Consider the following 57,671-nt stretch of genomic DNA (forward strand, 5'->3'; position numbering starts at 1 on the left):
CATCGTGCCTTGATCAGGCTACAAAGCCGGACAGCCACTCAGCCTTGAAAATCGAAACGGGATCTAGCGTTTTTACACACTCTGGGCCAAAAGCAGCCTCTTGAAGGTGTCTAAGAAGCAGGGGGCAATTCAGTGTAGGAAGTTTCCCCGTAGTGACGGCTTTGATCTCTATGCACTGGACACTCCGCATGAACTGAAGGCCTGTGCTTCAGCACGTTGAAGCCACATGGCATCGCCCCGTTTTGAAGGAATCGGTATTGAACTCTTTAGGGATATCACCTGTGAAATATGCAATCTGCGCCATTTTGCTGCTGGCTCTGAGCGGCTGCGTGACCATGTCGGGTGAATACATCATGACGGCTCACGACGCTTCCGGCGCACAGATAAAAAAGCTCGGCACCTTCGTCGCACAGGACCATAACATTTACCCCATACGTAACGCCTTCTGTCTCAACGCGCCAGGGGCTACGGTGATCATTCGTGACGCTAAAACCGGCGAGGAACTGCGCAGCGAGAGTCCTTACCACTGCCGTTAACCCTCAAAAAAAGGATTTTCCATGAGAGCTATGCTGATAGCAGGCCTGGCTTTTGCCGTTAGCGGCTGCGGCAATATTTCCAATATCCGTGCTTACTCCACGGCCTATGTTGAACCCGCCTCAGGTAACACCGCACGTTTGCGCGTCATCACCAATGGCATGGCATGTGGCGTGCCGGGCCGCGATTGCATCGACTGGCGTGTTCCCGGCGCCGGGGTGATGGCCGTGTCCGAATCCGGTTTTGCCGATCAGAATAATTGCCGCAGCCTGGGCATGCCCGAGAGCAACCGCCGGGTGCAAGCGCAAGAGCTCGCGCGTACCGAGCTGAAGGTGCCGGCGGGCAAGCCTTTCGCCATGAACTTCCAGAGCGAAGGCCACGTTTCCGCCGGCTATTCCTATAGCTGCCAGCAAACCTTTCGTTTCACCCCAAAGGTCGGTCAGGACTATGAGCTGATCCTGTTGGACGGTGGCCAGTGCCTGGTCGCGTTGCAGCGCTTAAATCCAACTGGAAAACCTGAAAACGAGCCTGTTGAGAAGGCAGGGCTCTGTAGAGCACTGGATGTTTTCTAGCTCAGAACGTCCGCGTTCATTGCAACAAAGCATCTTTAACAAAATCGCTGACCATTGATTGTTGGTGCCGATGCCGAATACACCCAGTTGCCGAGATGTCACTGACCCAGTCTGACTCCTCACAAACCATTACCTGTGCTGGATTTGTGCTGATTTGGAGGTGGGTCGGTCTTGCATCGGCAAGGGGTTCAATTCGGCATCGGCGTCAACAAGGGAGTTTATTTCCACCAATACTCGATCTGAACCCCTACGTTGGAGCCTTGCAGGTCTGCACCAAACGCACCGGTATCAGACAGAGCCGATCCCGGAGATTGCAAGCTGGCGGCGCGTTGCGCGGCCTTGTTCCAGGTAGCATAGGTGTAATACAGACGAAATTCCGGCCTGTCCCAAAATCCCGGGCCCTTCGGTGACCAAGTCGGCGCGATGGTGTACTTAGTGAGTTTTCGGGTACCGTCTGCGGCTTCAACCTGGTCGCGCCCAACTTCGGTGATTAACTTGAACTGATCCGTGAACGCATAAATTGGCCGAACGCCAATGGATAACCAGTTCTGGTCATCACCATCAGGGCGCGTGTCTTTTTGATAGACCAGTTCAACTTGACCACTGAAAGCATGAGTCATTTGCCAATCGAAAAACTCCACGAGCCGCCAGCTCTTGTTGCTCTCGTCCAACGTGGTATCACCGGTGTAACCCAATGCGGTTCCCGGCCCTCGGCCGTATTGAACAGCGAACTTATTGACTCCGCCCAGGAACGCGACCTGTTTGTGCTGGGCAACCACCGACCAGCCCTGATGAGCATCCTCGCGGCTCGGCTTGTCCAGATAACTGACGCCCAGCTGAATCTCGCCACCGGGATTGGTGTTGAATCCGCTGACGGTCACATCATGCCGGGTAACAAAATCCTTTTGGAAGACGTTGTCCTTGCGTGAGAACACGTAGCTGTATTTCAGATCTCCCAATGCGACCTGGTCGAACCCAAAGCCAGTTGAGCTTTGGTTCCAGTAGAAGTAGTCGGAAATATTGATGTCGTTTCGGTTGTAGTAACGACGACCCGCCCAGAAAGAACCGCCATTCAATGCTGGCATCTTGCTCCACTCTGCGTAGAGCTGACTCATCCGCGTATAGCCGTGCTCTCCGTCAAATTTTGGCTCATGGCCATACTCGTTGTAAAACTGTGCCATGCCTTCCACGCTGACCACCGAGCCGTCGTCCAGTGAAAGCAGATCCTGGCGCAAATCCAGCTCCAGATACTGCTCACATTCGTTGCCAAGGCGATATTTGGATTGCGCGCCCGGTAGCTGAAAACACGACTGTTTCCCTCCTTGAGTCGAATCCCCAACTCCGGTTCTGAAATAACCACTGAAGTTTGTTGCATACGCGTCAGCAGGCAGAAATCCGACAGCAAAGGACGCACCCAGAACTGCACTGAGAGTTTTAACGTTCATTCATAACACCTTTTGGTTTTTATACTTATTGGACAAGGTCGATAACGCGAATTAGCACGCTTTTGATCCAAGTACGCGGCTAACTCCATTCACAGGTTCCCAGATGGGAAACAGCTTAAATCGAATAGAAAACGCACCGTATTACCTGAACCAAAGCATGAGGAAAATCCAGGCAGTACCAGTGCAAAGTGACTACGCGTGAGCACGCGACCACTTAACAAATGAGTTAGTTAACCGTCATAAGCTTTACCCCTGGGAACGCTATTTTCAGGCCGCAAACTTGGAAGCCAGAACTATCTAAAACACCGTGTAGGGCCGATCGATCACCACGCAGCCTCAGAAGTACAACACGATTGAATAAATGCGCAGAGGCACTACTACATGGCATTTGTTTCATTCAAGACTGGAATGCATTAGTCCCACCCAATCTTATGAGGCTCTAACCCCGATGACGTCCTCGGAAGAAATCTATAAGACCCTGCGTCGAGGAATCATCTGCCGGTTCCGCGTCATAGCGAGTCAGACGGTTGTAGACGCTGTTGCCTAGCTCCTTGCCCAACTCCACGCCCCATTGATCAAACGAATTGACTCCCCAAATTACACCCTGGACAAAGACCTTGTGTTCATAAAGGGCGATCAGTGCCCCAAGGCTATGTGGATTGATGATCTCAAGAGCAACTGTATTGCTTGGCCGGTTGCCGGGAATCACCTTATGCGGCGCCAGTTGCTCAATCTCACTGGATGAAAGGCCTTTGGCTTTTAGCTCTGCCTCAGCTTCAGCACGGTTTTTGCCTCGCATCAGCGCTTGGCTTTGAGACAAGCAATTGGCGTACAGCCATTCCTGATGATCAGCCACTGGATTGTGGCTGACCACCGGCACAATGAAGTCAGCTGGAATTAGAGGTGTCCCTTGATGCAACAACTGGTGGTAAGCGTGCTGTCCGTTACATCCCACGCCGCCCCAGATTACAGGGCCAGTGGTGTAGGAAACTGACGTGCCGTCATGACGAACACTTTTGCCATTGGACTCCATGTCCATCTGCTGCAGATGTTTCACGAAGTTGCGCAGGTTATGGTCATAGGGCAAGAACGCATAGCTTTGCGCACCCCAAAAGTTGTGATACCAAACGCCGAGTACCGCTAAAAGAACGGGAAGGTTCTGTTCCAATGGCTCATTCAGGAAATGTTGATCCATAGCGTATGCGCCGGACAGCAGTTCCTTAAAGTTCGCTATGCCAATGGCCAGAGCAATCGGCAGACCAATGGCAGACCATAGTGAGTAACGGCCCCCGACCCAGTCCCACATAGGAAAAATGTTTGCTTCACGGATGCCGAAATCCAGCGCAGCTTGACGATTACTCGTCACCGCAATGAAGTGGCGATATAGCTTCTCTTCCGTCCCGCCCTTAGCCAAGTACCAACTTCGACAAGCTTGCGCGTTCTTCAACGTTTCAAGGGTACCGAAGGTTTTGCTGGAGATGATGAACAGCGTTGTTTCTACGTTCAGATCGGCTGTAACCTCTCGGAATTCATTGCCGTCGATGTTAGCCAGGTAATGGCACCGCACCCCATGCCGAGCGAAAGGCGCGAGTGCTTCAGAGACAAGCTCCGGGCCCAGAAATGAGCCACCAATACCAATGTTTACGACATCAGTGATGACCTTGTCGTTGTAACCACGCCAAAGATGACTATGGATACGACTCACAACGTCAGTCATCTGCGCCAGAGCACCATGCACATCGCGCATCAAGTTGCGCCCATCGACCATCAAAGGTTCCCCCACTGGTCGCCGCAGCGCGGTATGCAGCACAGGACGGCCCTCGGAACAGTTGATTTTTTCTCCACTGAACATGGCATGCGCTGCTTTTTCCACGCCGGCCTCGCGAGCAAGGTTTACAAGCAATGAACGTGTCTCATGAGTGATCAGGTTTTTGGAGTAATCCAGAAACAGCCCGCAGCCCGCCAGGGAAAAGTCTTGAAAGCGTTTGCTGTCATCTCGAAAGGCATCGCGCATACTAAAATTTTTCATGCTCTCCCGGTGGTCAAGCAGATTGCGCCATGCCGGCAATGCAGTCACATCATTCGTTTTGTTGTAGTTATTCATGCTCAGTCCCTCTTTGCCAATACGGCTTCCGCCGTCTCAATCAACGATTCAAATTTGGACGTTTTGTAGTTCTGCAAACGCAGAAGTACCCTAGCAGGAATGCGTTCTGCAGTTTTTAGTTAGAACCAGTTGTCGAAATTCGCTCCAAGAGGTTAGCGTCTTCCAGCGCGATCTAAAAATGGATGTCTATCTATTTAACGAAGGTTGCTTAAGTAAAAACCGCAAACATACATATGCGTGTACGACAAATGGAATCCAGGTGCTGGTCATTTAACTTAAGGATTATCTAGGCGGCGAGACGTGAACAAGAGTCAAATAATTCACGCCTGCAACCGCTAGATCCTCAGGTTGAATCCCTGAGTACAGTCATTTTGGAGCGCCGCAAGAATCTCGTTGGATTAAAGAGGGTTTCAACCGAATAGTCTGACGTCGCCCATCAGGTTGCTTGATACGCTTCAATAAAAGCTTCACAGCCTGGGCTCCGAGTTCCTCGAGAGGTTGCGCTATAACTGTCAGCCGGGGGCTAAAAGCATCCGCCCAGTCGAAGTCGTCAAAGCCGACCAGCGCAATGTCGTTTGGCACCTCAAGTCCTGCTTCACGAAGGGCCTGCATTGCACCAATGGTCATCAAGTTGTTAGCAGTCATTATTGCGGTAGGCGGGTGCTCTAGCGCTAGTAGACGACGAGTCGCTTCCATTGCTGGCGCAATCGCCGATTCACCACAGCAAACTAATTGATCTTCGTACTGAATTCCTGCGTCAGCCAAGGCCGCACGGTAACCATCAACTCGCTCATGAGAAGAAGACTGAGTCAATCGTCCGGATACCATCCCTATACGGCGATGTCCAAGTTTTATCAAGTGTGCAATCAACTCTTGAGATGATTGCTTATTCTCTACCCCTACCTGATCGAAAGACGTCGACAGAAGTCGATCGATGAGAACCGTGGGGATTTTGTTGGCCTTTAAGTAATTAAATACTCTACTTTCCGGATCATACTCCGAGGCCAGTACAATGCCGTCAACTCGTCTCTCATGCAGTGCTTTGACCGCTTTAAGCTCTTGTTCAGGATCTTTTTGCGTATTGACCAGAATCATCATCAAGCCGCTTTTCGCACATGCCGCTTCGATGGCACGTACTGTTTCACTGAAGTAATAGTTTGACAGCGTCGCAATCGCTACCCCTATAGCGCCTGAAGAGGAGCGAGCTAGAGACCGAGCGAGCGAGTTTCGAATATAGCCTACGGACTCTACAGCCTGATTCACGCTGCGGACGGTGTCAGGATGTACTTTGCGAGTCCCGTTGAGTACATGAGATACCGTAGACATTGATACGTTCGCGGCTCGCGCTACATCACTCATCTTTGCGCCCACTGTGCACCACTCCTTTCTCACGTGATTTCATGGATAGCGCTGAACTCATGCCCAGCGGTAAGCCATTGTAAAGCTCACGGCGAGAAAATGTGTCGGAGGCTCTAGGAATTGATGCCGGGACGGGCCCGCAATTTCGAGAGAGACCCAGTGAGGTGCGCTGTGCACCTACTGTGGGTGAGGCGAGATCGTTGCATCCGCTATGCAACATAGCCGGGCACTCCTTTTTATTATTTTTGCGATCGCATAGCGAACCGTTAACGGGACGCAGAGCCGCTGTTGAAAAAAGCATAGCCGAGACGAAAGCGCTTGCGCAAGCGCTTTCCTAACCTGGTCATCTTTCCCTTGGCCGAGAAGGAAAGCGCTTGCGCAAGCGCTTTCCTTTCGACTATGTTTCTCGAACAAGAACACCGATGAGAGGTTTCACTGCTTCTCAAATCGGCAGATAAGGAGTTAACCGCTATGCTGAGCACTGGCTCTGAAAGTCCACCTCTTGCCTTATTGGAAATGCGTTCCATCTCGAAGTCATTCAGTGGGGTACGCGTCCTACATGACATCGATCTCAGTATTTTCCCTGGACAAATCCACGCGCTAATGGGCGAAAACGGCGCCGGAAAATCCACCCTGATGAAAATATTGTCGGGGGCCTATACAGCCGACAGTGGCACTATCCGAATCGATGGATGTGATATTCGAAACTATGGCCTGAACGATGCGAAGCGCCATGGCATCTCAGTTATCTATCAAGAGCTCAGCTTGTGCGCGAATATGAGCGTGGTCGAGAACATCTACCTGGGTAGAGAAATTCGTCGATGTGGGGTTATAAACCACAAGGCAATGACCGAAGGCGCGCAGGTTGTACTAAAGCGACTTGGTGTCACATTTAATCCGCACGCGCTGGTCGGTACATTGTCGATCGCTGACCAACAACTTGTTGAAATCGCCCGTGCAATTCATGCCGATACACGAATCCTGGTGATGGACGAGCCGACAACGCCGTTGTCTTCAAAAGAAACTGAAAGTCTATTTACGTTGATTCGCCAGTTACGTGATGATGGCGTTGCAATCATCTATATCAGCCACCGAATGGCTGAGATATACGCATTGTCCGATTTTGTTTCGGTGCTCCGAGACGGTCATTACGTAGGTTCGCTGGATCGTGCCACGCTATCAGCTGAAACCCTAGTCCGGATGATGGTTGGTCGTGATGTTTCCGGTTTCTATGCCCATGAGCGAACTTCGTGTTCTTATGAGCAACCGATACTACGTGTTCGCAACCTTACAGATGGCTTCAATATTCAAAATTGCAGTTTTGATCTGTATGCAGGCGAAATTCTTGGGATTGCAGGACTGGTAGGCTCAGGGAGAACAGAACTTGCCAGATTAATCGCAGGTGTCGATGGTTACTCAGGTGGACAGATTGAAATTGATGGCGAAGTTGTAGTCATACGCTCTCCTCGTGATGCAGGTAATGCAGGTATCGTCTATCTAACAGAAGACCGCAAAGCACTGGGTCTTTTTCTCGATATGAGTGTCCACGACAATATTAATGTATGTGTTGTGGGAAGTGATGCTCTATTTGCAGGCTTTGTAAACCGAACGGCCGGAACTGGACGCACCGAACAAGCAATTCAAGCACTCAATATCAAAGCGTCCTCAGATATCAATGTCGGAGCGTTGTCTGGAGGCAACCAGCAAAAGGTTTTGCTGGCTCGTCTGCTTGAGATGAAACCCAGAGTGTTGTTCCTCGACGAGCCTACCTCGGGTGTAGATATTGGAGCTAAAACAGAAATATATAAAATAATCAACGCATTGGCCGCATCTGGCGTTTGTGTAGTGATGATTTCAAGTGAGCTACCAGAGATCGTTGGAATTGCTGACCGTGTATTGGTCATGTGTGAAGGAAAACTTGTCACCGAGCTCGGTGGCCACAGCGGTCTTGATATCACACCTGAAACCATTATTGCGTTTGCCACAGGCAGCGACAGGTTGACTCTAGCCAACGGAGACTTAGTCCAATGACTTCCCCACTGCAACGAAAAGTAGTAAGTGACTTCACAACACCTGGTGTACGAAACATCACTGGAGCTACCGCGCAGGATAAAATGCGCCAACTGATGAGGGCGGCGGGCATGCTGCCCGTATTGTTGCTCCTTTGTGTGGGCTTCAGCCTGATGAGCGATAGCTTTTTCTCGGCTCAAAATTTCTCGATCATCAGTCAACAAGCCTCTATCAATGTGGTATTGGCATCAGGTCTGACGTTCGTGATTTTGACAGGGGGAATCGACCTTTCGGTGGGTTCGATTCTGGCTGTTTCCGCAGTAGTGGCGCTATTGGTATCGCAAGTTCCAGGGTTTGCTCCCCTGGCCATCGCTGCGGGGCTAGGAGTCGGACTGCTGCTAGGGCTCGTCAATGGTGTATTGGTCGCTTTTGGAAAGCTACCAGCTTTTATAGTCACACTTGGCGGATTGACTGCGATGCGTGGAATCGCACGCCTCATCGGCGAAGACAAAACGGTTTTCAATCCCGACCTATCGTTTGCCTACATTGGAAACGACACGTTGTTCGGGGTGCCATGGCTGGTGGTAATCGCTTTGGTGGTGGTTACTCTTTCCTGGCTTATTCTTCGACGGACGGTTTTAGGCGTACAGATTTACGCAGTGGGTGGCAATCCTGAGGCCGCACGGTTGTCGGGTATCAAGGTCTGGAAAGTCCTGCTATTCGTCTATGCCATATCTGGTTTGTTGGCGGGTGTGGGGGCCATCATGACTTCCGCTCGACTGATGGCTGCTAACGGACTGCAAATGGGGCAGTCTTATGAGCTCGATGCGATCGCCGCCGTGATCCTGGGAGGCACACGTTTCACAGGAGGCGTCGGCACCATCGTCGGTACGCTAATCGGCGCCCTTATTATTGCAACCCTTTCCAACGGCCTGATATTGCTGGGAGTTTCGGATATCTGGCAATACATCATCAAAGGTGTCGTCATCATCGGGGCGGTAGCACTCGATCGCTTTCGGCAGTCAGGCGCACGAACCTAAATCATATATAAACGCACCCCATAACACTCCAATAATAAGAGGCAATTCTCATGAAAAAAATAATATTCACTGCTGCTTGTGCACTACTGGCATTTAGCACCGCTCAAGCGCGAGAATTGAAATCCGTTGGGATAACAGTTGGCTCGCTGGGAAACCCTTATTTCGTAGCGATGGTCAATGGCGCCAAAGCGCAGTCACTGCATATCAATCCAGCAGCAAAATTTACCTCAGTCTCGGCCGATTACGATTTAAACAAACAGTTTACTCAGATCGATAACTTCATTTCATCGGGTGTGGACTTGATTCTTGTCAATGCCGTCGACCCTGTAGCAATCGCGCCTGCGATTGCGAAAGCGAGAAAGGCTGGCATAGTGGTTGTAGGTGTAGATGTTATGGTGCAAGGCGCCAACGCCACGGTGCAGACAGATAATGTAGAAGCCGGCAGAATTGTATGTCAGTACATTTCTGAGAAGCTTGGTGGCAAGGGTAACGTTATTATCCAGAATGGTACGCAGACTTCGGCAGTCCTGGATCGCGTCAATGGTTGTAAGAGTGTTTTCGCACAGGCACCCGATATCAAGGTACTGTCCGATAATCAGGATGCCAAAGGCTCGCGCGAAGGTGGTTACAGCGTAATGCAAGGCGACCTGACTCGCTTTGCAAAAGTCGACGCGGTGTTCGCTATCAATGATCCTCAAGCTATAGGTGCAGACCTGGCAGCAAAACAACTTAAGCGTAAAGGCATCATTATCGCATCGGTGGATGGGGCTCCCGATATAGAGACAGCACTCAAAAGTGATACACAGATCCAGGCTTCTGCCTCTCAGTCCCCTTGGGGCCAAGCACAACAGGCCGTAACGATGGGTAACGACTTGCTGAATGGCAAATCTTTGGAAAGCACAACGGTACTGCTGCAACCCTCACTTGTAACCCGAACTAATGTTATGGAGTACAAAGGCTGGCAAACGGCCCAATGACTAATGTGCGGTTTAGTCCGGTGGCATAGGGGTATCTAGCCACCTCTGGAATGCGTGTAATGGCTGCTGCGAGGTACTCGCAGTAGCCGAACAGCCTAAATTTAATGATCTCCCGGTGGCTCTAGTTAAGTATCAGGCCCATAGATGTGCTTCAATTATGGGCATCTTAGAGGTTGGCTCGCTAGGGATTCTGTTGATCCTGTTGTAATTGTGTATCCATAGGTATTGTTCAAGCTCCACATATCTCGGTATCGGGGCCTGAGCGATGCTCGCTGACGAGAAACTTGACATGTTTTCCAACGCAAACTCAATAGTAAGCATAGAGCTACTTGACTACGTTAAGGCTCTGCCTGGTAATCGAATTGTCGTTGCGCTAGCGGGGCCGCCTGGTGCCGGTAAGTCCACTGTCTCTGAGGCCTTGGTAGAGGCCCTTAATAGTATTATGCCGGGGAGTGCTGCGGTCATTCCCGGGGATGGCTTTCATTACGATGACGCGGTTCTTAGATCCTTGAACCTTTTAGATCGCAAGGGTTCCCCCGATACATTCGATGTGGGTGGCTTCAGGAATCTGCTGCTGCGGCTTCGTGCGAATAACGAGCCAACGGTTGCCGTTCCAGTATTCGATCGAATTCTGGAGATATCCCGTGCCGCAGGACGATTGGTTTCCTCTGACGTGAAATATCTCATCGTAGAAGGAAACTACCTTCTATTAAACCTCGCCCCATGGTCGTCTTTAAGAGACTGTTTTGACGCCACTATTATGTTGCAGGTTGACCGTAAAACCCTGGAGACGCGACTGCTTGATCGATGGCGATCATTCGGGTTCGATGAGTCTACTTCGTATGAAAAAGTTTGTCGTAACGACCTTCCGAATGCCGAATTTGTGATTTCGGCCAGCTGTAGAGCTGACTTCATGATCATAGATGAAGAACCCACTTCCTCTCCTTGAGAGCATCACGCTGTAAACCAAGAGCTTCGCTTAGCTAGCATTTTTAACGCTAATTTGGTGTCCGCCTTGCCGCAATTGATCCAATTATATACACCCGCAGACACGATACTTTCAGAGATCGCCGAGCAGTTTGTCTCAACCTCAGGGTATTGGTCTCCAGCGCCAGCGGTGCCAATGCAGGGCGACATCACCATCGGCAACATCCAGTCCGGAGGCGTCGGCGGCCACGTTCTGCTTATTCACAGGTCGAACTGTGAGAGCGCTGTGCCGGTCCCGCCAACGAAGCCTCACCCGTCGCAGCCAACGTGGCTGCCTATTAACGCTATCAACATCCTGTAGCGAACCTTTAAAGAGCAAACGACTATGTATCTGGTATGTGGCGAAGCGCTGTTCGATTTCTTTAGTGAAAACGACCCCGGAGCTCAAGCTTCAAAAATAAACTACAAGGCCATTGCCGGCGGTTCACCGTTCAACGTCGCCGTCGGGCTGCGGCGCCTGGGTATCGACGTGGCGCTGTTTGCCGGGTTGTCTACCGACTACCTGGGCCGGCGTTTACAGCAAGTATTGCAGGAGGAGGGCGTGCGTTTGGACTACCTTCAGGACTTCGACGCACCGACCACTCTTGCTATGGTCGCCGTTGGTGCCGATGGCTCGCCGCATTACAGCTTTCGTGGCGAAGGCTGCGCTGATCGTCAGCTGTTGCCGGGGCATTTGCCTGAGTTGGGCGCTGAGGTGCGAGGGCTGCATATCGGCTCATTCTCGTTGGTGGTGCAGCCGATTGCCGATACTCTGCTGGCCCTGGTCTGCCGTGAAAGTGGCAAACGCCTGATCAGCCTTGACCCCAATGTGCGACTCAACCCAGAGCCGAATATCGAATTGTGGCGCGAACGTATCGGCGCTCTGGTCGAACATGCCGATCTGATCAAGGTCAGTGACGAAGACCTGAACCTACTCTACCCCGAGCGTGATCCGCAGAGCGTGATCGAGGGATGGCTGAAACACCGCTGCCAACTGGTATTCCTCACCCGTGGCGGTCAGGGCGCGACAGTTTTCAGTCGCCGTCATGGCACTTGGTCGGTGCCGGCCCGTGCCGTGGTGATGGTCGATACCGTGGGCGCGGGCGACACCTTCCAGGCGGCATTGATCGGTTGGCTGACTGAGCAGCAACTGGATTCGGTGGAGGGCTTGCAACTCTTGAGCCGTGAACAGATCGACGCAATGCTCACCTTTGCCGTCAGCGCCGCTGCCCTGACCTGCGGTAGAACCGGGCCGGACTTACCTTTTCGGCATCAGTTGGATTGATATTTGGTCAGAATTTTGTCGTCGGCACGGCAGTCTTCATGGGCAAGTCGGGTCGTCCTTCAGCCGCTCCCACAGGAATACGCACATTTACTGTGGGAGATCAATTTTGTAGGAAAATCCCGCAGCTTCACGCCGATGGGTATTGGCAATGATTTTTCAAAAAGGCAAATGCCCTCCAGCAGATGTTCCGAGCAAGGATCACCAAAGCTTGGGTTTCTAGAAGCATCTTCAAGCGTCCCGACTCGGCCGTCAGGCGAACTGCAGCACCCGCTGTAGTCCCGAGTGTCGTAGTCATTGAAGATTTTGAGTCACCAACCATCAATCTGTTGCCGCTGACCGAAAACTAACCGCGGTACCGCAAGAATTGGTGATGATCTGCTTGATCTTCGCGATGGGGCGCGTCACGCCAGAGGAAGCAGTTGGCGGCGACTAAGAATGGCCTGTAATTTTTGACTCCTCAAACACGACGAGGCTCGCTCTGGACAATTTCGCGCATCAGACTCAGGTAACGACTCGCTCCCAGCCCCAGAGGTCGGTTCTTTACCCAGATGATATCGACCCATAACCGCATCTGACTCGGCATGTTGTCAAACACCACCTCCGTCAATGCACCCGAAGTAATTAGAGGTTGTACCAGTGGTTGTGGAAGATAAGCCCAGCCCAATCCTTGCTGCACCAGATCCAGCGTTGCCAGATAACTGTCGCTGAGCCAAATCCGCCGCGACAGCACAACACGTGGGTCAGAGTCTGTAGGTCCTCCAGTAGCTACTATGATCTGTCGAATGTTCACCAGTTGCTCTTCACCTAAAGGGCTTTTCTTGCCGGCGGCCGCAGGATGATCTGGAGATGCAACTGCTACTAACAACTGGCTTCCCGCTTCAAGAAACGTCTCCCGCTCGTCAAGTCCTGGCCGTTCAAAACCAAGTGCCAATTGCACACGCCCTTCATGGAGCATGCGCATCGCCTCCGGATGGGAAGCGGAGCGGATCTCGATTTCAAGCGTGGGAAACTCTCTGGCGATAATTGACAGCGGACGATTCCATACGCCTGTTTGCAGCTCCGGCGCCATCGCAAGGATCAAGCGCCCCTCCAGCCCCTGATGAAGCTGGAGGGCGTGCGCGTCCAGCAGGTTTAACTGGCTCGCGACCTGTCTTGCCTGGGGCTCAAGTGCTTTGGCGGCTGCTGTAGGAATGGCTTTGCGGGTTGATCGGTCAAAAAGCAAGAGATCCAGCTCTGCTTCAAGCTGTGACACCGCCATGTTGATAGCGGAGGGAACCCGGCCTAATTTTCGTGCGGCAGCGGAAAAGGAGCCGCTGTCCACGACCGAGAGGAAAACTTTAAGTGACTCGCTGGTAAACGCCATTATGGTTGTCAGTTTTTCTGATAATGATCGTCTTTATTTATCAGATTTATTAGCCTAATTTCCACTCCTATTACAAATTAAGTACGTGGGGAACACCATGTTGGGTACGGAATTGAGGGGGCATGTGGCACTTGTCAGTGGTGCCGGAAGTGAAGCAGGTATTGGTATGGCGATCGCTCGAAGGCTAGGTGCATCTGGGGCGAAGTTGATCGTTACCGCCAGCAGCAACCGCATCGCGGATCGGGTTAAAGAGCTACGCCTCGAAGGGTTTGAAGTTGAAGGCCGGCCAACCGACCTCACCGATGAAAGTCAGGTGCGTGAATTCAGCATATGGACAGAGTCAGTCTGGGGGCGGGTCGATATTCTGGTGAATAATGCCGGTATGGCCATGCAAGGAAGTCCTGAGCTTTTTTCGGAATTGGCAGCTATGGAGTTGCATGAATGGAATCTTTCACTGGCAAGAAATTTAACGACAGCTTTTCTTCTAACTCGAGCCGTTCTGCCTGGCATGAGGGCGCGAAATTACGGGCGCATTGTCAATATCAGTTCCACCACGGGCACCCGCTGCAGCAATCCGGGCGAAGCAGCTTATAGCGCCGCTAAGGCCGCGATGGTTGGCATGAGCATGGGGCTTGCACTTGAAGTCGCTAAGCAGGGGGTTACCGTAAACAGCGTTGCTCCCGGCTGGATCACGACGGGATCAACCTCACCCGTTGAAGCCGAGGCGGGGCGCTTCACCCCAATAGGGCGTGCGGGCAGTCCCCGCGAAGTGGCTGCGGCGGTTGCATTTCTGGCGTCGCCTGACGCCAGCTACATCACGGGTGAAGTTATCGTGGTGGATGGCGGGAACTGTCTGGTCGAGAACAAAGCCCCTCACGCCTGATTTCATGTTACGTCGGTTTATCCCCTGAATCTCAGGTTGTTCAACGGGATAAATTAATGATCACAAATAAGATTTTCTGCGCTCACCACAATATACCCAAGTATATGTTTAACCCACGCTGCAAGTATTGATGGCGAACACTCAAGTCGTAAGTTGTTGGTGCGGTGTTTTCAGTCATTCACGAACTGAGAGGAGAGTGAGTGTGGCGATGGATTATTTTTATCTGGACGGTGACGACTTTTAATTAATGTAATAACTAATATAGGATTTTGATCATGTCGAAAAGTGGAATTAGTGAATCAGCGATTGCTGCGTTTACCGCCTCCGAGCGTGCCCGTTTTATAGAAAAAAACCCAACGTCAATGGCGCTGGCCAAGCGTGCCAAGGCGAATCTGTTCAACGGTGTTCCCATGCACTGGATGAGCGATTGGTCGATGCCTTCTCCGCTCTTCGTCCAGCGTGCCAAAGGGGCACGCTTCACCGATGTTGACGGTCATGACTACATAGACTTTTGCCTGGGCGACACAGGCACTATGTTTGGCCATTCACCTGATCCTATCGCCCGCGCCATCGCAGAGCAGGCCAATAATGGCCTGACAACGATGCTGCCTGGCGAAGACGCGGTGGTTTGCGGAGAGTTGCTGGCTCAGCGATTTGGGCTGCCTTATTGGCAGGTCACCGCCAACGCTACTGACGCCAATCGTTATGTGCTGCGCTGGGCGCGAGCTATCACCAAACGCAATGTGTTGCTGGTGTTCGACGGCTGCTATCACGGCACGGTGGATGACGTGATGGTACGGTGCCGCGAGGGCAAAACAGTGCACCGTTCAGGTCTTGTGGGTCAAGCCTACGACTTGACCCAATACAGTCGATCTATCCCCTTCAACGATGTCGCCGCACTAGAGGCTGCTTTAGCCCAGGGCGATGTGTGCGCGCTGATGTGCGAGCCGGCGATGACGAACATAGGCATGGTCCTGCCCGATCCGGGTTTCATGCAAAAGTGCCGCGAATTGACCCTTAAATATGGCAGCCTGCTGGTCATTGATGAGACCCACACTATTTCTACCGGCATCGGTGGATGCACTCGCCAATGGGATTTGAAACCTGACTTTTTTGTGGTGGGTAAACCCATAGCAGGTGGCGTGCCCTGCGCGGTCTTTGGCGTGACCGAGCAAGTTGCGTTGGCCATGCACGACGCGCAGAAGACCGTTAGCGAAGAGAGCGGGGGGCATGGCCACAGTGGTATGGGAACGACGCTGTCCGCCAACGCGCTGGCGATGCGTTGCATGCGAGCCAATCTCGAAGAGGTCATGACAGAGTCTGCCTACGAGAACATGTTGCATTTCGCATCAGGATTGGCCAAGGGATTTCGATACTTGTTTAAGCAGCACCAACTAAATTGGTCGGTAACAGAGTTGGGCGCGCGGTGTGAGTTTCAATTCTGTGCCACCCCGCCAAGAACAGGCGCACAAGCCGAGGCGGCTTTTCATGACAGCCTTCAAATGGCGCTGCACCTGTATCTAATCAATCGCGGAATCCTGATCACTCCTTTTCACAACATGACGCTGTGCTGTCCACAGACAAGTTCATCGGATATCGACAGGCTGCTCGTTGAGTTGGATAACGCGCTAACCACGCTGCTTGCCATACCTGGGGCTCGGGTCATATCTAAATAGTTGGTCAACTGAAGACTCCACATTTCACAAATACTGCCAAGTCGCTTGAATGAGCGCTAAGAGGTTTGACATGCAATTTGCTGATAAAAAAGAGGCCGAAGATTATCTGGTCGCCCATCCTGAAGTTCTGAGCATCGAGTTGTTCCTTATTGATGCTAGCGGCGTTCCTCGGGGCAAACTGTTGCATCGCAACGAGCTACTGGCGATCTACGAAAATGGTCGGCCGCTGCCAAGTTCCATTCTCGCCTTGACCGTGCAGGGTGAAGACGTCGACGAGACTGGCTTGGTCTGGGATGTCGCTGACGCCGACTGCTGGACCTACCCTTTACCGGGAAGCCTTACCTTGCAACCTTGGCGCACCAATCCCACCGGTCAAGTGCAGGTGAGCATGCACCCGACCCAAGGTGTTCCCGCCGCACCGGCCGACCCGCGCCACGTACTTGTGCATACCATCGAGCGGCTTAAAGCCGATGGATTCCATCCGGTAATGGCCGTTGAGTTGGAGTTTTACCTGCTGGACCGGCAACGCGATGTTAACGGTCGGCCGCAGCCGGCGTTGCAAACCAATGGGGTACGCCCTGCTGCTCCGCAGGTTTATGGCGTATACGAACTGGAGCAGCTTCAACCGTTTCTTGATGACCTCTACGCGGCTTGCGCGCTACAGGGGCTGCCAGTACGCACGGCCATTTCCGAGTACGCGCCTGGCCAGGTCGAGTTGACGCTGGAGCATCGTTTCGACGCACTCCAGGCCATTGATGAAGGCGTACGTTACAAACGCCTGGTCAAAGGTGTGGCCAACAAACATGGGCTGCAAGCGTGCTTCATGGCCAAGCCATTCAGCGATCAGGCCGGTAGCGGTATGCATTTGCACGTCAGCCTGGCCGACGAGCAGGGTCACAACCTGTATGCGAGCGAAGACCCACAAGGCACGCCACTGTTGCGTCACTCAATTGGCGGGATGATGGCGACCTTGCTTGATTCGCTGGCTATATTTTGCCCCCATGCCAACTCATATCGCCGATTCCAGACCGGTAGTTACGCGCCGCTAGCCAAAAGTTGGGGAGTCAACAATCGTACTGTGTCGTTTCGCGTGCCCGGCGGCCCCGCGATAAGTCGGCACATCGAACACCGCATTTGCGGTGCCGATGCCAACCCCTATCTCGCCGCCGCCGCACTACTTGCGGGCATTCACTACGGCATCACTCATCAAAGCGATCCTGGCGCGGCGATTGAAGGCAATGGCTATGAACAGGCGACCGATTTTCTACCCACCGACTGGCTTACAGCGCTGCAGGCACTGCAACGTTCGACCTGGGCACGCGAGGCGCTGGGAGCTGAATTCCTAAAGGTGTTCCTGGCGATCAAATGGCGCGAGTTCCGTAAATTCAATGCTGAAGTCGGGGAGCAGGACTGGCGCTGGTACCTCACTCATGCATGAGTATTGGTCCGCCAGCGTGACTTCATAATGGATCGCTGACGGCAACGACTCAGGCGGTTTAACAGTGATGCCGCCCGGTGTATAACCCCGATTTTCGCTGGGCTATCGTTTGTGCATTGAGGATGACTGTTGGCGCTGATATCGAATTTACCCAGTTGCCGAGATGTCACTGACCCAGTCTGACTCCTCACAATCCGTTGCCTGTCCAGGGTTTGCGTTGATTTGGAGGTGGGTCAGTCTAGCGTCGGCAGGCAGTTCAATTCGGCATCGGCGTCAACCAACCAGCGGTTCACGGAGGCGGTAAGTCACGCGGGATATCCTGCTATTTCCGTTCCGGCCGGTTTCACTTCCAACGGCTTGCCGGTCGGAATGCAAATCGCTGCGCCGCACGGGCGCGACGATGCGGTCCTGAACGCGGCAGCAGTCTTTGAGCAAGTTGCACCTTGGGCAGCGGTAAGGCCTCGTCTCTAAAAAATTTATAATTGCACTAATCATTTAGGCGCGAAAGTGCCCGACCAACCTGGAAGGATGCTACTCAATGGCTTGCTGGTGAGGGCGGGATTTGAGGCCGCTTTCAGGAGTTGCGCACTTACCGGGCGGTGACACGCGACACCAGAGGAGGGTAGGTCCGCGCTGAGCGCTCGAAGTAATTTAACTGAGAAAAATGTTTTATTGACTAAAAAATAATATCGGGTAATTATTTCCCTGCATCTGCTCGCACGCAGAGTCATTTTCAGGGTCAACCCGATGAGTCAGAACACCGTGCCTTCACTGGCCAGTCTTTACATCGAGACTAATGGATCGTCATTCGACGCGCGCCAGGCGCCTTTGCTTATGCAGGGCTTCCCGGCAGAACCGCAACGCCGCGTCACTTGGAACAATTGGATGCGCCCGCCGTTTAGCCAGTGGGGTTTCCGTAATCTGGCGCGCCTGCGTCCCTCCATTGATGTGCAGGCAGGTTCCGGACCGGTCAGTATGTTGCAAGAATTTGCACAAGCGTTGGATGAGCTGCACTTCGACAGTGAGTGTGGTCTGGGAATCAGCGTCATCGATCACCTGGTGGCCAGCCAGACCGATGCCTTTTTGGTGATGCAGGGCGACACTGTGCTGTTCGAGCGCTACTTCAACGGTCAGCGGCCCCGAGACCGGCACATCATGTTCTCGGTGACCAAGTCACTGATCGGCACCCTCGGTGAGCAACTGGTCTGTGACGGTTCACTCAACCCAACGTTGCCCGCAGCGTATTACGTGCCTGAGTTGGTGGGCAGCGCGTTTGGTGATGCCACCGTACGCCAGCTGTTCGACATGGCAGTGGGCATTGAGTACAGCGAAGTTTATGACGACCCCAACTCGGAGAGTTCGCAATACGGTTATGCCTGCGGTTTTCAGCCTGCACCTGCGCAATACGCCCAGTTCGAGTCGTTGTACCAATACCTGCCGTCTCTAAAAAAACGCGGCACCCACGGTGGCTTTTTTCATTACGTGACCGCCACTACCGAAGCCTTGGCCTGGGTCATGGAGCGCGCCTCGGGCAAGGCCTGCGATCAGTTACTGCAAGAAATCTGGAGCCAATTGGGATGTGAGCGTGACGGCTACTTTATGGCCGACCCGTGGGGGCGCAGTGTCGCCGGGGCCGGTTTCAGCGCCACCTTGCGTGACATGGCGCGTTTCGGCCGCCTGCTGGCCAACGATGGTCGCCAGGGTGGAGTGCAACTGTTGTCGACCGAGACGGTCGCACGTCTCTTCGCCGGTACCGACCCAGCGATCTACGCCAAAGAGCCCGACTTCTCCAGCTGGACCCCCGGCGCTTCCTACCGCAGCCAGTGGTACGCCTTCAACGATCACAGCCAGGCAATTATGGCCGGTGGTATTCATGGCCAATACCTGTTTGTCGACAAGCCGTCCGGTGTGGTGATCGTCAAGCAGTCATCGCTGACCGACGCCGTCAGCCAATTCGATGCTGACAGTGTGCGCATGCTGCGTGCCATTGCTGCGCACCTTAGCGACTGAAACGCCCCATAAATACAAGAAGATTGCGTCCTATTCGCCTGGCTCGGCCAGGTGTTGGCGGCGTGCTGCGCCGCCATTTCACTGCCCTGTAACAACAATAATCACACAGGAGCTTCATATGGTTTCGATGACGCGTTTCTCTCGAGCGCTCTTAGCGTTCGGCTTACCCCTGACCACCCACGTTGCGTTGGCTGGCTACACCTTCGAGGATGGCAACCTCAAGGGTGAGGTCAATCTCAGCGCCGGGGGGGCGACTATTTCCACTCGCAACGTCAACTTTGGCAGTGGCCGCGTCGATGTGCGCAGCGGCAAAAATGGCGGCACGGAAATCAACTGGCAGGAGTTCTACGTCAAGCCAGGTATCAAGCTGGACTACTCGCTGCAGCCTGACTTCAGCCTGCTGGCCGGCGGCTCGCTCGTGGCGGCGACGACCTTGGGCGATGGCGATGCCGGCGGCTTTACGCGGAGCTCTGACGGTGATGTGGCCGCCGAAGAACTCTACGGTGGTTTCCGCACCGGGGAATGGACGCTGACTGCCGGGCGCCAGAACTACATGATTGGTACTGGCTTCATCGTCATGGACGGTAACCTCGATCAGCTCAAGGACGGTGCCTACTGGCTTGGCCCCAGAACTGCTTTCAAGGATTCGGCCGTCCTGGCCTGGGATCATGGGGCCTTGAAGAGCCAGGCCTTCACCTTGCGAACCGACGACGATCTGGGTGACTTCCGCATGACGGGCGCGAACCTGGACTACAACCTCGACGACCAGGTGACGCTGGGTGCCATGGCGATGAAGGTTCATGCGCTGGGCCCCAAGGGCAGTACCGCCCCTCGATTCCGGGACGGGATGCTGGTGTACAACGTAAGGGCGCTCAACGCCAAGGTGCCGGGCGTGTCCGCCCTGACGCTCAACGCCGAATATGCGCTGGAGAAAGGCAGTGGCGAGGGCGTCGATTACGATGCCAAGGCTTGGTATGGTCAGGCGGACTATGCCTTCAATACCTTGCCCCTGACGCCGGTCATCGGCTATCGCTACGCCAGTTTTTCCGGCGATGACAACCTCACCGATAATCGCCAGAAAGCCTGGGACCCTCTGAGCAAAGGCTTCGTCGACTGGAGCACCTGGCTGGTGGGGGATGTTGTTGGTAACTACTTGTTGTTCAACAGCAACGAAAACGTTCAGCAGTTCTCACTCAAAACTCACCTGAACCCAACGCTGACCCTCGGTGCGATTCACTATCAGTTTTGGCTGGACGAAAAAAATTACATGGGCGCACCGGTCAGTGATCGGCGCTTTGCCGATGAGAGCGTCGTTTTCCTCGACTGGACGCCGACTCCGTCGTTCTATACGTCACTGTCGTATAACTGGGTCAAGCCGCTGGCCGCTGCCAAGCAAGTATTCGGCGATGATCAGAAATTCAGCGCACTGGAACTGTACTTCACCTACCGCTATTAAGTGTCGCGAGCCCCGCGGCCGCGTAGGAGTGTTTCACTATGAACAAGCATGTACGTAACACCCTGTTGTTCGTTGCGCTGTCGTTGCTGACGGCGGGCGTTTCCCTGGCTGAAGAGCGCACGGTGCGCATCTATAACTGGATCGAATACTTGCCACCGGAGATCCTCAAGAGCTTTCAGGAGGAAACCGGGATCCGTCCGATCTATGACGTGTTCGACAGCGTCGAGACCCTGGAGTCCAAGCTGCTCACCGGCAACTCTGGCTATGATGTGGTCTACCCCGGCAGCGCCAACCTGAGTCACTTGATCGCGGCGGGTGCTGTCCAGCCTCTGGACCGCAGCCAGTTGCCGAACTGGCAGCATCTGGACCCGGAGTTCATGCAAACCCTGGAGGCGGTGGGTGACACGGGCAACCGCTACGCTGCGCCCTACCTGTGGGGCACCACGCTGATTGGCTACAACGTCGACAAGGTTCAGCAGATTCTGGGCGCCAATGTGCAGATGAACACCTGGGACATGATCTTCAAGGAAGAGAGCCTCAGCAAGCTGGCCAGTTGTGGCGTCGGTTTTCTCGATGCAGCCAACGAGATCTTGCCCATCGCCTTGCACTACAAGGGCCTCAATCCCAACAGCCAGAAACGCGAGGACTACCCGCAGGCTCAGGCGGCAATGATGAAGATTCGCCCTTACGTCACCTACTTCAACTCGTCGCGCTATGGCATGGACCTCGCCAACGGTGACATCTGCGTCGCCGTTGGCTGGTCGGGCGGCGTGGCGCTGGCCAAAAGCCTGGCCGATGCTGCGGGCAAGGGTGTGAGGGTGGAAATGGCCTTACCCAAGGAAGGTGCGCCGATGTGGTCAGACGTGATGATGGTGCCGGTTAACGCGCCCCACACCAAGGAGGCCTACGAGTTCATCAACTACATCCTTCGCCCCGATGTGATCGCCCGGATCAGCAACAAGATCGGTTACCCCAACCCGAACAAGGATGCCACCGCGCTGGTGAACGCCGACATCCGCAATAACCCCAACATGTATGTGCCGGACGAAGCGCGCAAAACCCTGTTCGCTTTACAGCCCATGCCGCCAGCCATGGAGCGGATCCGCACTCGTACCTGGACCAGCATCAAGACCAATCTCTGATCATTGTGGCCCGGTGCTGTTGTACCGGGCCACACAGGAGTGTTTGCCATGACTGATCCATTGGAGTTGATGGGCGCTGCACCCAATCTGCAGCGAGTGCTGACCCTGTGCGTCGATATCGGCCCTGGGCTGATGTTGGGGGAGAGCGTCGAGGGAGTGCGATGCAACTACCCAATTCTCGGGGGGGATTTCGAAGGGCTGGGATTCAAAGGTCAGGTGCTGGCCGGGGGCGAGGATATCTTCCTGCTGCGCCCTGACGGCGTCGGTCAACTGGACGCGCGCTACAGCCTGCGTACCGACCAGGGGGAGTTGATCAACATCCGTAACATCGGCCTGCTGAACATGACCGAATACGGTCGCCAGCTGGAGCGACAAGGCCAGTGGCCGATTCCCGCAACGGAGTACCACTGTACCTGCACGCCGGTGTTTCAAGTGCCTAAGGGGCGCCTGGACTGGCTCACCCGTGCAAGCTTTATCGGCCAGGTGCATTACCCCAACGCAAGTCAGGTAATGATTCGCTGCTACCGCTTCTATTGATGTCCGAGATGCATCTCTGCTGTTGAGCACGGCCTCTGTTAACCCTCGTCGCTGGCGCGCATCGCCGGTCGGACGCGTGTGGGTGAAAGGCAGTGCAGGGAGGTGTGACGGGCTCTTTTTCTGATCGGCGACAGGCATGTCGCCATTTTTTTGTGTAGCCGCTCGGCACAGGAGACGCGCCATGTTCGTCACTTTACGAGCCCGAATTATTCTACTGGTCGGGCTATGCCTGACACTGTTGGCCTTGGCCCTGATCGGCTCCGCAATCAAGGAAATGAGTGGCTTGAGTCAGCGCGCCGAGGGGTTGACCTCTGCCAGCCTGACCCAGGCTATCGAGGAGCGCGTGGCCGAGTCCGTTGGTTTTCAGTCCTCTGGCGTCCAGGTGTTTTTCCGCGATGCCCTGCGCGTCGGTGAGGCCTCATCAGCGGAGGTCATGCGAATCATGTCGCTGAGCCGTAGTGGGGCGCTGACACCAGAGCACGCCAGGGCCTACATCACCGGGCAGCTGCAGGCCAGCTTGCAAGCCAATCCGACGTTTATCAGCACTTATGTCGCCTTCGAGCCCAACGCTTTCGACGGGCAGGACGCGCGCTTTGCCGGACAGCGCGAACTGGGTAGCAACGAGCTGGGGCGTTTTGCACCGGTCTGGTTTCGCCAGAGCGGCAGGAAGATGGAGCAAGTCACGGTGCAAGAAAAGAGCATTGTCGACGACACGCCCATGGCCGACGGCAAGGTGTCCCGCACCTGGTATGACTGCCCGCTACGAACGATGCAGCCTTGTCTGCTCAATCCCTATCTCGATGATGCCTCTGGCAGTCCGATTCTCATGACCTCGCTGACCCTGCCAGTGATCGATCACGGTCGCGTGGTGGCGGTGCTGGGTATCGACATTCAGTTAAGCCAGATTCAAGCCTTATCCCTGGCCGCCAAGGCAGGCTTGCCGGGGCAGGGTGGGGATGTGTGGATTGTCAGCGCCTCTGGACTGGTTGCTGGCAGTACGCTGGACAAGGATGCACTGGGTGGTCAATTCAAGGACCCTGGCGTGGAGTCTTCCGCATTATTGCCAGGACAATCACGACCGCTGCAGGATTTGCTCGTCAGTCAGACGTTCTCACCCATTCCAGGGGCCGAGCCTTGGCGCATAGTGGTCAAGATACCCTCTAAGCAGATGTTCGCACCGCTGCTTAAGTTGCACGAAGCGATGTATGAGCACCTGCTCGCGGCCGTGCAAAAGGAAGTGCTGATAGGCTTGGCGCTGACGGTTTTTGGACTGGTGGTGATCTGGCTCGCGTCCCGGAGCATCGTACGACCACTGCCGGCAATGTCGCGGATGGCCGACGATCTGGCCCGTGGCGAAGGCGATCTGGTCAAGCGCCTGGACTACGCCCGTGCCGACGAACTGGGCGGGGTGGCCAGCGGGCTAAACGCTTTTCTTGATGTGTTGCAGCCTATCGTCACCCGTCTCAAGGGCTCGATGACCGAGTTGCGGGCAGCGGCGGCCAGATCTGCCCAAGGCAGCACCGCCAACTTGCAAACCATGGAGCACCAGCGCCAGGACATCGATCAGGTCGCAACGGCGATGTACCAGATGAACCTTTCGGCGCAGGAGATTGCTCGCAATACCGCATCGGCATCGGAAGCGACGGGGACTATTTTGCAGACCATCGACGACGGCACCGGGCTGATCGAAAGAACCACCCGGATAGTTGCCCGCCAGGGCGAAGATCTGGCCAACGCCAACCGCCAGGTCAACCAGCTGTCCGTCAAGAGTGAAAAGATCGGCAGCGTCCTCGACATCATCCGAGACATCGCCGAACAGACCAACCTGCTGGCGCTCAACGCAGCGATCGAGGCTGCACGGGCTGGTAAATATGGAAGAGGGTTTGCCGTGGTGGCCGATGAGGTGCGCAACCTGTCCAGCCGCATTCAGGACTCGATTCAGGAAACGCGCTTGATTATCGAAGACCTGCAGCAGGATACCGTCGTCGTCGTGCATTCGATGACGTTGAACCAGAGTCTGGGCCAAGAACTGGCAGCGCTGTTTGGTGCGTTAGTCGAGTCGCTGTACGGCGTCGGTGAAGGCATAGGTCGGGTGGCTCAGATGAACGTCCAGATTGCCAGCGCTGCCGAAGAACAGAGCGCGGTGTCGGAGCAGATCAACAGTTCGGTCGGTCGCATCCGGCAGCTCAGCGAGGATCTGACGGTCAGCGCACGTGAGTCGGCGCAGGAGATCGCCGATGTCAGTGGACAGGCCACAGAGCAAGGACGTTTGCTGGAGCGTTTCAAGACCTGAGGTGAGGGGCACTGTGGCCGGTCATGCCAGCCACGTGCCTGGGCTATCGCGTACAGCCATTCTCAAAGGAGACTGGCGAGGTCCAGTCGCTCAAGGGTTTGAGCATCCAGCCTCAGCTGCGTCGAACGCGCCAGGCTGTTTAGTTGCTCCAGGTTGGTGGCACTCGCAATGGCAGAGGTAATGCCGGGTTGGTGCATGACCCAGGCCAAGGCGATTTCCGCAGGTGAGACTTGTTGCTCCTGCGCCACCTGATGCAGAGCGTGCAAAATGCGCATGCCGCGCTCATCGAAGTACTTTTCCAGGTCTTCGCGGCGAGCACTATGCGTCAAGTCATTCAGGCCTTTGTATTTGCCACTGAGGAAACCCGACGCGAGGCTGAAGTAAGTCAGGACCTCGCAGCCCTCGGCCAGGGCAAAAGCACGCAACTGCTGTTCGAAGTCATGGCGATCACAGAGGTTGTACTCCACCTGAAGGCAGGCGTAATGGGGCAGGGCGTGGCGATCGGCAGAAGATTTAGCGGCCTGTAGATCTTCCAGGGTGTAGTTGGATGCGCCGATCGAGCGAACCTTGCCGCAGGCGATCAACGTGCTGTAAGTCTCCAGGGTTTCCTCGTGCGCTGTCGAGGCATCCGGGTAGTGGGAGAAGTACAAATCGATGTAATCGGTTCGCAGTCGACGCAGCGAGTCTTCCACGGCTTGCAGGATTCTGCCTTTCGAGAGCCCGTGCTGATCGGGCGAGAGTTCGGCCCCAACCTTGGTGATAATCTTCACTTCACTGCGTCGGTGGCTGTTCTGACTCAGCCATTTGCCAATGATGGCTTCCGACTCGCCGCCGCTATTGCCACTGGCCCAGATGGAATAGGCGTCTGCGGTATCAAAAGTGTTGATGCCGAGTTCAAACGCAGCGTCGAGTAGCTTCAGCGAATCTTGTTCGTTGACGGTCCAGCCAAAGGCATTGCCGCCCAGCACCAGGCCGAACTTTCCATCGTTGAACTGCCCAGATAGTCTTTTTTCATACCGGTCCGCCGTTCGATTTAATAATCGGCCCTCTGTTGTTTGGCGTTCAGCCAAACACCCTGCGAGGTGGTCGCATCTGTGTGTTTTCTCAGGCCCGCATGCCGTAAAAGAGCAACTCGGTGATATGCCTTACCTGAGCGGAGTGGGACTCGACATCCGGCGGTTCCTGGTTGACTAGTCTGAACAACTGCAGGTGTGAATAGTCGTTCAACAGGAAAGCGGCCAGATCGACGTTGAGGTCAGCGCGTAGCTTGCCAGCCTGTTGCAGCTCTCTGAGCAATCCACTGATTTCAGCCCGGAGCGCATCGTTCATGGCGCGATAGCCTTCGGGCAATCCGTTGTCGCCGCCAAACAGGATCAGTGGCAGCAGTTCACGCCAGAGGCTGGGGTGCATGACCTCCAGTGCGTAACCGGTCAGCCGGCGTTCCAGGTAACACATGGCGTCGACCGGACCCTCAATGTCAGGCATCTGGCTGCGGGCGTCCTTGAGTGCTCGCTGGTCGGCGTCGCGCAGGATTTCCAGGATGATTTCCTGCTTGTTACCGAAGTACTTGAACACGGTGGGCGCCGACACCCCAGCCTGGTTGGCGATCTGTTCGATGGTGGTGTTCTGGAAACCCTGGCGCTCAAACAGTTCGATCGCTGCCTTGCTGATGGCTTGGCGTCGTTCGACTTTCTGACGTTCACGTAGTCCGCTCACGGGAGGTCCCTGTCGCTATGAAAAAGGGGGGGGCGGATGTCGCCCAATCATCCATGCAAAATACTTAATCGAGTAAACCTTTTAAAGCGCTAATTTCTGTAGTGAGCTCTTTCGCGGGAAAGAAACACTCCAGAGGTGAAATGAGCTGTTACCTGGATACCGTTATTCACCCATTTTGGGGCGCGCTGGGCCATTTCGTAGCACACGGCGAGTGTCACGCCGATCTAAAGATCACCAGTTTTTGAGTCGAAACTCCTTTCCAATTAATAGCTTGAGTTAGTTCTAAGCAGGCTGGCACGGTTTCTGCTTTTTTGAATCTATGGATAATTGGATACAAAACTGCAAAAGGTGACTTTATGCAATTCGCTCCCACCTACGTTGAACGTCAGCCCCTGACCGCCGAGGAGGAGGCTTACAACTTTCTGCTGGAAGCGATCTGTGGCGGTCGTTACCGCAAAGGCGACCGTCTGATCGCTGAGGACATTGCCGGCGAAATCGGCATGAGCCGGATGCCGGTGCGCGAAGCCTTTCGCCGTCTCGATGCTCAAGGTCTGGTCACCCTGAGGCCTAACCGCGGGGCCATTGTCAGTGGCCTGGATTTCGACGAATTGCACGAAGTCTTCGAAATGCGCAGTGCCCTCGAGGGCCTGGCCATCCGCGTGGCCGTGGCCAAGATCAGCGAGCGTCAACTAGCGGCTTTGGAACGCATGCTGGACGAGATGGATGACTACCGCGACGAAAGCGCCGAGTGGGTCAGGCTTCATCGTGCCTTCCATGAATACCTGTGCAGCCTCAGCGGCCGTCCTCGGCTGATGAAGCAGATCTCGGCGCTGTATTCGCTGATCGAGGCGCCGATGCGCCTGTGGCTGCAACACAGCGAAAAACCCTTGAGCGCTCGCCAGGAACACGCGGTGATCCTTGACGCCATTCGCTCAGGCGATGTCGACCGGGCCGAGGCCGTGGTGCGCGAGCACATCGAGGGCACGGTGCCGGCGCTGATCCAGTTTCTGCAATCGGAAAAATAGAATCGGGCTTAAACCCGACAGTGTTTTGACTTTGAGTACTGCCCCGTTATTAAACAACTGGAGTGTCTCGTCATGCATAAACGCCGTATGTTACTTGCCGCTGTATCCCTCGGGCTCTGTGCACAGTGGGCGATTGCCGCGCCCCAGGTGCCGGAGCGACTGCAAAAGGCTGAAAAACTCACTTATTGCTCGGGCATGGATTCACCGCCCTTGGTGTCTTTCGATGAGGCGCAAAAACCCAAGGGCCTGACGGTCGATCTTGGGCTGGAAATCGCCAAACGGCTGGGAGACAAACCGGTGCAATGGCGGGTCATTCCTTTCTCCGGGTTGCTGCCGGCATTGCTCGCCCAGCAGTGCGACATGATCGTTGATCAGCTGTTCGACAAGCCCGAACGCAGGGAGGTGATCGACATCGTCAACTACATGTATTCCAGCCAGTCAGTGGTAGTTCCCAAAGGCAATCCCAAGGGCATCAAAACCCTGGATGGACTGTCCGGGCACAAGGTGGCAGTGCTCAATGGCTCGACGATCAAAACCTTGCTGGACGCCGAGAACGAAAAGCTGACCAAGGCTGGCAAGACTCCAATGAAACTGGTGGTCTACAACAGCGACACAGACGCCTTTCAGGCGCTGCGCATCAGTCAGGTCGACGCCTACGGTACCACCGTGGAAACCGCCGGTTACTACGCCGCCATGGCGCCCGATCTGTTCGAAGAGGGAGTGCCGGCCTTCAGCCGGATTCTCACTGGCTTGGGAATTCGCAAGGATGATCCGCAGCTCACCGCAGCGGTACAACAGATCATCAGTGACATGCGCAGCGACGGCAGTTACGTGCAGTTGCTGAGTAAATGGCATGTTCCCAGCGACACACTCGACTGAGGCGAACGCGCGATGAATTTCAATTGGGATGTGTTCTGGCAATACCTGTTGCAGCCCAGCGGGGTGTACCTCACCGGACTCTGGCTGACCTGCCTGATCAGTGTGTTGGCGATGACGTTGGGCTGTGTGCTGGGGCTGGCGGCGGCGTTGATGCGTCTGTCGCGCAACCCGCTACTCAACCTGCCGGTACGGTTTTATGTGTGGCTGATGCGCGGCACGCCGCTGTTGGTACAGATCGTCTTTCTCTACACCGCATTGGCAGCCGGCGGGATCTTCCGTTTCGAGGACGTGGAGCTGTTGGGTTTGGTGGTGCCGGGCAACATCCAGGCAGCGATCATCGCCTTGGGCCTGAACGAAGGCGCCTACATGGCCGAGATCATCCGCGCGGGGATCGGCGCCGTGGACAAGGGGCAGTACGAGGCTGGGCGTTCGCTGGGCATGACCTTCGCCAAACTGATGCGGCGAATCGTTCTGCCTCAGGCGTTCCGGGTCATCGTTCCGCCGTTGGGCAACGAGTTCAACGTGATGCTCAAGAATACGACGCTGGTCAGCGTGATTGGTGTGCAGGAGTTGCTGCTGAGCACGCAAATGGTCACGTCGGCGACATTCCGGGTATTTGAACTGTACCTGGTGGTGGCGATTTATTTCCTGCTGCTGACCACCCTCTGGGGCTTCTTCCAGCGTTGGTTGGAAGCGCGTTTCGGACAGTCCGATCGACCCGCACCGCCAGCGGCTGGCAGTCGCATGTTCGGCCGCGGCACGCTCAAATTGCTGAGGGGGCGTTAAGCATGGCGCACAAAAGTGAAGAACTGATCATCGAGGCCCTGGACATTCACAAGTCCTTCGGTGATCTGGAGATTCTCAAGGGGATTTCCTTGCAGGTGCGGCGCGGTGAAGTGGTGGTGTTGATCGGCGCCTCGGGTTCAGGCAAGACCACCTTCATTCGTTGCATCAATCTGCTGGAAGACATTCAGGGCGGGCGCATTCGCGTCAACGGCCGTGCCATGGGTTACCGCGAGCGCGCTGACGGCAGCCTGGTGCGCGACTCCGAGCGCAACATCGCTCGCCAGCGTCGGGACATCGGCATGGTCTTCCAGCGTTTCAATCTGTTCCCCCACATGACTGCGCTGGAAAACATTATTGAGGCGCCGATTCAGGTCCTGGGCGTGCCACGTGCCGAGGCTTTGGAGCAAGCCCGGGCCTTGCTCGCCCGGGTCGGTCTGGCGGACAAGGCCATGCATTACCCGTCGATGTTGTCCGGTGGACAGCAGCAGCGCGTGGCCATCGCCCGGGCACTGGCGATGAAACCTCAAGCCATGCTGTTCGACGAGCCCACCAGCGCCCTGGATCCTGAAACCGTCGGCGAAGTGCTGCAGGTGATGAAGCAGCTGGCCGACGACGGCATGACCATGGTGGTGGTCACCCATGAAATGGGTTTTGCCCGAGAAGTCGCTGACCGCGTGGTGGTCCTCGATCAGGGCGAACTGATCGAACAGGGTCCGCCGGAGCAGATCTTCAGTCGACCGACTCATCCGCGTACCCAGGCCTTTCTCAGTCGCGTGCTGTGATCTTTGACTCCAGCCTTTTATCGCTCGGGAATGGAACCGGATCAAATCCGGCCAATGAATCTTTGTTTGGAAGAGCTTTTGCCATGTTGAAATTCTCTGCCCACGAATATCCCTATCCGTCGCAACGTCAGAGTGTGTTTGCCCTCCGTGGCATGGTCGCGGCTTCCCAGCCGCTAGCCGCCGAAGCCGGCATCGAAATCATGCGCAACGGCGGCAATGCCATTGATGCCGCGATCGCCACGGCGGCGGCTCTGACGGTGGTTGAACCCACCGGCTGCGGCTTGGGTGGCGACGCCTTTGCCTTGGTCTGGAGCAAAGGCCAATTGCATGGACTCAACGGCAACGGTCACGCGCCGGCGGCACTGACGATCGACGCGGTCAAAGCGAGTGGTCACGAGCAGATGCCGCTTTATGGCTGGACTCCGGTCACGGTGCCGGGTTGCCCTTCGGCCTGGGCGGAGCTGTCCAAACGTTTCGGCAAGCTGCCCTTTGCCGAGTTGCTGCAGCCCGCCATCAGTCTGGCCCGGGATGGCTTTCCACTGTCACCGGTGGTCGCCCGACAATGGCAGACCGCTCTGGATGAATTCGGCCCCCATCGAGACCCAGTGCTCGACGTCTGGTTCGACACGTTCCTGATTGATGGCCGTGCGCCAAAGGCTGGTGAATTATTCCGCAACCCGGCGCAAGCCCGAACGCTGGAAGAACTGGCGGACAGCGCTTGCGAAAGCCTCTATCGCGGTGATTTGGCTCAGCGTCTGGATGCCCATTCCCGCGCCACCGGCGGCTATCTGCGAGCCAGCGACCTGCGGGACTATCGCGCTCAATGGGTGGATCCGATCAGCATCAACTACCGCGGCTACGATGTGTGGGAAATCCCCCCTAGCGGGCAAGGATTGGTGGCCCTGATGACCCTGAAAATCCTTCAGGGCTTTGACTTCGATCACCGAGACAGCCAGCAGACCTGGCACCGTCAGTTGGAAGCCATGAAGCTGGCCTACAGCGACGGCCTGCATTACATCACCGATCCGCTGCACATGCGCGTGGCTGTGGCTGACCTTCTCAGCGATGCCTATAGCAGCCAACGTCGCGAACAAATCTCTGATCAGGCGCGCGAACCCAATCCCGGCGATCCCCACGCTAGCGGCACGGTGTACCTGGCCACGGCGGATGCGGAGGGCAATATGGTGTCCTTCATCCAGAGCAACTACCACGGTTTTGGCTCCGGTGTGGTACTGCCAGACAGCGGCATCGCCTTGCAGAACCGCGGACAGGAATTCAGTCTCGACCCTGACCACGCCAACTGCCTGGCACCGGGCAAAAAAACCTTTCACACCATCATTCCTGGCTTTATCAGTAAAGGCGACGCACCGGTGGGACCGTTCGGCGTCATGGGTGGCTACATGCAGCCCCAAGGCCATGTGCAGATGGTTATGAATCTGGTGGATTTCGGTCTCAACCCCCAAGCCGCGCTGGACGCTCCGCGGTGGCAATGGTTGGGGGATATGAAAGTCGGCATCGAACACGGGGCGTCTCGGGATTTGGCCGCTTCGCTGGCACGGCGTGGACACCAGATTCAGGTTGATTGCGACCTGATCAATTACGGCCGAGGGCAGATCATTGTCCGTGACCCGGACACTGGTGTCCTGTGCGGCGGCACCGAGCCACGAGCCGATTCCCATATCGCCGTGTGGTAGCGGGCCGCTGAAAACAAGAAAAGAGACCTCGGTCTCTTTTCTTGTTTTTGCGGCAAGCGGCGCGGTCAGCGTTTGTCCGTGACCGGGGTTGCCGTTCTAAACTCGGGCACAGTCTGCGGGGCCGATCGGACAATCACGCTGATGATGGCCAGTGCTGCAATCACCAACCCAGGTGAAGTTGCCAGTAACACCCCAGTGGTGCCGGCACCGGCCGCCAGTATCTGCCCTGCGGCCAAAGGCCCGGCCACCGACCCCAGACGACCAATGGCTACCGCGGCGCCGACGCCGGTGGCACGTACCGAGGTCGGGTACGACGGTGGTGCCAGGGCGTAAAGCACCAGTTGCGCGGCCATCACAAACAAACCCGCGCAAAACCCGGCGATGGCCATGGGGACGATGCCCACCGACAAGCCGACCCCGGCCAGCGCTGCCAGCAATGCGGCGTATACGAACAGCACCACCTTGACGCCGTTGCAGCGATCCAGCAGTACCCCGCCAAGTAGCGAGCCGAGGGCGCCGCCGATGTTGAACAGCATCTGCACCAGGCCAGCCTCGGCTTTGCTGAAACCTTGTTCCAGCAGCAGTGATGGCAGCCAGTTGAGCAACATGTACATCACGGTCAGGGTGAAGAAGTAGCTGAGCCACAACGCCAGGGTGACGCGAGCCCGGTCTTCGCCGAATAACGCCTGGCCGGTTGAAGTGCGGGCCATGGTGACGGTGCCTTGTTGCTGGCGAAAGGCGCTGGACTCGGGCAGCAGCAGGATCATCAGCGGCACCACCAGCAAGGGCGCGAGCCCACCGATGATGAAGGTCGTCTGCCAATGCTCGGTGAAGAGCATGGCGACCACCGCCGCCAATGCACCGCCCAACGGCACACCGGCATACATGATGCTGATCGCGGTGCCGCGACGTTGCTCACCCACGGCCTCGGCACACAGAGCGATCAGGTTGGGCAGGGCGGCGCCCAGGCCCAGGCCGGTCATGAAGCGAGCCAGTAGCAGGCCAGAGAAACTGCTGACGTAGGCGGTGCTGAGGGAGAACACACCGAACAGCAGCACCGCTGCGATGAGGATTTTCTTGCGGCCGATTCGATCGGCAATCCAGCCACCGAAAAAGGCGCCCGGCAGCAAACCGATAATTCCGGCGCTGAATACCCAGCCCATCGTTTTCGGGTCCAGGGCAAAGGTCTGGCGCAGGCCCGCGGCGGCAGTACCGGCAGCTTGCAGGTCGAAACCTTCGATCAGTGCAACGATAAAACACAGGGCAATGGTCAGCGTCGTACGACGTGATGGGGTGTCCATGGCGAACCTCATTATTGTTTTTGTGGGTGTGCTGACGGATGAGCGCGAGCCTGTTCTCACGAGGCGATGACAGGTCTTAAATAAGATTAACAAAGATAACTAAAAAATGAATACTAAGAATTTATTGCTGAAAAACAGCATTAAACCTATTTAAATCAATTAGATGACATCTCTATAAAGATCATTTCTGAAAATAGATAACAATATTAATGTTCGTTTATCGGTCACTTACGGTTGACGCCATGCCAGGCTGTTTCCATTCTCTGGCCGCAGATCTCCGGGATAACCCAACGATCCCGTTCAAAAAACAACAACAATAAGTGGACATCGAACATGCCAAACCTTCCTTGGGACGTCCTTGCGGCGGATTCAACCTTACCTGTTCGCGCACGCCACCTGGTCTTGCTGGGCCTGAGTTTGATTGCGCCATCGGCGCTGGCTGACGGCTTCATCGATGACAGTCACGGCACCTTGACCTTGCGTAATTACTACCTGGATCGGGATTACAAGGACGACGGAGCGAAAACCGCGGCCCGGGAATGGGCTCAGGGTTTCATCATGAATGTGGAGTCGGGCTTTACCCCGGGGAGTGTCGGCTTCGGCCTGGACGCTCGTGGGTTGATGGGGGTCAAGCTGGACTCGGCGCCGGACCGCAGCGGCACCGAGTTGCTGCCGGTGTCCAGCAGCGACAAGCGCGCGGCGGACGAGTATTCGCGCCTGGCCATGACTGCCAAGATGCGTGTTGCCCAGACCACGGTGAAAACCGGCGACGTGTCGATCTTCCTGCCATTCGCTTTCGCCAGCCCGTCGCGGCTGCTGCCGCAGACTTTTCGCGGCACCACGCTCAGCTCAAAGGACATCGACGGACTGATCTTTAACACCGGCTACATCGACCGCATCAACAAGCGTGATTCCACCGACTACCAGCCAATGAGCATCGCTTCGCCGAACCGGCGTTTCAATGGCGCGGCCACCTCATCGCACATGGCCTATGTCGGTGGCGATTACCAGGTGAACAAGGACCTCAGCCTGCGCGTGTATCACGCCGAAGTGGCGGACCTGTATCAGCAGAACACCCTGGCGTTGCTGCATACGCTGCAGGTGGGCGAGGGGACGCTGACCAGCGACCTGCGCAGTTTTTTCAGCGATGAAGACGGCAGCGCCAAGGCCGGTAAAGTGGACAACCGCAACCTCTCGGCGCTGTTCGGCTATCGCTTTGGCGGCCATCGTTTGAGCCTTGGCTATATGCACGCCAGTGGCGACACGGCGACGCCCTATGTGTCAGGCACCGAGTTGATGGGCATGAGCGAGCTGACCATGAGTTCGGACTTTCTCAATGCCAAGGAGCGAACCTGGCAGGCGATGTACGACTATGACTTCGCTGCCGCCGGGGTGCCCGGCCTGAAGAGTCGCCTGCGTTATATGCGCGGAGACCATATCGAACTGGCGGCGTTAAATGCCGACGACCGCAAGGAGCGGGAGTTCCAGATGGAGCTGGGGTATGTGATCCAGAGTGGTCCGCTGAAGAATGTCGGGCTGATGGCGCGCAAGTCGATCTATCGCAACGACTTCCCCGCCGGCGCGGCGTTTCGCGATGAAAACCAGACGCGCTTTCTGGTGCTCTACACCGTGCCGATCTGGTAAGCCGTTTCACTTGTAATGAATCCGGCCGCTCCCCAGGAGCGCGCCGGCGTTCGCGTTTCAGGCTTGATAGACCTTTTTCAGCAACCTGAGCAGTTCTTCGCGTTCCTGGCTGTCGAGAGCGGACGTGGCATCCATGTCGCTCTCGGCGGCAATCAGCTTCAACTCCTTGAGTAGCGTCTCGCCGGTCTTGCTGAGGAATATCCCATAGGAGCGTTTGTCCGGTTTGCAGCGTACCCGTACCGCGAGCGCGCGCTCTTCGAGTTTGTTAAGCAGCGGCACCACTTGGGGCGGTTCGATAGCCAGGGCTTTGGCCAGGTCGGACTGCATCAGCCCGGGGTTTTGCTCGATGATCGCCAGTGCCGAGAACTGCGCGGGCCGCAAGTCGTGGGCCGCAAGTCGGCTGATCAGATTCTGGAACAGTTTCAACTGGGCCCGGCGCATGGCGTAACCAATCAGCTCGTCCAATGCGGAGTCCATCGGCGCCTGAATTTCAGCGTTGTCGGCCAGGGCTTCTGGGGCAGCGACATTTTTGGACGACTTGGCCATTGCGGGAAAATCCCTCGGGTTCAGGTTAATAAAGGTATCTAGTTTGACGAGGTTGGACAGGAATAGCTACGTCAGGAGCCTAACACGTCGCCTTTCCATGGAGCTCGATGGCGAAAAATATTTGGTTAATTCAATTAATAGTTAATTGACATAACTAATTTGCCGGTTTAGTTTTTACCCATCGTCAAGCCAAGAACAAGAGAGCATCACCATGAGCAATTACGAAGGTCGCTGGACAACGGTCAAAGTGGAAATCGAGGAAGGCATCGCGTGGGTCATCCTCAACCGCCCGGAAAAACGCAACGCCATGAGTCCGACCCTGAACCGCGAGATGATCGACGTTCTGGAAACCCTGGAGCAGGATCCGGACGCTGGCGTACTGGTGCTGACCGGTGCGGGCGAAGCCTGGACCGCCGGCATGGACCTCAAGGAATACTTCCGTGAAGTGGACGCCGGCCCGGAAATCCTTCAGGAAAAAATCCGCCGCGAAGCCTCTCAGTGGCAATGGAAACTGCTGCGCATGTACGCCAAGCCGACCATCGCCATGGTCAACGGCTGGTGCTTCGGTGGTGGTTTCAGCCCGCTGGTGGCCTGTGACCTGGCGATCTGCGCCGATGAAGCGATCTTCGGCCTGTCGGAAATCAACTGGGGCATTCCGCCGGGCAATCTGGTGAGCAAGGCCATGGCCGACACCGTGGGGCATCGCCAGTCGCTGTACTACATCATGACCGGCAAGACCTTTGACGGGCAAAAAGCCGCCGAGATGGGCCTGGTCAACGAGAGCGTGCCTCTGGCGCAACTGCGTGACGTGACAATCGAACTGGCGCGTAATCTGTTGGAGAAGAACCCGGTGGTGCTGCGCGCGGCCAAGCATGGCTTCAAGCGTTGCCGCGAACTCACCTGGGAGCAGAACGAAGATTACCTGTACGCCAAGCTCGATCAGTCGCGCCTGCTGGACACCGAAGGTGGCCGCGAGCAGGGCATGAAGCAGTTCCTGGACGACAAGAGCATCAAGCCCGGTTTGCAGACTTACAAGCGCTGAATGACGGCGTTGAAATCAAGGCGAGCTGGCGGGGCGGTCGAGCGTCCGCCAGCTGTTCGCCCCGGCGCCTCGGCGCTACTGTGAACCCCTCGAACGTATTCCCGATAAAGACAATAAAGAGGAATCACCATGCTGGACGTGCCCCTGCTGATTGGCGGCCAGTCGTGCCCCGCCCGAGACGGTCGAACCTTCGAACGGCGTAATCCGGTGACCGGTGAAGTGGTGTCGCGCGTTGCCGCCGCCACCCTGGAAGATGCCGATGCTGCGGTGGCCGCGGCCAAAGCCGCATTCCCCGCCTGGGCGGCCCTGGCGCCCAATGAACGACGCACCCGGTTGCTGCGCGCGGCTGAGCAGTTGCAGGCCCGCAGCGAGGAATTCATCGCGGCGGCTGGCGAGACCGGTGCCATGGCCAACTGGTACGGTTTCAATGTGCACCTGGCGTCCAACATGCTGCGTGAAGCCGCGTGCATGACCACCCAGATCAACGGCGAAATCATTCCCTCGGATGTGCCCGGCAGCTTCGCGATGGCCCTGCGTCAACCCTGCGGCGTGGTGCTGGGCATCGCGCCCTGGAACGCGCCGGTGATCCTCGCCACTCGCGCCATCGCCATGCCATTGGCTTGCGGCAACACCGTGGTGCTCAAGGCATCGGAACTGAGCCCGGCGGTGCACCGGCTGATCGGTCAGGTGTTACAAGACGCCGGCCTCGGTGATGGCGTGGTCAACGTCATCAGCAACGCGCCCCAGGATGCCGCGGCGATTGTCGAGCGGCTGATCGCCAACCCGGCGGTGCGTCGAGTCAACTTCACCGGTTCGACCCATGTCGGGCGCATCGTCGGCGAACTGTCGGCGCGTCATCTCAAACCGGCGTTGCTGGAGCTGGGAGGCAAGGCGCCGTTCCTGGTGCTGGAGGATGCCGACCTGGGTGCAGCGGTGGAGGCGGCGGCCTTTGGTGCCTTCTTTAATCAGGGACAGATTTGCATGTCCACCGAGCGGCTGATCGTCGATGCCCAAGTGGCCGATGACTTTGTCGTCAGGCTGGCGGCGAAGATCGTCACCTTGCCCGCGGGCAATCCCAATGCCGAAGGTTCGGTCCTCGGTTCTCTGGTGGACAGCAATGCCGGTGAACGCATCAAACTGTTGATCGATGATGCCCTCGATAAGGGCGCAACCCTGGTTGCGGGTGGTCAGCTGGAGGGCAGCATTCTGCAGCCGACTTTGCTTGACGGCGTCACCGATGCCATGCGTCTGTACCGCGAAGAATCCTTTGGCCCGGTGGCGGTGGTGCTACGAGGCGAGGGCGATGAAGAGCTGTTGCGCTTGGCCAACGATTCCGAATTCGGCTTGTCGGCGGCGATCTTCAGTCGCGACACCAGCCGTGCCCTGGCTTTGGCTCAGCGGGTCGAATCGGGTATCTGCCACATCAACGGCCCGACCGTGCACGACGAGGCGCAGATGCCCTTCGGCGGAGTCAAGTCCAGCGGCTATGGCAGTTTTGGCGGCAAGGCGTCCATCGAGCACTTCACTCAATTACGTTGGGTGACCTTGCAGAACGGACCACGGCATTACCCGATCTGAGCAGCCGTCGCACCGTCGGGCGACCAATGCTTGAGAGCGTTTGTCGCCCGCGTGCAGGCCAGACATAACAATAACGAGGCTGCAGTCGCAGGCTGCCATGCCCCGGTGAACGCATTTCTGCGAGCCGTGGTGTGCCTTGATGGAGAACAAGCACGTGAGTTCCGAATTCAAATCGCCACCCCAGAACGAAGCCCGTGCGCCGCGCTATCGCCACGTATCCATCGGCCGTCCTGCGGTCGAGGTCAGCGAAGAGCAGGGCATCCTGCACATGCGCTCCCTGGAGCCTTTGGCTGAGTTGCCCGCACGCTTGCTGGATCGCCTGGTGCATTGGGCCCAGGTGCGCCCGCAACAGACCTTTATCGCTGCTCGCCAGGACGGCGGCGACTGGCGCCGGGTGAGTTACGCCGAGATGCTGACCAGCGTCCGCGCCATTGCCCAACGCCTGCTCAGTTACGGTCTTTCGGCCGAGCGACCGCTGGCGATCCTCTCGGGCAACGACATCGAGCATTTGCAGATTGCGTTGGGCGCCATGTACGCCGGCATTCCCTATAGCCCGGTTTCTCCTGCCTATTCGTTGTTGTCCCAGGATTTCGCCAAGCTGCGGCATGTCTGCAATCTGCTGCAACCGGGTTTGGTGTTCGTCAGCGACGCCGCGGCCTATCAGCGGGCGATCGATGCGGTGCTGCCGGCCGAAACGCCGCTGATCACCGTGCGCGGTCAAATTCCTGGCCGCAATCAGGCGAGCTTTGCCAGTCTGCTGGAACAGCCTGGCGGTGCCGAGGCCGATTGCGCTTTCACGGCGACCGGGCCGGACAGCATCGCCAAGTTCCTGTTTACCTCAGGTTCTACCAAGTTGCCCAAGGCCGTGATCACCACCCAGCGCATGCTCTGCGCCAACCAGCAGATGCTGTTGCAAACCTTTCCTGTGTTCGGCGAAGAACCACCGGTGCTGGTGGATTGGCTGCCGTGGAATCACACCTTCGGCGGCAGCCACAACGTCGGCATCGTGCTGTACAACGGCGGCACCTTTTACCTGGACGATGGCAAGCCGACCGCCCAGGGTTTTGCCGAAACACTGCGCAACCTCAAAGAGGTATCGCCCACCGCCTACCTGACCGTGCCCAAGGGCTGGGAAGAGCTGGTCAACGCCCTGGAGCAGGACAGTGAGTTGCGCGAACGTTTCTTCTCGCGCATGAAGCTGTTCTTTTTCGCCGCTGCCGGCTTGTCCCAAAGGATTTGGGATCGCCTGGACCGGGTCGCCGAACAGCATTGTGGCGAACGCATTCGCATGATGGCCGGGCTCGGCATGACCGAGGCGGCACCGTCCTGCACGTTCACCACCGGGCCACTGTCCATGGCCGGTTATATCGGCCTGCCGGCTCCCGGTTGTGAAGTGCGGCTGGTGCCGGTGGACGGCAAGCTGGAGGGGCGTTTTCGCGGGCCACACATCATGCCCGGTTATTGGCGTGCGCCGCAGCAGACCGCCGAAGTGTTCGACGAACAAGGTTTCTACTGTTCCGGCGACGCGCTGAAACTGGCCGATGCCCGTGATCCACAACTGGGGCTGATGTTCGACGGGCGCATTGCCGAGGACTTCAAACTCAGCTCCGGCGTGTTTGTCAGCGTCGGTCCGTTGCGCAATCGCGCGGTGCTCGAAGGTTCGCCTTATGTTCAGGATATGGTGGTGGCCGCGCCCGACCGCGAATGCCTGGGTGCGCTGGTCTTTCCTCGGCTGTACGAATGCCGACGTCTGGCCGGTTTGAGTCCGGACGCCAGCGATGCCGAGGTCCTGGCCAGCGTGCCGGTGCGTCAGTGGTTCGGTGATTGGCTGCAACGGCTCAACCGCGACGCCACCGGTAACGCCAGTCGACTGGAGTGGATCGCGGTGCTCGACGAGGCCGCGTCTATCGATCGCGGTGAAATCACCGACAAAGGCTCGATCAACCAGCGGGCGGTCTTGCAATGGCGTGCAGCCAAGGTCGAGGCGCTGTATCGCGGCGAAGACCTCTCGATCCTGCGCGCCGGTCCACGGTCTTGAATTACGCAGGGCAGTATTCGGCCTTCACCGATGCTGCGATTCTTGAGGCCGTGCGTACGCCCTGGATTGACGTTGGCGGTGCGCTGGCCCAGGTATCGCCCATCGATCTGGGCATCAAGGTCGGTCGTGAAGTGCTGGCCCGTGCCGAGCTCGATCCATGGACAGTCGACACGGTGTTGGCCGGCTCCATGGCCCAGGCCAGCTTCGACGCCTACTTGCTGCCACGCCACATCGGTCTTTACAGCGGTGTGCCGCAACAGGTGCCGGCGCTGGCGGTGCAGCGCATCTGCGCCACCGGCTTCGAGCTGCTGCGCCAGGCCGGTGAGCAACTTCGCGACGGCGCAGAACTGGCGCTGTGTGTGGGCGCCGAATCCATGTCGCGCAACCCGATTGCTGCCTACACCCATCGAGGCGGATTTCGTCTCGGTGCGTCGGTGGATTTCAAGGATTTCCTCTGGGAGGCGCTGTACGACCCGGCACCGGGACTGGACATGATCGCCACGGCGGAAAACCTTGCCAGGCGTCATGGCCTGAGTCGCGAAGCGGTGGATGTCTATGCCCTCAACAGCCATGAGCAAGCGTTGCAAGCGCAGACCTCGGGTTGGTTCGCCGATGAAATTGTCGCAGTGCGCAACGAGTCGTTTGAGCTGGACGGCTATCAGCCGCGGGGCATTACGCTGCCGCGTCGGGTAGACGCAGCCACCCTCGACAGCCATGTTCGGCGCACTGATTTCCTCGCGTTGGCGAAGTTGCGGGCGATTCATGCGGGGGGCGTGCAAACCGCAGGCAACAGCTGCGCCGTGGTGGATGGTGCCGCGGCGGTGCTGGTCGGTCGCGCATCGGCGGGTACGCGACCGGCACTGGCAAACCTGCTGGCGACGGCGGTGGTTGGCGTGGCCCCGGAGTTCATGGGGATCGGCCCGGTTCCGGCGATCCAGCTGCTGCTGCAACGCAGCGGGTTGGTGCAGGACGATATTGCCCTGTTTGAAATCAATGAGGCGCAGGGTGCGCAGGTGCTGGCAGTGGCCCAGGCGCTGGAGATGGACACCAATAAGCTCAACCGCCGAGGCGGTTCCATCGCCCTCGGCCATCCATTGGCCGCCACCGGCCTGCGTCTGGTGATGACCCTGGCCCGACAGTTGCGCGAGCAGAATCTGCGCTACGGAATCGCCGCTGCCTGTGTCGGTGGCGGGCAGGGCATGGCCGTGCTGATCGAGAACCCGGAGTGCCGCGACTGAGCCCTTTAGCCTCTTGCGCGCAGGCAAACTGGAAACCGCTAGCCTCTTTTTTGCGTATTGGCTGCTGTGCGAGTTGATCTCCAGCTTGTGCAAGGCTTGCGTTACTATGGCCGCCCACGTTTTCTGGAAGTTGCCTGGATGAGTAAGCCCGGTCAGTTGGTGCTGGTAGCGCTGCGCAAGATGATCGCCTCGGGCGAGCTGGCTGCTGGCGAACGACTGATGGAAATTCCCACGGCGGAGTTGTTCGGGGTGTCCCGGATGCCGGTGCGCATGGCTTTTCGAACCCTCGAACAAGAAGGGTTGCTGGTGCGGTTCGGCGGTCGAGGGTTTCAGGTGCGCTCGGTCAGTGCCGATGACATTGCCGGTGCCGTTGAAGTACGTGGAGTGCTCGAAGGCCTGGCGGCCCGTCAGACTGCCGAGCGCGGACTCTCGGCGGAGGGGCGCGCGATCCTGGAGCTATGCCTGTTGCAAGGTGACGAGTTGTTCGACAAGGGCTATGTCACAGAAGACGATCTGGAGGTCTACCATGACCTCAACATGCGCTTTCATCAGGTGATCGTCGAAGGCAGCCACAACCCGGCCATCGCCGATGCACTGGCGCGCAATGACCACCTGCCGTTTGCTTCGGTGACCGCGCTAGCAGTGGATCGCAATGACATGGCCCGCGAGTATCGGCGTTTCAACTACGCCCACATGCAACATCATGCCGTCTTCGATGCCTTGATCAATCGCCAGGGTGCCCGCGCCGAAGCGATCATGCGCGAACACGCCAACGCTACCCTGCGCTATGCCGAGATATTTGGTTCTGCGACAGCCAATGAGCGGATGAAGGTCATTCACCGCTCTGAGTGAGGTTCGGCCTTTTCAGAGGTCCAGCACCAGCAACGGTGATTTCGAGCGTGAGCAGCACGGTGTGAACTGATCATTAAGTGCCTGCTCATTTTCGGTGAGGAACAGGTCGCGGTGATCCGGCACGCCCTCCAGTACCCTGGTCAGGCACGTGCCGCAAATACCCTGTTCGCAGGACATGGCGATATCGATGCCATGGCTTTCCAGTACTTGAACCACGGTTTTGTCGGCCGGGATTTCGAAGACCTGGCCAGTGCTGCCAACCTTGACCGAAAAGCTCCCGTCGTTACGGGTGTCAGTTGGCGTGGCGGCAAAGTATTCGCGGTGCAGCGAGTCTTCCTGCCAGCCTTGAGCCCTGGCGCTGTCCAGCACGTGCTGCATAAAACCTCCCGGGCCGCAAACATACAGATGAACGTTTTCTCCTGGCTGGGCCAATACCCTGGCCGCGTTCAGCGCTGTCTCGGGCTGCTCATCGAAATGCAGAAATACCCGGTCGGCGAAAGACGAGTTCTTGATTCGTTCGACAAAGGCCGCACGCTCGCTCGAGCGTGCGCAGTAATGCATTTCGAAGTCCGCGTCGCTGTGGGCAAGACGTTCAGCCATGCACAGGATCGGCGTGATACCGATGCCGCCGGCAAACAACAGGCTGCGCCTGGCCTGGTGTGCCAGCGGAAACAGATTGCGTGGCTCGCTGATGCGCAGGCGATCCCCGGTGTTGATCTGTTCGTGCAGGCATTGTGAACCGCCACGCGAGGCCGGATCCTTGAGCACGCCGATCAGGTAACGGTGGCGATCTTCGGGGTGATTGCACAAGGAGTATTGACGGATGAGTCCGCCGGGCAGGTGCACATCAATGTGCGCGCCGGCACTGAAGCCGGGCAGTGCGCTGTCATCGACGCGGGCCAATTCATAGCTGCAGATGTCCTGAGCTTCGTTTTTGCGCGATACCACCACCACATCGATCATGCTTCATCCTCGGAGCGTTGCCACCACAGTGGTCACTTCTGGTTATTTTGAAATTGTGCTGCGCAAGGGGCGGGCACGGCATGGCGTGCCTTGGCCAGGTTACTGAACGGTGGCGATCAATTGCGGCTCGGAGGCTCGCTCGCTGGCGATGATTCGATCCAGGACGCGGCGCGACTGCACGCCGCCTGCATCGATATTGAGCTTGAGTACATTGCGCTGAGGGTGGTCCAGCAGGTTTTGCTGCTGGCGTTCGAGCATCTCCAGGTCTTCGCTGAAAATCTTCCCCTGACCCTCACGAATGGTCGCGGTGAGTGCCTCATCCTGAGGATTGAAGTTGCGCGCCATGCCCCAGAAGTACCAGATGGAGGTGTCGGTTTCCGGGGTGATGAAGTCGACCACGATGCTTGAAGCTTTGAACTCGGCGTCAGCGTGGTATCCGCCTTTGCCGGCATGGGCGACACCCACTTCGATCAGTACGTGACTGGGTGGCGAGAAACGGCAGATTTGCCAGCGGTCCACCGGCACATCGTCGGCCAGATTGTTACCGCGCAAGGCCATGCGCCAGAACGGCGGCGCCATGATGTTTTCCATGTGGCGTGCGGTAACCACTTCATCGCCCTCGACCGTCGTGGTCGGGGCGGCCTCATCGATTTCTTTCTGGCCGATGCTGGACGCATGTACGTAGGTCTCGTGCGTCAGATCCATGAGGTTGTCGATCATCAGGCGATAGTCGCAGCCGATGTGGAACAGACCGCCGCCGTATGCCCATTGATCGCTCACGGCCCACTCCAGGTGGTGGATCAGCGTCGGGTCGGCTTTGTCCTGTTCTCCAGGCCAGACCCAGATAAAACCGTAACGCTCGACCACCGCGAAAGTCTTGTTGCAAGGGAAGCCGCGTACCCGTTGCCCTGGCATTTCGACAGTTTTTCCGTCGCAACCCATGACCAGACCGTGATAGCCGCACACCAGGTTGCCGTTTTCGACATAGCCCAATGAGAGCGGCGCGCCGCGGTGCGGGCAAAAGTCCTCGACCGCTGCAACCTGGTTTTCCTGGCCGCGATAGAAAACGATTTTTTCGCCGCAGATCTGCCGTCCGAGGGGTCCTTGTGCAATTTCATCGGGGGTGCAGGCGACGTACCACGTGTTTTTTGGGTACATGAAAACTCTCCAGGTCAGCACTTGTTTTTGTTTTGATGGATCCATTAGGCGATAAGCGGATGCCGCAAGTCAACCTTGTCCGATGCTGTTTACGCTTAAAAATAGACGTAATAAGCATGTTCTATTCAAGGTGCGTTTGTTTTAAGTTCGTTTAGTGGATCCATTGGAGAGTATTCATGTACAAAAAAACCGCCAGTGGCGGTTTTGTGGGTGATAAACGTGGGTGGCTTTGCGCTTCAGGATGGCCGCTCTGCCGACGCCTGTTGGTACTTCTTCAGCCGATAGGCAAACTGCGCACGACTCAACCCCAGCAGTCGTGCAGCCGCAGCCAGATTGCCTTCGCTCTGTTGCAGCGCTTCGTCGATCAAGCGCGACTCCAGTCCTTCAATGGAGAAGCCTTGTTCCAGCCGGGTCAAGGTATCCAGCAAGGCCGGGCGAGGCTGTGCGCTGGCGGGACTCTGGTCGATGGCCGCGAGGCTGCCCTTGTTGTCCAGAGAGTACAGCTCCTGTGGTATTGGCTCGTTGCGAAACAGGTGGACCAGGTCGATGGCTTGACCATCCTCGCTGGCGATCAGACCGCGCTCTACCAGGTTCTGCAGTTCCCGCACGTTGCCGGGGAAGTCGTAGCGTAGCAATGCTTTGAGCGCACGCATGGTCAGCCCGGCGGGTTTGCGCGCGTAGTCCTGGCAGAAGCGCCGCAGGAACGCATTGACCAGTAACGGGATGTCGTCGCGTCGTTCACGCAGCGGCGGCAGGGTGATGGGGAAGACGTTCAAGCGGTAGAACAAGTCCTCACGAAAGTCTCCAGCCGCTACCGCTTTGCGCAGGTCGACGTTGGTTGCCGCCACCACCCGCACATCGACCTTGATTGGCTGACCACCACCGACTCGCTCTATCTCACGTTCCTGTAAGGCCCGCAGTAGCTTGCCTTGTCCGGGCAGGCTGAGGCTGGCGATCTCATCGAGAAACAGGGTGCCGCCGTGGGCCCGTTCGAAGCGCCCGGGGCGCGAATGGGTGGCACCGGTATAGGCGCCGCGTTCGACACCGAACAGCTCCGCCTCGATCAGATTGTCCGGGATCGCAGCACAGTTGAGGGCCACGAAGGGCGCTTGATGACGTGGGCTGTACTGATGCAGCTGGCGGGCAAATAACTCCTTGCCGACCCCGGATTCACCACTGAACAGTACCGTAGCGGGTGTCGGCGCCACACGCTGCAAGGCGAGGGTGGCTGCATTGAAGGCGGCGCTGGCTCCGATAGGTTTTGGCCCGCCAGGCATTTCGCTGTCGTCATCGGGGGCGGGTGCTGGTGCTGGACGCTGCCTGGGAGCGACGCTGGATGGCGAGGCGGTGAGATAACTCAGGTCCTGTTCGACGTCGCCCCATTGTTCGGCGGTCTTGCCGACCACTCGGCAGGTCTCGTGGCCCATGCCCCGGCATTCGGTTTCACGGAAGATCACCAGGCGGCCGAACAGCCCGCTGACATAACCGATGGCATAGCCCAGTTCGGTCCAGCACACCGGGTCCTGGCCGATCCCGTAGGCGGCGATATGTTCGTCGGCCTCGCAGGAGTGATGCCAGAGGAACTCGCCTTCGTAGAAACCGGAGTCGGCGTCGAACTTGAAGTGCAGGGGTTCGACCTTGGTCATGCCTTCGAGGGTGTGCAGGCGAGTGCCGGCGGAGAAAATCGCTGCGGCATCGGCGTCCGGCCAACGCTCGCGGATCAGCCGTGCATCGCGTGCGCCTGACAGGTAGCCGGTGCGGGTAAACAGACCACGGGTCTGTTCTAGACCCTGGCGATCGATTATCTCGCGCCGCAGTGCGCCGAAGGATGAACTGTGCAATAGCAGCATGCGCTGATCGTTGAGCCAGATGCGTCCGTCGACAGGGGAAAAGAACAGGCATTCGGTCAACTCGGCCAGGGTCGGTGAGTTGCCCTCGGCCAGCTGGGTACTGTCCCCGCGGGGCGAGAAATGCTCCTCCTGTATCGCGAGACCGGGAAACAGCAAGTGGGGGTTATTCATTGTTATGCCCCTGAGCGCAATGACTGGTCGAAATGAGTAACTTCAAAAATAGTTATTAAACATAACTTTATCATTTGAACAAGTGACCCGGTGCTGGCGGAGCGTCGAGACCCTCGCCCGATCTTTGAGTACTCATCTTGAGCCCACAGGCCAGAGCCTTCGCCATCTAAATAACGGTGGCACGCAGGAAGTCGGCACAGCCCTTGCTCTAGTGCTTTCACGACGCAGACGACTTCACCGCTTCAGCAAGGCGACGTCGGTCGATGACAAACACAAGAGCCGGGAGGCCGAAATGTCGGTAAGTGAATCCTCTGATTTTCTGCGGGACGAGTTGTGGAACGAGCGCATCTTCAATGGCGACTGGATACGCCCATTGGGCGGCAGCAATAGCGTACGCGAGCCAGCCACCGGCGAGGTGTTGACTGTCACCGGTCTGGCCGATGCTGCGGACATCGCGTTTGCCAGTCTCAACGCTGCCCGTGCCCAGCCGGCCTGGGCGGCATTAGGGCCGCGCGAGCGGGCGCAGATCTTTCGAAAAGCCGCCGCGTTGGCTGAGCAACACTTTGCCGAGCTGGCGCTGTACATCGCTCGAGAAAGTGGCGGCAGTCTGTTCAAGGGTGAACATGAGGTCCGTGAGGCGATCGTCTTGTTGCATCAGGCGGCCGGGCTGCTGTCGCAACCCCATGGCCTGGTTCTTCCGAGCGAGGCGGGGCGCTTGTCCTATGCACGCCGGTTGCCCCATGGCGTGGTCGGAGTGATTTCTCCGTTCAACTTTCCTCTGGTGCTCTCCCTGCGCTCGGTGGCACCCGCGTTGGCGGCCGGCAACGCCGTGGTGCTCAAGCCCGATCCGCAGACCCCGGTCAGTGGTGGCTTCATCATTGCCCGGTTATTCGAGGCGGCCGGTCTGCCCAAGGGGTTGCTGCAGGTTTTGCCGGGCGCAGCAGTGGCCGGTGAGGCGCTGTGCCGCGACCCGCATGTGCGGATGATTGCGTTCACTGGCTCCACCGCAGCGGGACGCAAAGTCGCGGAGGTGGCCGGGCGTCATCTGAAGAAAGTGGCCCTGGAGTTGGGCGGTAAGAACTCGCTGATCGTGCTCGAAGACGCTGATCTCGACCTGGCGGCCAGCAACGCCGCCTGGGGAGCCTGGTTGCATCAGGGGCAAATCTGCATGGCCACCGGACGCATCCTGGCCCATGAGTCGATCGCTGAAGAACTGGTCCGCCGGCTGGCAGAGAAAGCACGGACGATCACCGTCGGCAATGCCGCTCGCGGCGAGGCGGTGCTGGGGCCTTTGATCAACAAACGACAGTTGCAACGTGTGCATGAAATCGTCACGGAGAGTGTGAGGGCCGGGGCAATTCTGGAAGCCGGCGGCGAGTTTGAACAGCTCTTCTACCAACCTACGGTTCTTTCAGGCGTGCGTCCGGGCATGCGTGCATTCGACGATGAGATCTTCGGTCCGGTGGCCACGGTGGTGAGTTTTGCCAGTGACGAGGAGGCCATCGAGTTGGCCAATCGCACCGAGTATGGCCTGTCCGCGGGGATCATCTCGCCGTCGGTCGGGCGCGCGATGGCGATTGGCGAGCGACTCAATTGCGGTCTGCTGCACATCAACGATCAGACGGTGGCCGACGAATGCGTCAACCCATTCGGTGGGCGTGGCAGTTCGGGAAATGCCGGCAGCGTTGGCGGCCCGGCCGACTGGGACGAATACACCCAATGGCAATGGGTGACGGTCAAGGACACCGCGCCGCGCTACCCGTTCTGACTGCTCCCGGGCCGACGTGGGTGGTCGGTCCACCGGGCGAGTACACAAAAACAATAAGAGGACACAACATGAAACTCGACAACAAGATTGTGCTGGTGACCGGGGTCTCCTCGGGTATCGGTGCAGCCACTGCAAGCCTGCTGCGCGGCCACGGCGCCCAAGTGATTGGCGTGGATCTGAAGGCCCCGCACATGACCCTGGACGGCTTTGTCCAGGGTGATCTGAGCAGCGCCGAGAGCATCGACCGGCTGTTGCCGCAGTTACCGGAGCGGATCGACGGTCTGTGCAACATCGCCGGGGTCCCGGGCACTGCAAACCCGCAACTGCTGGCGCAGGTCAATTACCTGGGGTTGCGCCACCTGAGCAGTGCGCTACTGCCGCGCATCACGGCTGGCGGCAGCATCGTCAATATCGCCTCGATCCTCGGAGCCGAATGGCCGCAACGCCTGGACCTGCACAAGGCGCTGGCGCGCATCGAAGATTTTGCCACCGCGCAAGCCTGGCTGGCCGAGCACCCGGTACCGGACGAGACCTGCTACCAGTATTTCAAGGAAGCCTTGATTGTCTGGAACTACGTGCAGGCCCAGCCCTGGTTTCTCGAACATTCGGTGCGCATGAACAGCGTGGCGCCAGGCCCGGTTTTCACGCCGATCCTCGGCGACTTCGTAAGCATGCTCGGTGAGGCCCGGACCCAGGCTGATGCCCATCGCATGAAGCGCCCCGGTTATGCCGATGAGGTGGCGGCGGTGATCGCTTTCCTGTGTGCCGACGAGTCGCGCTGGATCAACGGCGTCAACCTGGCAGTCGATGGCGGATTGGCCTCCACCTACATCTGAAACGCACACCCGTAGACAGCGGCGCAAGCCGCTACCCGAGCGTGTTGGCTGGCGCCATGCGTGCAAAGCCATGCCAAAAATAAAAATAATGAGGAGCGTCCATGGACAACGTTAAACGTTGCTTTCGTTTCAAGCACTGCGCCCTGTTTCTGGCGTTATGCAGCGCAGGCGTGATGGTCGAAAGGGTCGAGGCCGTGCAAATGGACCTCGGTGATTCCGATTGGAAACTGCGCTGGGACAACACCATCAAATACAGCCAGGCCTGGCGTCTACAGGGTCAGGACAGCCGTTTGGTCAACGCGCCGACCGCCAACGGCCTGTATCCCTCGATCCAGAGCCAGGGCGATAAAAACTTCAGCAGTGGCCTGGTCTCCAACCGTCTGGACCTGTTTTCCGAAATGGACCTCAGTCGGCAAAACTACGGGCTGCGCGTGAGTGGCGCGGCCTGGTACGACGATATCTACAACCAGGACACCGACAGCAGCGAGCAAACGCATTTCCTCAGCGAGACCCGCAAGCTCCATGGCCGCGACGGCGAAATCCTCGACGCCTTCGTGTTCCTGCGCGGTGACCTCGGTGAAGACTCCCAGGGTGTGGTGCGTCTGGGTCGGCACAGCCTGATCTACGGCGAAAGTCTGTTCTACGGCGGCAACGGGATTGCCAATGCCCAGGGCCCGACCGACGTGGTCAAGTTGCTCAGCGTGCCGGGGACCCAGTTCAAGGAGATTCTGCGTCCGGTCAATCAGGTCTCCGGGCAGTTGCAGATCAACCCACAGTTGTCGGTGGGCGCCTACTACCAGTTCGAGTGGGAGCGCTCCAATCTGCCCGGCGCCGGCAGTTACCTGAGTGATGTCGATGCCATCGGTTACGGCAGCGGTTCACTGCGTGAGGTGTTTGGCAACGACACCGTGAATGGCGGCGATCTGAAACCGAGGAACTCGGGGCAGGGCGGTATGCAGATTCGCTTCAAACCGACCGGGACCGAACTGGAACTGGGATTCTACGCCGCGCAGTATCACGACAAAGCCCCGATCGGCCTGTATGCCTACCTCGATGGTGCGGCCGCGGCAGCCACCGGGTTGCCGATCCTGAGTTCCTATCGTCAGGTCTACGCCGAAGATATTAAGACTGCCGGCGTCAGCTTCTCCACTGCCTATGGGCCGTTCAACTTTGCCGGTGAAACCTCCGTGCGCTGGAATGCGCCGCTCGTGAGCAATCTGCAAGTGGTGACACCGGGCACGGATGCAGATGGCGGCGACAACTCGCTGTTTGCTCGGGGAAAAACCGCGCACGCCAACCTGTCGGCGATTTACCTGTTGTCACCGACGGCTTTCTGGGACGGCGGCTCGGCACTGGCCGAACTGGCCTGGAACCGAACCCTGAGCATCACCGAGAACGCCGCGGCCCTGGATTCCAATACGACCCGCGATGCGACGGCGTTACGCGTGTTGGTGGAGCCGGCGTACTTCCAGATTGTCGACGGGATCGACCTGACCGTGCCGATTGGCATGGGCGTGGTGCTCGACGGGCGCTCGTCGGCCGTCAACAAATCGGGCTTCGGCAATACCCATTCCGGCGACTGGAGTGTCGGGCTCAAGGCCACTTATCTGCAGCGCTGGGATGTTGGCCTCAACTACGTGAACTTCTTCGGTGCGCCAAAAGCCGGGCTGCGCGAGGACGGGAATTTCAGCTACGGGCAGTCGCTGGCCGACCGCGACTTCGTCTCGCTCTACGTGAAAACCTCATTCTAAAAAGGTGGATTCGCCATGCAGAACAAAGCATTTCTCAACACGTGCGTCCTCACCCTGGCTCTGGCCGGCATGAGCCTGACACAGGCAGCGGTATCGCCTGAGAAGGCTGCAAGTCTGAAGTCCGGACTGACGCCCCTTGGCGGTGAGCGAGCCGGCAACGCCGATGGCAGCATCCCGGCCTGGGACGGTGGTTACACCAAGGTCGCACCCGGCTACAAGCCGGGTGATAAACGTCCCGATCCATTCGCCGGCGAGAAACCGCTGTACTCGATCAAGGCCTCGAACATGGAGCAGTACGCCAGCGAGCTGGCCGAAGGTACCAAGGTCTTGTTGAAGAAATACCCGGACTACCGGCTGGATGTTTACCCGACCCATCGCTCGGCAGCAGCCCCGCAATGGGTCTATGACAACACCGCCAAGAATGCCGTCCGCGCCACGCTGGACGTTGAGACCGAGAAAGTCGTCAGCGCCTATGGCGGCATCCCGTTCCCGATTCCGGACAACGGCGCGCAAGTACTGTGGAACTACCGGCTGTCCTGGCAGGGTGGCGATACCATCAGTTCGCCTTTCGACACCTGGCTGATGACGGCGGGCGGCAAGAAAGTCCAGGCGACCCGTGCCCAGTACACCTACCAGTTTCCCTACTACGTCGAAAACGGCAGCCCGGAAAATTTTTCCGGCAAATACCTGATTGGCAAACTGTTGACCGAACTGCCGTCGTCCAAGGCCGGTGAAGGCCTGATGACCCATTGGGACCTGGACCCGGCCAACCGTGCGGCCTGGCAGTACCTGGTTGGCCAGCGCCGGGTGCGTCGGGCGCCGAACATCGCCTACGACACCCCGGACTTCGTCACCTCCGGGGTCGGTCTGTTCGACGAAGCGTTCATGCTGTTCGGGCCCACCGATCGCTACGACCTCAAGCTGATGGGCAAGAAAGAACTGATCGTCGCCTACAACAACAACCGCGCCGGCCTGGCCAAGAGCGACGATTTGGTCAAACAGAACTTCCTCAATCCCGATCTGGTGCGCTGGGAGAAGCATCGGGTCTGGGTGGTCGAGGCCACGCTTAAATCCGGCAAACGCCATGTGGTGCCGCGTCGCACCTATTACATCGACGAGGACTCCTGGCAGATCCTGATGGCCGACGGGTATGACGCCCAAGGCAAACTGGGACGCCAGATGTATTCGCTGACGTTGCTGGCACCTGACCTGCCGGCGCTCACCGCACAGGTCATGTGGGGCAGCTACAACCTCGACACCGGCGCCTACTTCCTCAACTCATCGAGCAATGATCTGGCGGTTCAGTACCAGAAAGTCGCGAAGCCTTCGGCCTCTTACTTCACGCCGGATGCCATGGCCAACGAAAACATGCGTTGAACCATGGGGGGCCGTGACGGGCGAAAAACTCGTCGCGGTCGCGAGCGATTTTCCAAGCGGGATAAAGACATGAACGTTGAAAAAATCTTTGCGAGTTTTGGCCAGCGATGGGGTGTCTGCGCCCTGGCGTTGTGTCTGTTGGCGAGCACGTCCATTGCTGCGCAGGCCGCGACGTTCGCGGTGTTGCAGCAGCCGGCGTTGCCGACGGCCAAGGCCCAGCGCGCGGTATTGCTCGGGTTGGCCCGGGCCGGGGAGCGCTTGGTGGCGGTCGGAGAGCGGGGCATCGTGCTGCTCTCGGACGATTCGGGGAAAAGTTGGCGCCAGGCCAGTGTGCCGGTCAGCGTCAGCCTGACAGCGGTGCAATTCGTCGACGCCGAGCAGGGGTGGGCGGTGGGGCATCTGGGTGTCGTACTGCACAGCGAGGATGGCGGTGAAACCTGGCACAAACAGCTCGACGGTGAAGGTGCCGCCAAGCTGGCGGTGCAGGCTGCGCAGCGCAATGCCGATCAACCGGGCGGTGCCAGCAATCTGGAACAGGCACGGCATTTATTGAGCGATGGACCGGACAAGCCGTTTCTCGACCTGTACTTCAGTGACCGGCTGCATGGCTACATCGTTGGCGCCTACAACCAGATCTACCGCACTGACGACGGCGGGCAAAACTGGCAACCCTGGATGCGACATGTGGACAATCCGCAGGGCCTGAACCTGTACGGCATCCGTGCCTCGGGCACTGACCTGCTGCTGGTGGGGGAGCGCGGTTTGCTGTTGCGTTCGAGCGATGCCGGGCATTCGTTCCAGGCCTTGAAGTCACCTTATGAAGGCAGCTTTTTCGGTCTGCTCGGCACCCGCAGTGGAGCCTTGATTGCCTATGGTTTGCGCGGCAACGCATGGTGGTCCGATGACCGTGGGAACCGTTGGCGGCGCCTCGACACTGGCGTCGACTCAACGTTGGCGAGCGCCATCGAGCTGTGTGACGGCAGCCTGCTGATGGTCAGCCAGAGCGGCGAGCTCTTGTTCAGCCATGACCAGGGTCGCAGCTTCGACAAGCGTCAGAGCCGCAGCGGTTCGACGGTCGCAGCCTTGCAGCAGGCGGCCGACGGCAGTCTGACCAGCGTCGGTTTGAGTGGCGTGGCCGCTGACCAGGATCCGCGGGCATCCGGCAAACCTTGAAACCTCACGGTGTAGCGCTATCGGGCCGAGGCCCGCGCAACAGGAGTCAGACTTGAAAGACGACAAAACCCAAACCGTGATCGGCCGCCTGGAAGACTTTGACCAGGCTTCGGGCAACTTCGCCGAGCGGGCGATCTTCAACCATCGACCGCTAGTGATCCTGCTGTGTCTGTTGGTGACTCTGCTGCTCGGCTGGCAAGCCACGCGCATCGGCATCAACGCCAGCTATGAGAAGACCATCCCGACCGGCCACCCCTATGTTGCCAACTTCCTGGAGAATCGCAGCGAGTTGAGCGGCCTGGGCAACTCACTGCGCATCGCCGTTGAAGTCAAGCAGGGCAGCATCTTCACCAACGACTACCTCGACACCCTGGCCAGGCTCAACGATGAGCTCTATCTGCTGCCGGGTGTCGACCGGCCTTACATGAAGTCGTTATGGACCCCGACCACGCGCTGGACCGCGGTGACGGAAGAGGGCCTCGATGGCGGTACGGTGATCCCCGACGACTACGATGGTTCTGCCGCCAGTATCGAACAGGTGCGGACCAACGTCGCCCGTTCTGGCGAGGTCGGCCAGTTGGTGGCCGGCAACTTCAAGTCCAGTGTGATCTTCGTGCCCTTGCTCGAAAACAGTCCGCAGACCGGCAAGGCCCTGGACTACGGCGAGTTTTCCCGGCAACTGGAAGCCCTGCGGGACAAGTACCAGACCGATGATCTGCGGATTCACATCACCGGCTTTACCAAAATCGTCGGTGATCTGATCGAGGGGTTGACCCAGGTACTGTTGTTTTTCGTGGTGGCGGTACTGGTGACCGTGGTGGTGCTCTATGGCTACACCCGTTGCGCGCGCAGCACCTTGGTGGTGGTGACGTGTTCGCTGGTGGCAGTGCTCTGGCAGCTTGGTCTGCTCGCCATTCTCGGTTATGAACTGGACCCTTACTCGGCGTTGGTGCCGTTTCTGGTGTTCGCCATCGGCATGAGCCATGGCGCACAGAAGATGAACGGCATCATGCAGGACGTCGGTCGAGGCACCCACCGGGTGGTGGCCGCGCGTTATACCTTTCGCCGATTGTTCGCCGCCGGCATGACCGCGTTGCTCTGTGATGCGGTGGGCTTCGCGGTGTTGCTGCTGATCAACATTCGGGTGATCCAGGACCTGGCGATCACCGCCAGCCTTGGTGTGGCGGTGCTGATCTTCACCAACCTGATTCTGCTGCCGATCCTGCTCAGCTATATCGGTGTCAGCCCGGCAGCGGCGCAACGCAGCCTGAGTTCGGAAACCGCCGAACTGCAGGCGCAGATCAAGCATCCGTTGTGGCGTTTTCTCGATCTGTTTACCCAACGGCGCTGGGCCATTGGCGCCATGCTGGGCGGCCTGTTGCTGGCCGCGTTCGGGTTTGCCGTGAGCCTGCACCTGAAGATCGGCGATCTCGATCCCGGCGCGCCGGAGTTGCGGGCTGACTCGCGCTACAACCGCGATGCGCTGTTCATGACCCGCAACTATGCGGCCAGCTCGGATATTTTCGTGGTCATGATCAAGACCCCGGAAGATCAGTGCACTCGCTACGCCAGTCTGTCCGCGGTGGATGCGCTGGCCTGGCGGCTGGAGCAACTGCCAGGCGTGGAGTCGACCACCTCCATGGCGGCGCTGAGCAAGATCGCCACGGCCGGTTACAACGAAGGAAACTTCAAATGGTATGAGCTGATCCCCAATGACGGCGCGTTGGGTGCGGTGCAGACCCGAGCGCCGCGAGAGCTGTTCAATCAGGGCTGCTCGATGCTGTCACTGTACGTTTACCTGGCCGATCACAAGGCCGATACCCTGAACCGAGTGGTGGAGGCCAGCGAGAAATTTATCACTGAACATCAGGTACCAGAGGTCAAATTCATGCTGGCCGCGGGCAGTGCCGGGATCGAAGCCGCGACCAATATCGTGGTGAAAAAATCCATGCACGAGATGTTGTTCTGGGTCTACGGTGCGGTCAGCCTGTTATGCCTGCTGACCTTCCGGAGCTGGCGCGCAACCCTCTGCGCGATGCTGCCGCTGATGCTCACCTCGATTCTTTGCGAGGCGCTGATGGTGAGTCTGGGCATGGGAGTGAAAGTGGCGACACTGCCGGTGATAGCGCTCGGCGTGGGCATCGGCATCGACTACGCGCTCTATGTCTTGAGCGTGATCCTCGCTCGAATGCGTGCCGGTGACACCTTGGCTCAAGCCTATTATCAGGCGCTGCTGTTCACCGGCAAGGTGGTGTTGCTGACCGGCATGACGCTGGCGGTCGCGGTGTCGACCTGGGCCTTCTCGCCGATCAAGTTCCAGGCCGACATGGGCATCCTGCTGGCCTTCATGTTCCTGGTGAACATGCTCGGCGCCTTGATCCTGCTGCCGGCACTGGCCTGGCTGTTGCTGCCGCAGAAGGTCTTCGCAAAAAAGCCTGAAACGAGGCTGCTTACGCAGTTGGTCAAGGAGAGCTGAAGGGCTCCGCAAGGAGGTACACCAGCACAACGGCCCGGGAACATCCGGGCCGTGAACGCTTGGGTGGCGCCAGGCTTTAAGAAAGGTATGAGTCGTTGAATGAACGAGCCCTATGAAAGACCTGATGACAGCAAATCCAACCCACTGCGCTCCTGTCGTACCATTGGAAAAGCTCAGTGAGGGTACACATAGAGGTACAAAAATTTTCGATTTTAAAAATTTCCTTTATTTTCAGTGACAAAGAGGAAGGTTCGATTCCTGCTTCGCCATCTTAAATCAAGGGTTTGCGAGCGAAAGCTGATGCAAACCCTTGTTTGTTTCTGGTCCGCTATTTTGAGTTGACCACGGCTATTGATCCCGGCCGCTAGCCCCTGGAGCAGCGCCGCGTCGATCTTCGCCAGCAGGGTTGCCGGTATCGACAAGCCTTCTCTCTACCAAGACATTTTGAAGGGCCTGGCGGGCTGCAGCGTCTAGCTGGTCCTCTCTCTCCTTGAGTTCAAGCAAGATTGGGCTGGACCAGGTGCGATAGGTTTTCTCGGTATCTCGAATTGATGTCATCTGTCCCCTCCTTGATGAGTGACCGCCAACACCGTCGGCGCAATTTTGGTTCGATAGAACCCTAGTCGAGAAATCTGTTTGCCGCCAAAAATGGCGGGATGCCAGGGGCAGTATCGAAGAGGCGTTGGGTGCAGTCGAGGACGCGCAAGGATTGCAAGCAGCCTATTCGGAGCTGCTCGATCAGTATTACGAGATCGTTTTTGCTACACCGGCGATGCGTGATATCTGGTCCGGGATGCAGGCAGACAAACAGCTCATGGCGTTGGAGCTGCAGGAGAGTCGTATTGCGGGCGGGTTATTGGCTGATGCGATGCTTCGGGTATTCCCCGACAGCGATGCGTTGCGGGTTCGGGAATCTGCGTTTCTGATCTGGCATCTGGGGGAGGCGACGATGCGGCTGTCCATCACCTGTGCACCCGAGGAGGGGCGTGGTCTGGTCGAAGCCTTCAAGCGCATGTCGTTGCTGGAAATCATGGCGCCAGCGGCCGGATCGAGTGAATTCGATTCAGCCGCCGAAGCTGTCAGTTAAACGAAAGGTTGACCGGTAAAACCACGAGGCAATCGTTGCAGTCCTTCCATTGCGGTGAGCCGTTCGACCCAAGCCGCGCGCCAGTCATTGGCTGTATGCGTAACTTTGGCTTTGCGTGCGGCGCGGCGTGCAGCGTTGCGCTGGTCTTTGCGCGCATCCTTGAACGCGTCGGTGTTGCGGCAGCTTCTGCATTTCACCCGGGTAAGTTCGCTGGTTGAAACGAGTTTGCTGCCTTTGTGACCGCAGGCCAGATGCCCGCCGACTTTGAAGTGAGTAACCATCAGACGCCTCCTTCGTGACGTGTGATCGTTTGACCTCCGCCGTACGGTGACGTTCGTTGCCTGCGTAATGGGCAAAAAAAAGGCCCGCATGCGGGCGGGCCAGGGAGATTCTTCAAAGGAGTCCGGTCAATCTAGAGCCTGAGATGTGAATGCAGTGTGAAACAGATCGCGCAGCCATAAAAAAGCCCAGCGTCAGGCTGGGTTGGGGATGTAGCAGGAAGCGTTCAGGCAAGGACGCACCCGGTGACGATAAGGTCGCCGTTTATGCGTCCTGAATCAGGCCGTGTCCTTGAGGATGTCCAGATCGAATCATCTGAACCGCGGCAGGGGCGGGTCGACAGGTTTGAGCGACGACAGCGTATTGCGAATCAGTGGCGTGTCCTTCTCGATGTCGTTCAGACGATCACGGATTCTGAGGGCCGTCGGGTGCCCGCCTTGATGATCGACCCAGTCGGCGATTTCCTTGCATGCCGCTGCCAGGCGAGCCTGACGGGAGTCGAGCAGGGTGAGCAGGGTGGTGATGGACTCTTTTTCGGACATGGCAAACACCTCCGTTCAAGAAACCTTTA

At 57.6% G+C, this 57,671-nt stretch carries 47 protein-coding genes and 2 pseudogenes; 35 read left to right on the plus strand and 14 right to left on the minus strand.

Annotated features, from left to right (window positions below):
* The first annotated feature begins 281 nt into the window (after positions 1-281).
* Positions 282-536 (plus strand): hypothetical protein, encoded by a 255-nt coding sequence (locus ASC74_RS05020; protein ID WP_056739753.1) that lies wholly within the window; start codon positions 282-284, stop codon positions 534-536.
* 30 nt (positions 537-566) lie between these two features.
* Complete coding sequence (locus ASC74_RS05025; protein ID WP_177338832.1) at positions 567-1,106, plus strand: hypothetical protein; 540 nt, start codon at positions 567-569, stop codon at positions 1,104-1,106.
* 218 nt (positions 1,107-1,324) lie between these two features.
* Here ASC74_RS05025 and ASC74_RS05030 read toward each other — a convergent pair whose 3' ends face one another.
* From ASC74_RS05030 to ASC74_RS05040, 3 genes are all read right to left on the minus strand, one after another.
* Complete coding sequence (locus ASC74_RS05030) at positions 1,325-2,551, minus strand: maltoporin (protein WP_082555767.1); 1,227 nt, start codon at positions 2,549-2,551, stop codon at positions 1,325-1,327.
* A gap of 439 nt (positions 2,552-2,990) precedes the next feature.
* The gene (gene pgi / locus ASC74_RS05035; protein WP_056739757.1) at positions 2,991-4,655 is read right to left on the minus strand and encodes a glucose-6-phosphate isomerase; all 1,665 of its coding nucleotides are present in this window, start codon (positions 4,653-4,655) and stop codon (positions 2,991-2,993) included.
* Between the two features lie 366 nt (positions 4,656-5,021).
* A complete protein-coding gene (locus tag ASC74_RS05040; protein WP_082555768.1) occupies positions 5,022-6,026 on the minus strand; it encodes a LacI family DNA-binding transcriptional regulator in 1,005 nt (334 codons plus the stop codon).
* A gap of 459 nt (positions 6,027-6,485) precedes the next feature.
* Between ASC74_RS05040 and ASC74_RS05045 the strand changes: the two genes are divergently transcribed.
* The 5 genes from ASC74_RS05045 (at position 6,486) to ASC74_RS05065 (ending at position 12,292) form a co-directional block, all read left to right on the plus strand.
* Complete coding sequence (locus tag ASC74_RS05045; protein ID WP_056739760.1) at positions 6,486-8,045, plus strand: sugar ABC transporter ATP-binding protein; 1,560 nt, start codon at positions 6,486-6,488, stop codon at positions 8,043-8,045.
* Positions 8,042-9,064, plus strand: coding sequence for an ABC transporter permease subunit (locus ASC74_RS05050; RefSeq protein WP_056739762.1), 1,023 nt, complete (start codon positions 8,042-8,044; stop codon positions 9,062-9,064). Before ASC74_RS05045 ends, ASC74_RS05050 begins: the two co-directional genes overlap by 4 nt.
* Before the next feature lie 50 nt (positions 9,065-9,114).
* Positions 9,115-10,041: an ABC transporter substrate-binding protein gene (locus ASC74_RS05055; protein WP_056739764.1), complete on the plus strand. Its 927-nt coding sequence runs from the start codon at positions 9,115-9,117 to the stop codon at positions 10,039-10,041.
* Positions 10,042-10,330: 289 nt separating this feature from the next.
* A complete protein-coding gene (locus ASC74_RS05060; protein WP_056740088.1) occupies positions 10,331-10,990 on the plus strand; it encodes a nucleoside triphosphate hydrolase in 660 nt (219 codons plus the stop codon).
* A 363-nt stretch (positions 10,991-11,353) separates the two neighbouring features.
* A complete protein-coding gene (locus ASC74_RS05065) occupies positions 11,354-12,292 on the plus strand; it encodes a carbohydrate kinase family protein (protein ID WP_056739767.1) in 939 nt (312 codons plus the stop codon).
* 457 nt (positions 12,293-12,749) lie between these two features.
* On the opposite strand, the gene ASC74_RS05070 is transcribed toward ASC74_RS05065, so the two are convergent.
* Positions 12,750-13,655 (minus strand): LysR family transcriptional regulator, encoded by a 906-nt coding sequence (locus ASC74_RS05070; protein WP_056739768.1) that lies wholly within the window; start codon positions 13,653-13,655, stop codon positions 12,750-12,752.
* 97 nt (positions 13,656-13,752) lie between these two features.
* Here ASC74_RS05070 and ASC74_RS05075 point away from each other — a divergent pair, with 97 nt between their 5' ends.
* The 10 genes and pseudogenes from ASC74_RS05075 to ASC74_RS32545 all read left to right on the plus strand — a co-directional run bounded on the left by ASC74_RS05075 (position 13,753) and on the right by ASC74_RS32545 (position 25,090).
* Positions 13,753-14,538 carry an SDR family NAD(P)-dependent oxidoreductase gene (locus tag ASC74_RS05075; RefSeq protein WP_056739770.1) on the plus strand — a complete coding sequence of 262 codons (786 nt, stop codon included), beginning with the start codon at positions 13,753-13,755 and terminating at the stop codon, positions 14,536-14,538.
* Between the two features lie 275 nt (positions 14,539-14,813).
* Complete coding sequence (locus ASC74_RS05080; RefSeq protein WP_056739772.1) at positions 14,814-16,214, plus strand: aspartate aminotransferase family protein; 1,401 nt, start codon at positions 14,814-14,816, stop codon at positions 16,212-16,214.
* A gap of 70 nt (positions 16,215-16,284) precedes the next feature.
* Positions 16,285-17,652, plus strand: coding sequence for a glutamine synthetase family protein (locus tag ASC74_RS05085; protein ID WP_056739774.1), 1,368 nt, complete (start codon positions 16,285-16,287; stop codon positions 17,650-17,652).
* Between the two features lie 228 nt (positions 17,653-17,880).
* Positions 17,881-18,123, plus strand: a complete 243-nt coding sequence (locus ASC74_RS32535) for an amidase family protein (protein WP_201784083.1) — start codon at positions 17,881-17,883, stop codon at positions 18,121-18,123.
* Between the two features lie 276 nt (positions 18,124-18,399).
* Complete coding sequence (locus ASC74_RS05090) at positions 18,400-19,662, plus strand: serine hydrolase domain-containing protein (protein WP_056739776.1); 1,263 nt, start codon at positions 18,400-18,402, stop codon at positions 19,660-19,662.
* A gap of 118 nt (positions 19,663-19,780) precedes the next feature.
* Entirely contained in the window at positions 19,781-21,118 is a 1,338-nt protein-coding gene (locus tag ASC74_RS05095; RefSeq protein WP_056739778.1) for an alginate export family protein, read from the plus strand.
* Between the two features lie 38 nt (positions 21,119-21,156).
* The gene (locus ASC74_RS05100) at positions 21,157-22,260 is read left to right on the plus strand and encodes a polyamine ABC transporter substrate-binding protein (RefSeq protein WP_056739780.1); all 1,104 of its coding nucleotides are present in this window, start codon (positions 21,157-21,159) and stop codon (positions 22,258-22,260) included.
* Positions 22,261-22,308: 48 nt separating this feature from the next.
* A complete protein-coding gene (locus ASC74_RS05105; protein ID WP_056739782.1) occupies positions 22,309-22,797 on the plus strand; it encodes a DUF3237 domain-containing protein in 489 nt (162 codons plus the stop codon).
* Between the two features lie 442 nt (positions 22,798-23,239).
* Positions 23,240-24,232, plus strand: a pseudogene (locus ASC74_RS32540) (PDC sensor domain-containing protein); the annotation flags it as partial.
* A gap of 102 nt (positions 24,233-24,334) precedes the next feature.
* The gene (locus ASC74_RS32545) at positions 24,335-25,090 is read left to right on the plus strand and encodes a methyl-accepting chemotaxis protein (RefSeq protein WP_442965766.1); all 756 of its coding nucleotides are present in this window, start codon (positions 24,335-24,337) and stop codon (positions 25,088-25,090) included.
* A gap of 62 nt (positions 25,091-25,152) precedes the next feature.
* Here ASC74_RS32545 and ASC74_RS05115 read toward each other — a convergent pair whose 3' ends face one another.
* On the minus strand, positions 25,153-26,058 hold the full coding sequence (locus ASC74_RS05115) for an aldo/keto reductase (protein WP_236713243.1): 906 nt from the start codon (positions 26,056-26,058) through the stop codon (positions 25,153-25,155).
* A 136-nt stretch (positions 26,059-26,194) separates the two neighbouring features.
* Positions 26,195-26,806, minus strand: a complete 612-nt coding sequence (locus ASC74_RS05120; RefSeq protein ID WP_056739785.1) for a TetR/AcrR family transcriptional regulator — start codon at positions 26,804-26,806, stop codon at positions 26,195-26,197.
* Positions 26,807-27,162: 356 nt separating this feature from the next.
* Here ASC74_RS05120 and ASC74_RS05125 point away from each other — a divergent pair, with 356 nt between their 5' ends.
* The 5 genes from ASC74_RS05125 to ASC74_RS05145 all read left to right on the plus strand — a co-directional run bounded on the left by ASC74_RS05125 (position 27,163) and on the right by ASC74_RS05145 (position 31,972).
* Positions 27,163-27,831: a GntR family transcriptional regulator gene (locus tag ASC74_RS05125; protein WP_056739787.1), complete on the plus strand. Its 669-nt coding sequence runs from the start codon at positions 27,163-27,165 to the stop codon at positions 27,829-27,831.
* A gap of 72 nt (positions 27,832-27,903) precedes the next feature.
* Positions 27,904-28,710 (plus strand): ABC transporter substrate-binding protein, encoded by an 807-nt coding sequence (locus ASC74_RS05130; RefSeq protein WP_056739789.1) that lies wholly within the window; start codon positions 27,904-27,906, stop codon positions 28,708-28,710.
* A 12-nt stretch (positions 28,711-28,722) separates the two neighbouring features.
* Positions 28,723-29,496 (plus strand): amino acid ABC transporter permease, encoded by a 774-nt coding sequence (locus ASC74_RS05135; RefSeq protein WP_056739791.1) that lies wholly within the window; start codon positions 28,723-28,725, stop codon positions 29,494-29,496.
* A gap of 2 nt (positions 29,497-29,498) precedes the next feature.
* Positions 29,499-30,278 carry an amino acid ABC transporter ATP-binding protein gene (locus tag ASC74_RS05140; RefSeq protein ID WP_056739793.1) on the plus strand — a complete coding sequence of 260 codons (780 nt, stop codon included), beginning with the start codon at positions 29,499-29,501 and terminating at the stop codon, positions 30,276-30,278.
* Between the two features lie 83 nt (positions 30,279-30,361).
* Positions 30,362-31,972 carry a gamma-glutamyltransferase family protein gene (locus ASC74_RS05145; RefSeq protein ID WP_056739795.1) on the plus strand — a complete coding sequence of 537 codons (1,611 nt, stop codon included), beginning with the start codon at positions 30,362-30,364 and terminating at the stop codon, positions 31,970-31,972.
* A gap of 65 nt (positions 31,973-32,037) precedes the next feature.
* On the opposite strand, the gene mhpT is transcribed toward ASC74_RS05145, so the two are convergent.
* Positions 32,038-33,273, minus strand: a complete 1,236-nt coding sequence (mhpT, locus tag ASC74_RS05150; RefSeq protein WP_056739797.1) for a 3-(3-hydroxy-phenyl)propionate transporter MhpT — start codon at positions 33,271-33,273, stop codon at positions 32,038-32,040.
* Positions 33,274-33,606: 333 nt separating this feature from the next.
* On the opposite strand from mhpT, the gene ASC74_RS05155 reads away from it, so the two are divergent.
* Positions 33,607-34,917, plus strand: coding sequence for an OprD family porin (locus ASC74_RS05155; RefSeq protein ID WP_056739799.1), 1,311 nt, complete (start codon positions 33,607-33,609; stop codon positions 34,915-34,917).
* A 57-nt stretch (positions 34,918-34,974) separates the two neighbouring features.
* Here ASC74_RS05155 and ASC74_RS05160 read toward each other — a convergent pair whose 3' ends face one another.
* A complete protein-coding gene (locus tag ASC74_RS05160; RefSeq protein ID WP_056739800.1) occupies positions 34,975-35,463 on the minus strand; it encodes a MarR family winged helix-turn-helix transcriptional regulator in 489 nt (162 codons plus the stop codon).
* A 211-nt stretch (positions 35,464-35,674) separates the two neighbouring features.
* Between ASC74_RS05160 and ASC74_RS05165 the strand changes: the two genes are divergently transcribed.
* The 5 genes from ASC74_RS05165 to ASC74_RS05185 all read left to right on the plus strand — a co-directional run bounded on the left by ASC74_RS05165 (position 35,675) and on the right by ASC74_RS05185 (position 42,211).
* Entirely contained in the window at positions 35,675-36,505 is an 831-nt protein-coding gene (locus ASC74_RS05165) for a p-hydroxycinnamoyl CoA hydratase/lyase (protein ID WP_056739802.1), read from the plus strand.
* Between the two features lie 129 nt (positions 36,506-36,634).
* Entirely contained in the window at positions 36,635-38,083 is a 1,449-nt protein-coding gene (locus ASC74_RS05170; protein ID WP_056739804.1) for an aldehyde dehydrogenase, read from the plus strand.
* A gap of 154 nt (positions 38,084-38,237) precedes the next feature.
* Complete coding sequence (locus ASC74_RS05175; protein WP_056740092.1) at positions 38,238-40,121, plus strand: feruloyl-CoA synthase; 1,884 nt, start codon at positions 38,238-38,240, stop codon at positions 40,119-40,121.
* Complete coding sequence (locus ASC74_RS05180) at positions 40,118-41,359, plus strand: thiolase family protein (RefSeq protein WP_056739806.1); 1,242 nt, start codon at positions 40,118-40,120, stop codon at positions 41,357-41,359. The genes ASC74_RS05175 and ASC74_RS05180 overlap by 4 nt, the downstream gene beginning before the upstream one ends.
* Positions 41,360-41,497: 138 nt before the next feature.
* Positions 41,498-42,211, plus strand: a complete 714-nt coding sequence (locus ASC74_RS05185) for a GntR family transcriptional regulator (RefSeq protein WP_056740094.1) — start codon at positions 41,498-41,500, stop codon at positions 42,209-42,211.
* A gap of 12 nt (positions 42,212-42,223) precedes the next feature.
* Here the strand turns inward: ASC74_RS05185 and ASC74_RS05190 are convergent, their stop codons facing one another.
* The 3 genes from ASC74_RS05190 to ASC74_RS05200 all read right to left on the minus strand — a co-directional run bounded on the left by ASC74_RS05190 (position 42,224) and on the right by ASC74_RS05200 (position 46,353).
* Positions 42,224-43,174, minus strand: coding sequence for a PDR/VanB family oxidoreductase (locus tag ASC74_RS05190; protein ID WP_056739808.1), 951 nt, complete (start codon positions 43,172-43,174; stop codon positions 42,224-42,226).
* Between the two features lie 99 nt (positions 43,175-43,273).
* Complete coding sequence (locus tag ASC74_RS05195; protein WP_056739810.1) at positions 43,274-44,332, minus strand: aromatic ring-hydroxylating oxygenase subunit alpha; 1,059 nt, start codon at positions 44,330-44,332, stop codon at positions 43,274-43,276.
* A 236-nt stretch (positions 44,333-44,568) separates the two neighbouring features.
* Positions 44,569-46,353, minus strand: a complete 1,785-nt coding sequence (locus tag ASC74_RS05200) for a sigma-54-dependent Fis family transcriptional regulator (RefSeq protein ID WP_056739812.1) — start codon at positions 46,351-46,353, stop codon at positions 44,569-44,571.
* Between the two features lie 292 nt (positions 46,354-46,645).
* On the opposite strand from ASC74_RS05200, the gene ASC74_RS05205 reads away from it, so the two are divergent.
* The 6 genes from ASC74_RS05205 to ASC74_RS05230 all read left to right on the plus strand — a co-directional run bounded on the left by ASC74_RS05205 (position 46,646) and on the right by ASC74_RS05230 (position 55,734).
* Positions 46,646-48,121: a benzaldehyde dehydrogenase gene (locus ASC74_RS05205; RefSeq protein WP_056739814.1), complete on the plus strand. Its 1,476-nt coding sequence runs from the start codon at positions 46,646-46,648 to the stop codon at positions 48,119-48,121.
* 68 nt (positions 48,122-48,189) lie between these two features.
* Entirely contained in the window at positions 48,190-48,957 is a 768-nt protein-coding gene (locus tag ASC74_RS05210; RefSeq protein ID WP_056739816.1) for a coniferyl-alcohol dehydrogenase, read from the plus strand.
* 101 nt (positions 48,958-49,058) lie between these two features.
* On the plus strand, positions 49,059-50,708 hold the full coding sequence (locus ASC74_RS05215) for a DUF1302 domain-containing protein (protein ID WP_056739817.1): 1,650 nt from the start codon (positions 49,059-49,061) through the stop codon (positions 50,706-50,708).
* Between the two features lie 15 nt (positions 50,709-50,723).
* On the plus strand, positions 50,724-52,085 hold the full coding sequence (locus tag ASC74_RS05220) for a DUF1329 domain-containing protein (protein WP_056739820.1): 1,362 nt from the start codon (positions 50,724-50,726) through the stop codon (positions 52,083-52,085).
* 69 nt (positions 52,086-52,154) lie between these two features.
* On the plus strand, positions 52,155-53,258 hold the full coding sequence (locus ASC74_RS05225; protein ID WP_056739822.1) for a WD40/YVTN/BNR-like repeat-containing protein: 1,104 nt from the start codon (positions 52,155-52,157) through the stop codon (positions 53,256-53,258).
* A 52-nt stretch (positions 53,259-53,310) separates the two neighbouring features.
* A complete protein-coding gene (locus ASC74_RS05230) occupies positions 53,311-55,734 on the plus strand; it encodes an efflux RND transporter permease subunit (protein ID WP_056739823.1) in 2,424 nt (807 codons plus the stop codon).
* A gap of 348 nt (positions 55,735-56,082) precedes the next feature.
* On the opposite strand, the gene ASC74_RS32000 is transcribed toward ASC74_RS05230, so the two are convergent.
* Positions 56,083-56,292 carry a hypothetical protein gene (locus tag ASC74_RS32000; RefSeq protein WP_056739825.1) on the minus strand — a complete coding sequence of 70 codons (210 nt, stop codon included), beginning with the start codon at positions 56,290-56,292 and terminating at the stop codon, positions 56,083-56,085.
* 109 nt (positions 56,293-56,401) lie between these two features.
* Between ASC74_RS32000 and ASC74_RS05240 the strand changes: the two are divergent.
* A pseudogene (locus ASC74_RS05240) lies at positions 56,402-56,821 on the plus strand (TetR/AcrR family transcriptional regulator); the annotation flags it as partial.
* Here the strand turns inward: ASC74_RS05240 and ASC74_RS05245 are convergent.
* Positions 56,818-57,102, minus strand: a complete 285-nt coding sequence (locus ASC74_RS05245; protein ID WP_046047412.1) for a hypothetical protein — start codon at positions 57,100-57,102, stop codon at positions 56,818-56,820. The pseudogene ASC74_RS05240 and the gene ASC74_RS05245 overlap by 4 nt on opposite strands.
* 309 nt (positions 57,103-57,411) lie before the next feature.
* Positions 57,412-57,642 carry a hypothetical protein gene (locus tag ASC74_RS05250; protein ID WP_007946177.1) on the minus strand — a complete coding sequence of 77 codons (231 nt, stop codon included), beginning with the start codon at positions 57,640-57,642 and terminating at the stop codon, positions 57,412-57,414.
* Positions 57,643-57,671 lie beyond the last annotated feature (29 nt).

Origin of the sequence: Pseudomonas sp. Root329, from assembly GCF_001424925.1 — a bacterium.
Classification (GTDB): Bacteria; Pseudomonadota; Gammaproteobacteria; order Pseudomonadales; family Pseudomonadaceae; genus Aquipseudomonas; species Aquipseudomonas arabinosi.

Excerpts from the sequence above, each read along its gene's own strand:
- ASC74_RS05170 (WP_056739804.1), top strand. The coding sequence starts at position 36,635 with ATGCTGGACGTGCCCCTGCTGATTGGCGGCCAGTCGTGCCCCGCCCGA.
- ASC74_RS32545 (WP_442965766.1), top strand. The coding sequence starts at position 24,335 with ATGGAGCACCAGCGCCAGGACATCGATCAGGTCGCAACGGCGATGTAC.
- ASC74_RS05155 (WP_056739799.1), top strand. The coding sequence starts at position 33,607 with ATGCCAAACCTTCCTTGGGACGTCCTTGCGGCGGATTCAACCTTACCT.
- ASC74_RS05165 (WP_056739802.1), top strand. The coding sequence starts at position 35,675 with ATGAGCAATTACGAAGGTCGCTGGACAACGGTCAAAGTGGAAATCGAG.
- mhpT (WP_056739797.1), bottom strand. The coding sequence starts at position 33,273 with ATGGACACCCCATCACGTCGTACGACGCTGACCATTGCCCTGTGTTTT.
- ASC74_RS05090 (WP_056739776.1), top strand. The coding sequence starts at position 18,400 with ATGAGTCAGAACACCGTGCCTTCACTGGCCAGTCTTTACATCGAGACT.
- ASC74_RS05065 (WP_056739767.1), top strand. The coding sequence starts at position 11,354 with ATGTATCTGGTATGTGGCGAAGCGCTGTTCGATTTCTTTAGTGAAAAC.
- ASC74_RS05160 (WP_056739800.1), bottom strand. The coding sequence starts at position 35,463 with ATGGCCAAGTCGTCCAAAAATGTCGCTGCCCCAGAAGCCCTGGCCGAC.
- ASC74_RS05080 (WP_056739772.1), top strand. The coding sequence starts at position 14,814 with ATGTCGAAAAGTGGAATTAGTGAATCAGCGATTGCTGCGTTTACCGCC.
- ASC74_RS05145 (WP_056739795.1), top strand. The coding sequence starts at position 30,362 with ATGTTGAAATTCTCTGCCCACGAATATCCCTATCCGTCGCAACGTCAG.
- ASC74_RS05200 (WP_056739812.1), bottom strand. The coding sequence starts at position 46,353 with ATGAATAACCCCCACTTGCTGTTTCCCGGTCTCGCGATACAGGAGGAG.
- ASC74_RS05050 (WP_056739762.1), top strand. The coding sequence starts at position 8,042 with ATGACTTCCCCACTGCAACGAAAAGTAGTAAGTGACTTCACAACACCT.
- ASC74_RS05100 (WP_056739780.1), top strand. The coding sequence starts at position 21,157 with ATGAACAAGCATGTACGTAACACCCTGTTGTTCGTTGCGCTGTCGTTG.
- ASC74_RS05220 (WP_056739820.1), top strand. The coding sequence starts at position 50,724 with ATGCAGAACAAAGCATTTCTCAACACGTGCGTCCTCACCCTGGCTCTG.
- ASC74_RS05140 (WP_056739793.1), top strand. The coding sequence starts at position 29,499 with ATGGCGCACAAAAGTGAAGAACTGATCATCGAGGCCCTGGACATTCAC.
- ASC74_RS05205 (WP_056739814.1), top strand. The coding sequence starts at position 46,646 with ATGTCGGTAAGTGAATCCTCTGATTTTCTGCGGGACGAGTTGTGGAAC.
- ASC74_RS05195 (WP_056739810.1), bottom strand. The coding sequence starts at position 44,332 with ATGTACCCAAAAAACACGTGGTACGTCGCCTGCACCCCCGATGAAATT.
- pgi (WP_056739757.1), bottom strand. The coding sequence starts at position 4,655 with ATGAATAACTACAACAAAACGAATGATGTGACTGCATTGCCGGCATGG.
- ASC74_RS05095 (WP_056739778.1), top strand. The coding sequence starts at position 19,781 with ATGGTTTCGATGACGCGTTTCTCTCGAGCGCTCTTAGCGTTCGGCTTA.
- ASC74_RS05245 (WP_046047412.1), bottom strand. The coding sequence starts at position 57,102 with ATGGTTACTCACTTCAAAGTCGGCGGGCATCTGGCCTGCGGTCACAAA.
- ASC74_RS05045 (WP_056739760.1), top strand. The coding sequence starts at position 6,486 with ATGCTGAGCACTGGCTCTGAAAGTCCACCTCTTGCCTTATTGGAAATG.
- ASC74_RS05225 (WP_056739822.1), top strand. The coding sequence starts at position 52,155 with ATGAACGTTGAAAAAATCTTTGCGAGTTTTGGCCAGCGATGGGGTGTC.
- ASC74_RS05105 (WP_056739782.1), top strand. The coding sequence starts at position 22,309 with ATGACTGATCCATTGGAGTTGATGGGCGCTGCACCCAATCTGCAGCGA.
- ASC74_RS05060 (WP_056740088.1), top strand. The coding sequence starts at position 10,331 with ATGTTTTCCAACGCAAACTCAATAGTAAGCATAGAGCTACTTGACTAC.
- ASC74_RS05210 (WP_056739816.1), top strand. The coding sequence starts at position 48,190 with ATGAAACTCGACAACAAGATTGTGCTGGTGACCGGGGTCTCCTCGGGT.
- ASC74_RS05125 (WP_056739787.1), top strand. The coding sequence starts at position 27,163 with ATGCAATTCGCTCCCACCTACGTTGAACGTCAGCCCCTGACCGCCGAG.
- ASC74_RS05215 (WP_056739817.1), top strand. The coding sequence starts at position 49,059 with ATGGACAACGTTAAACGTTGCTTTCGTTTCAAGCACTGCGCCCTGTTT.
- ASC74_RS05190 (WP_056739808.1), bottom strand. The coding sequence starts at position 43,174 with ATGATCGATGTGGTGGTGGTATCGCGCAAAAACGAAGCTCAGGACATC.
- ASC74_RS05070 (WP_056739768.1), bottom strand. The coding sequence starts at position 13,655 with ATGGCGTTTACCAGCGAGTCACTTAAAGTTTTCCTCTCGGTCGTGGAC.
- ASC74_RS05130 (WP_056739789.1), top strand. The coding sequence starts at position 27,904 with ATGCATAAACGCCGTATGTTACTTGCCGCTGTATCCCTCGGGCTCTGT.
- ASC74_RS05250 (WP_007946177.1), bottom strand. The coding sequence starts at position 57,642 with ATGTCCGAAAAAGAGTCCATCACCACCCTGCTCACCCTGCTCGACTCC.
- ASC74_RS05185 (WP_056740094.1), top strand. The coding sequence starts at position 41,498 with ATGAGTAAGCCCGGTCAGTTGGTGCTGGTAGCGCTGCGCAAGATGATC.
- ASC74_RS05085 (WP_056739774.1), top strand. The coding sequence starts at position 16,285 with ATGCAATTTGCTGATAAAAAAGAGGCCGAAGATTATCTGGTCGCCCAT.
- ASC74_RS05025 (WP_177338832.1), top strand. The coding sequence starts at position 567 with ATGCTGATAGCAGGCCTGGCTTTTGCCGTTAGCGGCTGCGGCAATATT.
- ASC74_RS05055 (WP_056739764.1), top strand. The coding sequence starts at position 9,115 with ATGAAAAAAATAATATTCACTGCTGCTTGTGCACTACTGGCATTTAGC.
- ASC74_RS05030 (WP_082555767.1), bottom strand. The coding sequence starts at position 2,551 with ATGAACGTTAAAACTCTCAGTGCAGTTCTGGGTGCGTCCTTTGCTGTC.
- ASC74_RS32000 (WP_056739825.1), bottom strand. The coding sequence starts at position 56,292 with ATGACATCAATTCGAGATACCGAGAAAACCTATCGCACCTGGTCCAGC.
- ASC74_RS05135 (WP_056739791.1), top strand. The coding sequence starts at position 28,723 with ATGAATTTCAATTGGGATGTGTTCTGGCAATACCTGTTGCAGCCCAGC.
- ASC74_RS05075 (WP_056739770.1), top strand. The coding sequence starts at position 13,753 with ATGTTGGGTACGGAATTGAGGGGGCATGTGGCACTTGTCAGTGGTGCC.